This window comes from Psychroserpens sp. BH13MA-6, from assembly GCF_052983595.1.
The window spans coordinates 922,742-980,412 of sequence record NZ_JBRJGE010000001.1 but is presented as its reverse complement, the minus strand read 5'-3'; the positions used below and the strand labels follow the sequence as shown (position 1 = coordinate 980,412).

Annotated in this window: 45 protein-coding genes and 2 tRNA genes (2 of these 47 running past the window's edge); 26 read left to right on the top strand and 21 right to left on the bottom strand. The window is 36.9% G+C overall.

Annotation, left to right across the window (positions count from 1 at the left end; genetic code table 11):
* From ACU8DI_RS04310 to ACU8DI_RS04290, 5 genes are all read left to right on the top strand, one after another.
* Positions 1 to 2,058, top strand: partial view of a UvrD-helicase domain-containing protein gene (locus ACU8DI_RS04310; protein ID WP_447111501.1) — the 3' portion only. 1,092 nt of this gene lie to the left of the window's left edge; 2,058 of the gene's 3,150 nt are visible here — the last part of the coding sequence; the start codon falls outside the window, past its left edge; it ends in the stop codon at positions 2,056 to 2,058.
* 23 nt (positions 2,059 to 2,081) lie between these two features.
* Entirely contained in the window at positions 2,082 to 3,275 is a 1,194-nt protein-coding gene (gene kbl / locus ACU8DI_RS04305) for a glycine C-acetyltransferase (protein ID WP_447111500.1), read from the top strand.
* Positions 3,276 to 3,398: 123 nt separating this feature from the next.
* Positions 3,399 to 4,757 (top strand): OmpA family protein, encoded by a 1,359-nt coding sequence (locus ACU8DI_RS04300; RefSeq protein ID WP_447111499.1) that lies wholly within the window; start codon positions 3,399 to 3,401, stop codon positions 4,755 to 4,757.
* Between the two features lie 68 nt (positions 4,758 to 4,825).
* Positions 4,826 to 7,579 (top strand): PD-(D/E)XK nuclease family protein, encoded by a 2,754-nt coding sequence (locus ACU8DI_RS04295; RefSeq protein WP_447111498.1) that lies wholly within the window; start codon positions 4,826 to 4,828, stop codon positions 7,577 to 7,579.
* 1 nt (position 7,580) lies between these two features.
* The gene (locus ACU8DI_RS04290) at positions 7,581 to 8,420 is read left to right on the top strand and encodes an alpha/beta hydrolase family protein (RefSeq protein ID WP_447111497.1); all 840 of its coding nucleotides are present in this window, start codon (positions 7,581 to 7,583) and stop codon (positions 8,418 to 8,420) included.
* Here the strand turns inward: ACU8DI_RS04290 and ACU8DI_RS04285 are convergent.
* The 3 genes from ACU8DI_RS04285 to ACU8DI_RS04275 form a co-directional block, all read right to left on the bottom strand.
* The gene (locus ACU8DI_RS04285; RefSeq protein WP_447111496.1) at positions 8,417 to 10,780 is read right to left on the bottom strand and encodes a 7TM diverse intracellular signaling domain-containing protein; all 2,364 of its coding nucleotides are present in this window, start codon (positions 10,778 to 10,780) and stop codon (positions 8,417 to 8,419) included. The two genes, ACU8DI_RS04290 and ACU8DI_RS04285, sit on opposite strands and share 4 nt — an antisense overlap.
* 201 nt (positions 10,781 to 10,981) lie before the next feature.
* A tRNA-Ala gene (locus tag ACU8DI_RS04280) sits at positions 10,982 to 11,055 on the bottom strand.
* A gap of 5 nt (positions 11,056 to 11,060) precedes the next feature.
* Entirely contained in the window at positions 11,061 to 11,858 is a 798-nt protein-coding gene (locus ACU8DI_RS04275; RefSeq protein ID WP_447111495.1) for a universal stress protein, read from the bottom strand.
* Between the two features lie 54 nt (positions 11,859 to 11,912).
* Between ACU8DI_RS04275 and ACU8DI_RS04270 the strand changes: the two genes are divergently transcribed.
* On the top strand, positions 11,913 to 12,413 hold the full coding sequence (locus ACU8DI_RS04270) for a GNAT family N-acetyltransferase (RefSeq protein ID WP_447111494.1): 501 nt from the start codon (positions 11,913 to 11,915) through the stop codon (positions 12,411 to 12,413).
* On the top strand, positions 12,410 to 13,744 hold the full coding sequence (locus ACU8DI_RS04265; protein WP_447111571.1) for an MATE family efflux transporter: 1,335 nt from the start codon (positions 12,410 to 12,412) through the stop codon (positions 13,742 to 13,744). Before ACU8DI_RS04270 ends, ACU8DI_RS04265 begins: the two co-directional genes overlap by 4 nt.
* A gap of 183 nt (positions 13,745 to 13,927) precedes the next feature.
* Here ACU8DI_RS04265 and ACU8DI_RS04260 read toward each other — a convergent pair whose 3' ends face one another.
* A complete protein-coding gene (locus ACU8DI_RS04260; protein ID WP_447111493.1) occupies positions 13,928 to 14,575 on the bottom strand; it encodes a 2OG-Fe(II) oxygenase in 648 nt (215 codons plus the stop codon).
* Positions 14,576 to 14,696: 121 nt separating this feature from the next.
* Here ACU8DI_RS04260 and ACU8DI_RS04255 point away from each other — a divergent pair, with 121 nt between their 5' ends.
* Together ACU8DI_RS04255 and ACU8DI_RS04250 are read left to right on the top strand one after the other, a co-directional pair.
* A complete protein-coding gene (locus ACU8DI_RS04255; protein WP_447111492.1) occupies positions 14,697 to 15,149 on the top strand; it encodes a 6-pyruvoyl trahydropterin synthase family protein in 453 nt (150 codons plus the stop codon).
* A 10-nt stretch (positions 15,150 to 15,159) separates the two neighbouring features.
* Positions 15,160 to 15,915, top strand: a complete 756-nt coding sequence (locus tag ACU8DI_RS04250; RefSeq protein WP_447111570.1) for a UDP-2,3-diacylglucosamine diphosphatase — start codon at positions 15,160 to 15,162, stop codon at positions 15,913 to 15,915.
* Here the strand turns inward: ACU8DI_RS04250 and ACU8DI_RS04245 are convergent.
* Genes ACU8DI_RS04245 through ACU8DI_RS04235 form a run of 3 tightly spaced genes read right to left on the bottom strand, consistent with a single transcriptional unit; the run spans position 15,912 to position 19,320 of the window.
* Positions 15,912 to 17,183, bottom strand: a complete 1,272-nt coding sequence (locus ACU8DI_RS04245) for an MFS transporter (RefSeq protein ID WP_447111491.1) — start codon at positions 17,181 to 17,183, stop codon at positions 15,912 to 15,914. The genes ACU8DI_RS04250 and ACU8DI_RS04245 overlap by 4 nt on opposite strands.
* Positions 17,184 to 17,186: 3 nt before the next feature.
* Positions 17,187 to 18,875, bottom strand: coding sequence for a single-stranded-DNA-specific exonuclease RecJ (gene recJ / locus ACU8DI_RS04240; protein ID WP_447111490.1), 1,689 nt, complete (start codon positions 18,873 to 18,875; stop codon positions 17,187 to 17,189).
* 22 nt (positions 18,876 to 18,897) lie between these two features.
* Positions 18,898 to 19,320 carry an OsmC family protein gene (locus ACU8DI_RS04235; protein WP_447111489.1) on the bottom strand — a complete coding sequence of 141 codons (423 nt, stop codon included), beginning with the start codon at positions 19,318 to 19,320 and terminating at the stop codon, positions 18,898 to 18,900.
* Between the two features lie 89 nt (positions 19,321 to 19,409).
* Between ACU8DI_RS04235 and ACU8DI_RS04230 the strand changes: the two genes are divergently transcribed.
* The 3 genes from ACU8DI_RS04230 to ACU8DI_RS04220 all read left to right on the top strand — a co-directional run bounded on the left by ACU8DI_RS04230 (position 19,410) and on the right by ACU8DI_RS04220 (position 27,584).
* Positions 19,410 to 20,012: a carboxymuconolactone decarboxylase family protein gene (locus ACU8DI_RS04230; protein WP_447111488.1), complete on the top strand. Its 603-nt coding sequence runs from the start codon at positions 19,410 to 19,412 to the stop codon at positions 20,010 to 20,012.
* A gap of 148 nt (positions 20,013 to 20,160) precedes the next feature.
* Complete coding sequence (locus ACU8DI_RS04225; protein ID WP_447111487.1) at positions 20,161 to 23,001, top strand: carboxypeptidase-like regulatory domain-containing protein; 2,841 nt, start codon at positions 20,161 to 20,163, stop codon at positions 22,999 to 23,001.
* 5 nt (positions 23,002 to 23,006) lie between these two features.
* Complete coding sequence (locus ACU8DI_RS04220; protein WP_447111486.1) at positions 23,007 to 27,584, top strand: TonB-dependent receptor plug domain-containing protein; 4,578 nt, start codon at positions 23,007 to 23,009, stop codon at positions 27,582 to 27,584.
* Position 27,585: 1 nt separating this feature from the next.
* Here ACU8DI_RS04220 and rsmI read toward each other — a convergent pair whose 3' ends face one another.
* A complete protein-coding gene (rsmI, locus tag ACU8DI_RS04215; RefSeq protein ID WP_447111485.1) occupies positions 27,586 to 28,257 on the bottom strand; it encodes a 16S rRNA (cytidine(1402)-2'-O)-methyltransferase in 672 nt (223 codons plus the stop codon).
* 90 nt (positions 28,258 to 28,347) lie between these two features.
* Between rsmI and ACU8DI_RS04210 the strand changes: the two genes are divergently transcribed.
* Positions 28,348 to 31,743 carry a DUF7933 domain-containing protein gene (locus ACU8DI_RS04210; protein ID WP_447111484.1) on the top strand — a complete coding sequence of 1,132 codons (3,396 nt, stop codon included), beginning with the start codon at positions 28,348 to 28,350 and terminating at the stop codon, positions 31,741 to 31,743.
* Positions 31,744 to 31,746: 3 nt separating this feature from the next.
* Here ACU8DI_RS04210 and ACU8DI_RS04205 read toward each other — a convergent pair whose 3' ends face one another.
* Positions 31,747 to 32,487, bottom strand: coding sequence for a hypothetical protein (locus tag ACU8DI_RS04205; RefSeq protein WP_447111483.1), 741 nt, complete (start codon positions 32,485 to 32,487; stop codon positions 31,747 to 31,749).
* 103 nt (positions 32,488 to 32,590) lie between these two features.
* Here ACU8DI_RS04205 and ACU8DI_RS04200 point away from each other — a divergent pair, with 103 nt between their 5' ends.
* The 9 genes from ACU8DI_RS04200 (at position 32,591) to ACU8DI_RS04160 (ending at position 45,269) form a co-directional block, all read left to right on the top strand.
* Complete coding sequence (locus tag ACU8DI_RS04200) at positions 32,591 to 33,244, top strand: thymidine kinase (protein ID WP_447111482.1); 654 nt, start codon at positions 32,591 to 32,593, stop codon at positions 33,242 to 33,244.
* Positions 33,231 to 34,337 carry an alanine racemase gene (alr, locus tag ACU8DI_RS04195; protein WP_447111481.1) on the top strand — a complete coding sequence of 369 codons (1,107 nt, stop codon included), beginning with the start codon at positions 33,231 to 33,233 and terminating at the stop codon, positions 34,335 to 34,337. Before ACU8DI_RS04200 ends, alr begins: the two co-directional genes overlap by 14 nt.
* A 73-nt stretch (positions 34,338 to 34,410) precedes the next feature.
* Complete coding sequence (gene mscL / locus ACU8DI_RS04190) at positions 34,411 to 34,812, top strand: large conductance mechanosensitive channel protein MscL (RefSeq protein WP_447111480.1); 402 nt, start codon at positions 34,411 to 34,413, stop codon at positions 34,810 to 34,812.
* 122 nt (positions 34,813 to 34,934) lie between these two features.
* A complete protein-coding gene (locus tag ACU8DI_RS04185; RefSeq protein WP_447111479.1) occupies positions 34,935 to 35,924 on the top strand; it encodes an aspartate-semialdehyde dehydrogenase in 990 nt (329 codons plus the stop codon).
* A gap of 178 nt (positions 35,925 to 36,102) precedes the next feature.
* Positions 36,103 to 37,470, top strand: coding sequence for an Ig-like domain-containing protein (locus tag ACU8DI_RS04180; RefSeq protein WP_447111478.1), 1,368 nt, complete (start codon positions 36,103 to 36,105; stop codon positions 37,468 to 37,470).
* A gap of 15 nt (positions 37,471 to 37,485) precedes the next feature.
* Complete coding sequence (locus ACU8DI_RS04175) at positions 37,486 to 39,513, top strand: FG-GAP-like repeat-containing protein (protein ID WP_447111477.1); 2,028 nt, start codon at positions 37,486 to 37,488, stop codon at positions 39,511 to 39,513.
* 78 nt (positions 39,514 to 39,591) lie between these two features.
* Positions 39,592 to 42,012 carry an FG-GAP-like repeat-containing protein gene (locus ACU8DI_RS04170; protein WP_447111476.1) on the top strand — a complete coding sequence of 807 codons (2,421 nt, stop codon included), beginning with the start codon at positions 39,592 to 39,594 and terminating at the stop codon, positions 42,010 to 42,012.
* A gap of 93 nt (positions 42,013 to 42,105) precedes the next feature.
* The gene (locus ACU8DI_RS04165; protein ID WP_447111475.1) at positions 42,106 to 44,277 is read left to right on the top strand and encodes a prolyl oligopeptidase family serine peptidase; all 2,172 of its coding nucleotides are present in this window, start codon (positions 42,106 to 42,108) and stop codon (positions 44,275 to 44,277) included.
* 77 nt (positions 44,278 to 44,354) lie between these two features.
* Positions 44,355 to 45,269 carry an ABC transporter ATP-binding protein gene (locus tag ACU8DI_RS04160; RefSeq protein WP_447111474.1) on the top strand — a complete coding sequence of 305 codons (915 nt, stop codon included), beginning with the start codon at positions 44,355 to 44,357 and terminating at the stop codon, positions 45,267 to 45,269.
* A gap of 31 nt (positions 45,270 to 45,300) precedes the next feature.
* On the opposite strand, the gene ACU8DI_RS04155 is transcribed toward ACU8DI_RS04160, so the two are convergent.
* From ACU8DI_RS04155 to ACU8DI_RS04120, 8 genes are read right to left on the bottom strand one after another with little or no spacing between them, the layout of a single operon-like run.
* Positions 45,301 to 45,873 carry a 4'-phosphopantetheinyl transferase family protein gene (locus ACU8DI_RS04155; protein ID WP_447111473.1) on the bottom strand — a complete coding sequence of 191 codons (573 nt, stop codon included), beginning with the start codon at positions 45,871 to 45,873 and terminating at the stop codon, positions 45,301 to 45,303.
* Positions 45,870 to 46,124, bottom strand: coding sequence for an acyl carrier protein (locus ACU8DI_RS04150; RefSeq protein WP_447111472.1), 255 nt, complete (start codon positions 46,122 to 46,124; stop codon positions 45,870 to 45,872). The genes ACU8DI_RS04155 and ACU8DI_RS04150 overlap by 4 nt, the downstream gene beginning before the upstream one ends.
* A gap of 3 nt (positions 46,125 to 46,127) precedes the next feature.
* Complete coding sequence (locus ACU8DI_RS04145; RefSeq protein ID WP_447111471.1) at positions 46,128 to 47,399, bottom strand: beta-ketoacyl-[acyl-carrier-protein] synthase family protein; 1,272 nt, start codon at positions 47,397 to 47,399, stop codon at positions 46,128 to 46,130.
* A complete protein-coding gene (locus ACU8DI_RS04140) occupies positions 47,396 to 47,833 on the bottom strand; it encodes a 3-hydroxyacyl-ACP dehydratase FabZ family protein (protein WP_447111470.1) in 438 nt (145 codons plus the stop codon). Before ACU8DI_RS04140 ends, ACU8DI_RS04145 begins: the two co-directional genes overlap by 4 nt.
* Positions 47,834 to 47,850: 17 nt before the next feature.
* Positions 47,851 to 48,648, bottom strand: a complete 798-nt coding sequence (locus ACU8DI_RS04135) for an SDR family oxidoreductase (protein ID WP_447111469.1) — start codon at positions 48,646 to 48,648, stop codon at positions 47,851 to 47,853.
* Positions 48,642 to 49,694: a type III polyketide synthase gene (locus ACU8DI_RS04130; RefSeq protein ID WP_447111468.1), complete on the bottom strand. Its 1,053-nt coding sequence runs from the start codon at positions 49,692 to 49,694 to the stop codon at positions 48,642 to 48,644. Before ACU8DI_RS04130 ends, ACU8DI_RS04135 begins: the two co-directional genes overlap by 7 nt.
* Entirely contained in the window at positions 49,691 to 50,410 is a 720-nt protein-coding gene (locus tag ACU8DI_RS04125) for a methyltransferase domain-containing protein (RefSeq protein ID WP_447111467.1), read from the bottom strand. The genes ACU8DI_RS04130 and ACU8DI_RS04125 overlap by 4 nt, the downstream gene beginning before the upstream one ends.
* The gene (locus tag ACU8DI_RS04120) at positions 50,407 to 51,579 is read right to left on the bottom strand and encodes an NAD(P)/FAD-dependent oxidoreductase (RefSeq protein ID WP_447111569.1); all 1,173 of its coding nucleotides are present in this window, start codon (positions 51,577 to 51,579) and stop codon (positions 50,407 to 50,409) included. Before ACU8DI_RS04120 ends, ACU8DI_RS04125 begins: the two co-directional genes overlap by 4 nt.
* A gap of 618 nt (positions 51,580 to 52,197) precedes the next feature.
* Between ACU8DI_RS04120 and ACU8DI_RS04115 the strand changes: the two genes are divergently transcribed.
* The 4 genes from ACU8DI_RS04115 (at position 52,198) to ACU8DI_RS04100 (ending at position 55,167) form a co-directional block, all read left to right on the top strand.
* Positions 52,198 to 52,629: a hypothetical protein gene (locus ACU8DI_RS04115; RefSeq protein WP_447111466.1), complete on the top strand. Its 432-nt coding sequence runs from the start codon at positions 52,198 to 52,200 to the stop codon at positions 52,627 to 52,629.
* Between the two features lie 249 nt (positions 52,630 to 52,878).
* Positions 52,879 to 52,951: transfer RNA gene (locus tag ACU8DI_RS04110), tRNA-Pro, on the top strand.
* 24 nt (positions 52,952 to 52,975) lie between these two features.
* Positions 52,976 to 54,370 (top strand): RtcB family protein, encoded by a 1,395-nt coding sequence (locus ACU8DI_RS04105; RefSeq protein WP_447111465.1) that lies wholly within the window; start codon positions 52,976 to 52,978, stop codon positions 54,368 to 54,370.
* A gap of 89 nt (positions 54,371 to 54,459) precedes the next feature.
* Positions 54,460 to 55,167: a DUF434 domain-containing protein gene (locus tag ACU8DI_RS04100; protein ID WP_447111464.1), complete on the top strand. Its 708-nt coding sequence runs from the start codon at positions 54,460 to 54,462 to the stop codon at positions 55,165 to 55,167.
* Here the strand turns inward: ACU8DI_RS04100 and ACU8DI_RS04095 are convergent.
* The 4 genes from ACU8DI_RS04095 to accC form a co-directional block, all read right to left on the bottom strand.
* Positions 55,151 to 55,612 (bottom strand): 3-oxoacyl-ACP synthase, encoded by a 462-nt coding sequence (locus ACU8DI_RS04095; protein ID WP_447111463.1) that lies wholly within the window; start codon positions 55,610 to 55,612, stop codon positions 55,151 to 55,153. The two genes, ACU8DI_RS04100 and ACU8DI_RS04095, sit on opposite strands and share 17 nt — an antisense overlap.
* Entirely contained in the window at positions 55,596 to 56,303 is a 708-nt protein-coding gene (mtgA, locus tag ACU8DI_RS04090; protein WP_447111462.1) for a monofunctional biosynthetic peptidoglycan transglycosylase, read from the bottom strand. The genes ACU8DI_RS04095 and mtgA overlap by 17 nt, the downstream gene beginning before the upstream one ends.
* Before the next feature lie 7 nt (positions 56,304 to 56,310).
* Positions 56,311 to 57,417, bottom strand: a complete 1,107-nt coding sequence (locus ACU8DI_RS04085) for an NAD(P)/FAD-dependent oxidoreductase (RefSeq protein ID WP_447111461.1) — start codon at positions 57,415 to 57,417, stop codon at positions 56,311 to 56,313.
* Between the two features lie 159 nt (positions 57,418 to 57,576).
* On the bottom strand, positions 57,577 to 57,671 hold the 3' portion of the coding sequence (accC, locus tag ACU8DI_RS04080; RefSeq protein WP_447111460.1) for an acetyl-CoA carboxylase biotin carboxylase subunit. Its footprint extends 1,258 nt past the window's final position; 95 of the gene's 1,353 nt are visible here — the last part of the coding sequence; its start codon lies beyond the right edge, outside the window; it ends in the stop codon at positions 57,577 to 57,579.

Genomic DNA, 57,671 nt, shown 5'->3' with positions numbered 1-57,671 from the left:
ATACATAATGAAATTCAAAAGCAACCTGCACCTTTCATTTATGAGCGAATGGGAGAAAAATTTAAACATTACTTTATAGATGAATTTCAAGACACTTCGGTGTTGCAGTGGGAAAATTTAATTCCTTTAATCAACAATGCAACATCTGGTCAAAACTTAAAAGGAGAGGTAGGTTCTGCCATGATTGTCGGTGATGCCAAACAAGCTATTTACAGATGGCGTGGAGGTCGTGCGGAGCAATTTATTGATTTATACACGAAATCAAAAACACCTTTGTCTGTTACACAGAAAGTTAAAGATTTACCTTCAAATTTCAGAAGTCACCGAACCATCGTTGAATTTAACAATCACTTCTTTGAGCATATTGCAGACATTGCCTTTTCCGACCCACAACATCAACTCATCTACAAAAAGGCAAAACAAGAAGTGGAAATTACTTCGGAAGGACTTGTAGAATTACAATTTTTAGATAGCAAAGACCAAGATAAAGATGCGTTGTATTGCCAGGCTGTTTTAGAGACCATACAGAATGTTTTAGCTAAAGGGTTTTCGCTGAATGATATTTGTATCATTGTGAGAAAAAGTAAAGAAGGAATGACTATCGCCAACTATTTGAGTGATCATCATATACCGATCATATCTTCTGAAACCTTACTTATTAATAATGCGCCTGAAGTAAAATTCATCAATCAATTAATAACTTTAAGCTTACAACCAGATAACAACGAGATCAAAATAAAACTATTGGAGTATTTGGCTGACAAGCTCAATATTGAAGACAAGCACTTGTTTTATCTCAGTCTTATTCATTTAAATACCAAAACGCTTTTTACTAAGTTACAGAGTTATGGCTTCACATTTGATGAGGAGCGATTTTCTCAGTTACCACTTTACGAAGCCGTTGAAAGCATCATAAGAAGTTTCCATTTACATGACGAATCTAACGCTTACATCCAATTTTATCTAGATGAAGTCTTTGATTACTCGCAAAAATACAATGCTAGTTTCTCTGGATTTTTAGAACATTGGGAACGGAAGAAAGACAAATTAAGTATCGTCTCACCCACTGGAAAAGATGCTATTAAGATTATGACAATTCATAAATCTAAGGGACTTGAATTTCCCGTGGTTATTTTCCCTTATGCCAATCAGGATATTTATTTCGATATGAATCCAAAAGCTTGGTTTCCGGTTGAAAAGACACATTTTGGAGGGTTTTCTAGTTTATTAGTTAATCTGAACAAAGATCTCGAAGAATTTAATGAGACAGGAGCATTCATTTACAATTCATACAGGTCACAACTAGAGTTAGATAGTATAAATTTATTATATGTGGTACTTACAAGAGCCATTGCGCAATTATTTGTGATTTCTGAATTTGATGTAGACAATTCACAAGAAGAACGATTAACACATTATTCTGGGCTGTTTATCAATTATTTGAAATCAACTGGACAATGGCGTGAGCATCAATTCGAGTATCGTTTTGGAACCTCGGAAAAAATGTTCAAAACTGATGAAATAACTACTGCTACTATCGATCAAAACCAGTTAATTTCAACAAAAAAAGAAGATCTCAATCTCAATATTTTGACACGTTCAGGATCACTTTGGGATACCGCACAGGAAAAAGCAATTGAACGAGGGAACCTGGTACACGAAATCATGTCTCATATTCACACCGAACAAGATGTCGAGTTTGCCCTGACTCATTTTATAGATGCAGGCATTATCTCAGAAGACGCCTCTAAAGAACTCAAAATTGTTATCAATAACATTATAAAACATCAAGACTTAATGGCATATTTTGATCAGGAGCTCACCATTTTTAACGAACGTGATATTATTTCAAAAAACGGAAAACTTCTGAGACCTGACCGAATTGTTATAAATCCAAAACAGCAAGCCACCATTATCGATTACAAAACAGGTCAGCAAGAAGCCAAACACAAGGAACAGTTATTTGATTATCAACATGTATTGGAAGAGATGGGGTATGACGTTATTAAAAAAATCCTTATTTACATTAATGAGGACATTGTCATAAAAGAAATTTAAATTTGTAAAAACTAAAATGAACTATGTACGGAAAGATAAAAGAACACCTCCAAAACGAAATTGAATCTATTAAAAACGATGGATTATTTAAAGAAGAACGCATTATTACCTCACCTCAAGGTGCAGAAATCACGCTAAGCACCGGACAAACGGTTTTAAATTTTTGTGCTAATAATTACCTAGGCTTATCAGCTCATCCTGAAGTCATACAAGCTGCTAAAGATACGATGGATACTCACGGTTTTGGTATGTCGTCTGTAAGATTTATATGTGGAACTCAAGATATTCACAAAGAGCTAGAACAAAAAATTGCAGATTTTTACGGTACTGAAGACACCATACTTTACGCCGCAGCATTTGATGCCAATGGTGGTGTTTTTGAGCCGCTATTAGGAAAGGAGGATGCTATAATTTCCGATTCTCTAAATCACGCTTCAATTATTGATGGCGTCAGGTTATGCAAAGCGGCACGTTATCGCTACGCCAATAACAATATGAAGGATTTGGAAGATCAGCTCATCGCTGCCAATAAGAATGGTGCTCGTTTTAAAATCATTGTGACTGATGGTGTGTTTTCCATGGATGGCTTAGTGGCACCTTTGGACAAAATCTGTGACTTGGCAGATACCTATGATGCCATGGTCATGATTGATGAATGTCATGCCACTGGTTTTATTGGAGAAACAGGACGTGGCACCTTAGAAGAAAAAGGTGTTTTAGGCAGAATTGATATCATTACAGGAACCTTAGGAAAAGCCATGGGTGGAGCTATGGGTGGTTATACCACTGCTAAAAAAGAGGTTATTGAAATTTTAAGACAACGTTCGAGACCGTATCTCTTTTCAAATTCCTTAGCACCAGCAATTGTTGGCGCTTCTATAAAAGTTTTTGATATGCTTTCAAATGACACGTCACTCCGTGATACATTGGAAAGTAATACGGCTTATTTCAAAAAAGGCATGAAAGCCGCGGGCTTTGATATTATTGACGGTGACTCGGCCATTGTTCCAGTCATGCTTTATGATGCCAAGTTATCGCAAACAATGGCTAAAATGCTATTAGACGAAGGCATCTATGTAATTGGGTTCTTTTTCCCAGTTGTACCGCGGGAAAAAGCGCGAATTCGCGTGCAACTTTCAGCGGCACATACGAAAGCACATCTAGACAAAGCCATAGAAGCATTCACTAAAGTTGGGGAAAAACTTGAAATTATTTAAAATTAGTCCAAACTCCCTATTTTTAGTGGTAATAACCAATATTTTTATATATTTGTCTTTGTTAATAAAATTTAACAACTTACTTTTGCCTGTAATTAACACTTAAAATTAAAATTATTGAATATGAAAAATCTTAGCAGATTATTTTTCGCTATGTTAATCGTATTAAGCTTCAACGCTAATGCGCAAGACGAAAACAACCCTTGGAAAATTGGCATTGGCGCAAACGCGGTTGACTTTTATCCTGTTGGAGAAGAAGCTCCATTAGGTGAGTACTTTGATGAGTATTTCAATGTAACTGATCACTGGAACTATTTACCTTCATTATCTAGAGTTTCTGTATCTAGATACTTAAGCGATGGATTTACATTAACTGCCGCTGGAACAATAAACAGAATAGATAAAATTGGAGATACTTCTGCTGATGATTTGTCTTACTATGGATTAGATGGTACAATATCTTATAGCTTTGCAAATCTTATCAACTCTGAATCCGTTGAGCCTTACTTAGGTGTTGGTGGAGGTTACACATGGGTAGATGATATCGGTGCTGGAACTTTAAACGGAACTTTAGGTATCAACTACTGGTTCTCTGAAAACATTGGTGTGACAGTTCAATCTTCTTACAAGCATTCATTCGAAGACTACTTAGCGAAGCACTTTCAACATTCAGTTGGTTTAGCTATCAAATTTGGTGGTAAAGACACTGATGGTGACGGTATCTACGATAAAGATGATGCTTGTCCAGATGTACCTGGTTTAGAAGCTTTCAACGGTTGCCCAGATTCTGACAATGATGGTATCGAAGATGCTAAAGATGATTGTCCTAACGAAGCTGGTTTAGCTGAATTCAATGGTTGCCCTGATACTGATAGTGATGGTGTAGCTGATAAAGATGATGATTGTCCAACAGTTGCTGGTTTAAAAGCCTTAAACGGTTGTCCAGATGCTGACAGTGACGGTGTTGCTGATAAAGACGATGAGTGTCCTAACGAAAAAGGACCTTCTGCTAACAAAGGATGCCCATGGCCAGATACAGATGGTGACGGTGTCTTAGATAAAGATGATCAGTGTCCTAACGAAGCTGGTACAGTTGCTAACAACGGTTGCCCAGAAATTGAGCCAACTGAAGAAGTAATGAAGCAGTTAAACGAATACGCAAGAACAATCTTATTTGATACAGGTAAAGCGTCATTCCAAGCTGAAACTGATGCTGTATTACAAGCAATGGTTGCTATCTTTAAAGAGTACCCACAAGCAGATTTCTCTATTGAAGGTCATACTGATAGTGTAGGTTCTAAAACTACAAACCAGTTATTATCTGAAAGAAGAGCTAACGCTGTTAGAGATTATTTAATCGCAAACGGTATTAATGCAGATAGACTAACTGCTGCAGGATACGGTGAAGATTATCCAATCGCTTCTAACAAAACCAGAAATGGTAGAAAAGAAAACAGACGTGTTGAAGTAAAACTGAAATAAAAGTTTCACAAACACACAAATAAATAAAAAAACGCTCCGATATTCGGAGCGTTTTTTATTTTTATACTATGATATCATTCATAGATGAAGTCCTTAAGGATTTAGTTGGTAAATCTTACACGCTTTCCCAATTGACATTTGTTTTGCCTAGTAAACGTTCAGGCACTTTTCTGAAGCATGCTATTTCAAAGCATGTCAATGACACCATTTTTTCGCCAAACATTTTATCTATTGAAGAATTTGTAGAAACCATCTCAGAGTTTCAATACACTAGCAACTCAGAGTTGCTCTTCGACTTTTATGACGTGTATTTAAAAAACACTCCAGAAAAAGATCTTGAATCTTTTGACAAGTTTTCTAAATGGGCTCAAGTTCTTTTACAGGATTTCAATGAAATAGATCGTTATCTCATTCCTCCTGATGATATATTTGATTATCTCAATGCCATAAAGGAAATAGAACATTGGTCTCTTGATGAGCAACCTACGACCTATATTAAGAACTACTTGCAATTCTGGAATCGTTTGAAATTCTATTACACGGAATTCAAAAAACATTTAAAAGTTCAGAAGAAAGGTTATCAAGGATTGGTCTATCGTGAAGCCGTCGATAATATAGAACAGTATTTGTCCCTAAATACTCATGAAACATTTATTTTTGTCGGGTTTAATGCCTTGAATAAAGCAGAAAATGTCATCATTCAAGAGATTTTAGCACAAGACTTAGGTCTGATTTATTGGGATATTGATGAGGTCTTTATAAATAATGACGTGCATGATGCAGGTCTTTTCCTAAGAGCCCATAGAAAAGAATGGACTTACTTCTCCAAACATGATTTTAATTGGATAGGAAACAACTACTCGCAACCTAAAGACATTCAAATTATAGGAGCTCCTAAAAATATTAGTCAGATCAAATATGTTGGTGAGCTGTTAGAAACTATTGCAAAAAAAGAGAAAAATTTACAAAATACTGCCGTAGTCCTTGGTGATGAAACGCTTCTATTGCCTTTACTCAACTCTATCCCTAAAGCTATTGGTGCCGTGAATATTACGATGGGTTTACCTCTAAAGGTTATCCCTCTTGCTTCCCTTTTTGAATCGCTTTTTAACATTCACAAATCCTCTAAAACACTTTACTATAAAGACGTGATTGGTGTGTTATCAAACCAATATGTGTCACAGTTATTTCAACAGACTACTGGAAATATATCAGACAACCTTATTAGCTACATTCAAGAAAATAATAAAGTTTACTTGCAATCTTCAGAATTAAAAGCATTGGCAATTGAACATAAAGAGGTTATCGGTCTCTTATTTGATTCATGGCAGGACTCGTCGAGCAAAGCTATTACATGTTGTACACAACTCATTTTAAAAATTAAATCTCAATTAGACCAAGATAAATCTGATCAGCTGTTGTCTCTAGAATACCTTTATCGTTTTCATGAGATTTTTAACACCTTAGCCAAACTCAACGCCTCGTTTTCACATATTAATTCCGTAACAACCCTTTTTACCCTCTACCGAGAACTTATAAAAAATGACACATTAGATTTTAAAGGCGAGCCTCTTAAAGGCTTACAAATCATGGGAATGTTAGAATCCCGTGTCCTTGATTTTGAAACGGTAATCATTACCTCAGTCAACGAAGGCATCTTACCCGCTGGAAAAAGTCATAATTCATTTATTCCATTTGATGTCAAGTTGCAAAATGACTTACCAACTTATAAGGAAAAAGATGCTGTTTACACCTATCATTTTTATCGGTTGATACAGCGTTCGAAATCTGCCTATATTTTGTACAATACAGAACCTGATGTTCTCAATGGCGGCGAAAAAAGTCGTTTTATAACACAACTGGAAGTCGAAGGTATTCACACTATCAACCACCAAATTGTTTCCGCTAAAGTGCCTGTCATTAATACCCAACTAAAAACAATAAAGAAATCGAAAGACATCATAAAAACTCTAGATGACTTAGCCCAAAAGGGATTCTCACCATCTTCGTTGACAAATTACGTGCGAAATCCAATGGACTTTTATTACGAAAAGATATTGGGCATCAAACAGTATGATGACGTCGAGGAAAGTGTCGCATTTAATACCCTTGGGACGATTATCCACAATACTTTAGAAGATTTTTACAAACCTGTTGTTGGAGAATTTCTGACTGAAGGTGTTGTGAATACTATGATTAAAAACATAAAGAAGATTGTAACGCATCACTTCAAAATAGAATATAAGGATGGTGATTTTACCAATGGCAAAAATTTGCTCATTTATGAAATCGCACAGCGCTATGTTGCCAACTTTTTACGTTTAGAACTCAAAACTCTTAAAAATGGCAATCAGATAAAAATTTTAGCTATTGAAACTAAAAACGATGTGTCTTTAAACATTGATGAGATTTCAAAAACGGTTAACCTAACAGGAAAAGTTGATCGTATCGATGAATACAACGGCACTCTAAGAATTATAGATTATAAAACGGGAAAGGTTGAGGCTGGTAAAGTTGAAATAGTTGACTGGGATGACATCACCACCGATTATACGAAATACAGTAAAAGCTTTCAAATTTTAATGTACGCCTACATGATGTTTAAAAGCAATCAAATTACATTGCCTGTAGAAGCAGGAATTATTTCGTTTAAAAATTTAAATTCTGGCTTTTTGAAATTTGCCATAAAGCCTTCAATAAAAAGTCGGACTAAAAATCATACGATTGATGAAGCGGTATTACTAGCCTTTGAAAATCAATTGAAAAAGCTCATCATAGAGATTTACGATGTAAATTTAGACTTTGAAGAAAAAGAGGTATAATATGATTTTAAAAAACCAAATTTTAGAAAGACCTGATAAGAAACCAATTGTTTGGGATGCCTATTTTAATCGAGATGACAAGCCCAAAACTCTGGTTATTTTTTCTCATGGGTACAAGGGGTTCAAGGATTGGGGAACATGGAACTTAGTTGCAAATGAATTCTCAGCAAGGCAGTATTTTTTTGTGAAGTTCAATTTCTCTCACAATGGCGGAACTGTAGAGAATCCGATAGATTTTCCTGATCTACAGGCCTTTGCTGAAAATAACTACACCAAAGAAATTGATGATTTAGACGCCATTTTGAATTATTTTTTAAATCCGAATTTCACCTATGCCAATCAGATTGACAACTCTAATGTGATCCTTATTGGACATTCACGTGGTGGAGGCATATCCATTATAAAAACAGCTGAAGACCCACGAATTACGAAGCTTATCACTTGGGCAAGTATTTGTGATTTTGGAAAGCGATCAGCGACTACTGGCGATTTAGAAGCCTGGCGAAACAATGGTGTAAAGTATGTTTTAAATGGTCGCACTAAACAACAAATGCCACATAATTTTCAATTCTATGAGAATTATATCAAGCATAAAGAGCGATTAGATATTCAATCTGCTATTAAAAAAATAAAACAGCCTATACTCATCATTCACGCCAAGGATGATCCTTCAGTATCATTTTCGGAAGCCGAGGAACTATTAGCTTACAATCCTAAAAACAACTTGGTGGCTATAGAAAATTCCAACCATGTATTCGGGTCGAGTCATCCTTGGGAAAAAGACAACCTACCTAAGGCTTTAACTAAAGTTCTTGAAGAAAGTTTACACTTTATTGACTAAGCTATTTTTAAAGAAGGGGCTTTATAACATTCAGTCATTTTCTTGAGTAACACGTCCTTTTGAACAGGTTTTGTCATGTAATCGTTCATACCAAGCTCCAGTACGCGTTGTTTAGTTTCCTGCATGGCATCTGCTGTTACGGCAATAATAGGAATATCTCCAATGCTTGTACCCAAGTCTCCACTTCGAATGATCTTGGTGGCTTCATAACCATCCATTACTGGCATTTGTAAATCCATTAATACAACATCATAGACGTCTTTACTCAAAGCTTCTAAAGCTTCTTTACCGTTATTCACTACTGCAAAACTGATATGTGACATGCTACTCAGCAATTTTCTCATCACCATTTGATTTAGTTTATTATCCTCAACAACTAAAACATGTTGCGCATTTGGAAGATTCGTTGAAGTATCAGCATCGGCGGTATCTTCCTTAGCAATGTATTTTAATGGTATTTCTATATAGACATCGGTTCCATGTCCTTTTTCACTTTCAATTTGAATACTCCCTTCAAAAAGTTGCACTAAATGTTTAACGATTGTTAATCCAAGTCCAATGCCACCAAATTGACGCTTATGATCTAATCGCATCTGATTGAAACTGTCAAAAACATTACTCTTTAACGTTTTGTCCATGCCAACTCCTGTATCTGTAACCTGTATATAGAAACGGGAAATTCCGTTAGGCTGCGCCAAACATTTTAGTTTGAATTTTACATGGCCACTGCTGGTAAACTTTATAGCATTACTCAATACATTATTGATAATTTGTATAAACCTTTCGGCATCTCCAATAGTAGTCGTTGGGATTTCAGGATCCATTTCAAAACTGTATTTCAAGCCTTTTTTCTCTGCCTCAATTTTCCAATTATTACTTATTTGATGCACTGCAATTGACGGGTTAAACTCTTCTTCCTTTAGTATTAATTCATTTTTCTCAATTTTTTCAAAATCTAAAATATCATTGACGTTACTCAATAAACTTAAAGAGGCATTTTTAATAATTTGATACTGTTTTCTGCTTTCTACAGAATTCCCTACTTGTGTTAATTCGCTTTCTGCGATACTCATGATGGCATTGAGAGGTGTCCTCAGCTCATGACTAATATTAGACATAAAGTAAGTTTTTAACTCACTGATCTCTTCCGATTTTTGAAGCGCTTCTTCCTGTGACGTTTCCTTGGCTTGTCGCAATTTTTTTATCAAATTAGTCATCGACAACGACAGAAAAATAATTTCAAATCCAGAACCAAATTTAGCGCTGTTCAATGTATAGAAATTGTTCGGGAGAAGACTTAAATTATTCATAACAAACCCAAGTAACCCAATAACCAAGAAGAATATACCAAATGAAAAATAAGGATCAATTTTCATTTTTTTGTAACGCATGGTAAATACCGTAGCCAAAATAAGTATCAAACTCAACAATCCGTTTAAATTGCTAATAGGGTATACCATTTCCAAGGTGGTTTCATTCACAAAAACCATGATAAACAATATGGCCAATATGATATAAATAGCTTTGAAAAGCTTTTTGAAAGTCGGCAATTTCGTGTCAACCTTTAAGAAGTATTCACAGTATTTCAACAGAAAGAAGTTTGATAACAGTGCTGTTATAAGTACAGCTCTACTATTAAAATAACCACCCTCAGGCAATAGAAACTCATAAATAAAACCATCCAATGCCGCTTGCATAAATCCTATAGAAAACACATAACATCCATAATATAAAAAGGTTTTTTCCCTAAGACTTGTGAAAAAGAAAAGATAAATAATGCCTGCCAATGATAATAAACCATAGAACAAACCTAAAAACAATTGCTGTTTGTAATTAACTTCCCAAAATGAACTTTCGTCATATAAGGTTAGAGGTATGTTAACCGTCTCACCATCACTACTTAAATTCAAATAAAATCGCTGCACTGAATTGGCAGGTAATTCGACTTTAAAAATGGTAGAACGATGACCAACTTGTCGGTCTTCAAATGCAATTTGATCACCACTTCTAAAGGTCTCAACGCTAGTTTGGCTTATTTGATACAAAGTAGCGACATCTGTTATAGGTCTTGCCGTTTCTAAATAATAAACATGATCTTGAGTAGTCGTGTTTTCAAGTCGAAAGTGAACCCAATAATTATCGGTTGTAAAACCGACACTGTGGTTTTCTGACTGAAGTTCTTTAAATTCTTTTGTGCCGCCATTGATAATATCGGCAATAGAAAAATTTTTATTGCCAACATTCGTATAGGTTGCATATTCGTAAAGTTGTCCTTTGCTGTGTTCTGGATCAAATGGCGTTAGGTCTTGAGCGTATAAGCCGAGACTTAAAAGATAGGTTAGTAGTAGTGTTAGTTTCATGTTGGGGGCAATTAACTGTGTGAAACATACGAATAAAAAATCGACTACGGTTTGCTATTTTGCTGGTTATTCGATGAATAGCGAATTTAAGCTTATGTAATTCATATTTTATCGTTGAAATGCATACGCCTTTTGCTCATTTTAAGTCAAAAACAGGAGAAAGCATAAAAAAACAGATGCTATAACATCTGTTTTTTTAAGTGGAGCATATCGGATTCGAACCGATCGCCTCTACGCTGCCAGCGTAGCGCTCTAGCCAAATGAGCTAATGCCCCATTTTTTATTTTAATCCGCTTAACACCAAAACTGGTAAGCTGGAACTATGAAAATCTTTTTTTAGAATGGTATTACTTTCCCATAATTTAGTAAAAAAGCCACGTTTACGTCTTACAACACACAATAAATCTGGTTTATTATCCTTATAATGTTCTAAAACACCTTGGAACGTCGTCGGATTTTCAGAATGTGTTGTTTTTGTAATTAATGACGCTAAATCTTCACTGACCTTAAAATCTTCTTCATTATGAAATGGTGTTTTCACGAGTAAAAGATTGACAATAGATTTAAACTGAAATTTAATATCCTTTAAAGGAATCAAAGCCTTATCGTTTTTAATAATTGCCGATTTCAAAGCCATTAAAATATAAACGATAGGTTTATATTTATAGCCTTCAGGTACAATTAATGCCGGAATATTAGTTTGTTTTACAATCTTTCCAGATGTTTTACCCAAATAAACCTCGTCCTTAATAGAATTGGTTCTCGGCTCCAACAATATCAAATCAACATCTAAAGCTTGACAAGCTAATTCCAATGTATCTACCAATTTACCTTTAAAAGTCTTTACAATGACATCAACCCCTTTTGTATCTATTTTAGATACGTGGTTATTTAAAAAAGCCAAGCTTTCTCGTTCCAAAATATGATCAACCTTAATCATGGTTCCAGCCTTAGTGTATACATTATAGATTTGCACGACATAAAGCTTAGCTCCAAAAGCTTTGGCAAAATCTACAGCGTACTGCAAATGACTTTCTGCATTTTTTGAAGATCCGACAGGAACAAGAATAGACTTCATATTCTAATTTTTAAAAGTAACTTTGTTTTAATTTTTGCAAAGGTAACTATTAATATGATACGTCAAGCAACACTTGAAGACATAGATGATATAATTAACATTACAAAAGCATGTGCAGCCCATATGATCGAACGACATATCTATCAATGGAATGCACATTATCCCAATAAAAAAGCCTTTCTTAAGGACATTGAACATAAGGAACTTTATACGCTCTCTTTAGAACAAGGAATCATCGGTTGTATAACCATCTCGAAGATGATGGATGTAGAGTACGAAGTCATTTCTTGGTTAACACCAAACGATCACAATATCTACATCCATCGCTTAGCGATACATCCCAATTACCAAGGTCAAGGATATGCACAGCAGCTCATGGATTATGCTGAAAATCATGCGAAAATAAACAAGTGTCACTCTGTGAGATTGGATACCTTTTCCCAAAACCCGAGAAACCAAAAATTTTATGAGCAAAGAGGTTACCAACGTTTAGGAAATGTTTACTTTCCAAATCAAAGTACTGAACCCTTTTATTGCTACGAACTACCGATTTGAAAACTGATATCACTTTAAAAAACATCAACAAACTTGCCGTTCCTGCTTTAATTGCTGGCGTGGCAGAGCCCATATTGTCATTGACTGATACTGCTATTATAGGTAATGTGGATTACAACGCTGCCGAATCTCTGGCTGCTGTTGGTATTGTCGGCACATTTATTTCCATGTTAATTTGGGTGTTCGGTCAAACGCGAAGTGCTATTTCATCTATTGTGTCTCAACATTTAGGAGCTAATCAATTGGAAAAAGTGAAAAACCTTCCTGCACAAGCCATTTTTATCATGACGACGATCAGTATTTTAATCATAGTCATTACATTACCTTTTTCCGCAGAAATTTTTAAACTCTACAACGCCTCAGAACTCATTTTGGATTATAGTGTAACCTACTACGGTATTAGAGTGTTTGGTTTTCCTTTTACCTTGTTTACTATTGCCGTATTTGGAACGTTTAGAGGACTTCAAAACACGTTCTATCCGATGATTATCGCAATTGTTGGTGCTGTCATGAATATCGTTTTAGACTTTGCCTTTGTTTATGGAATTGAAGGAGTTATCAGCCCAATGCACATCGAAGGAGCCGCTTGGGCGAGCGTTATTGCACAAATAATTATGGCATTAACATCCGCTTTTTATTTAATTAGAAAAACGGATATTTCACTGCGTATAACCCTCCCTTTTAATAAGGAGATAAAAACGTTCGGGATCATGGTACTCAACCTTTTTGTAAGAACCTTAGCTTTAAATGCCACCTTATATTTTGCTACACGTTTTGCAACCTCTTATGGCACAGCATATATTGCCGCATATACCATTGCCATAAACCTATGGTTTTTAGGAGCTTTTATCATTGATGGCTATGCAAGTGCTGGAAACATTTTGTCAGGAAAACTATTGGGTGCCAAAGATTACAAAAAACTCATCTCATTAAGTCAATTACTCATCAAATGTGGTATTGGTGTTGGCGCTATTCTCACAATCTCAGGACTACTCGTTTACAGCTTTATCGGTACTATTTTTACGAAAGATCCGCTGGTACTCGAAGAATTCTACAAGGTATTTTGGATTGTGCTAGCCATGCAGCCGTTATGTGCTCTGGCATTTATATTTGATGGGATGTTCAAAGGAATGGGTAAAATGCGATTTTTGCGAAATTTATTATTGCTATCTACTGGACTTGTGTTTATTCCTTTTCTATTTTTATTAGATAGCTTTGACTTAAAATTGTACGCCGTTTTCATCGCTCTAACTTTATGGATGATAGCGAGAGGCTTACCTTTAATCATAAAATTTCGACAACAATTTTCACCCCTTAGCCAAAACACGTAACTTTGACATCTTATTTACTAATGAGTTCCATGACACATCGGAACCCATTAGTAAGTCAATTTTTAATTTTAAAGTAAAAAATTTATGGATATCATGTCTTTTTTAAGTGGAAACGGTTTGTTTCTACTTTTGGGAATTATTCTTATCGTGGTGTATTTTTACAACAGAAATAAAAAACGTTAATCAGCGTGTTTTTAACCAGCCCGTAATACTCAAACGTTCTGTGCGAACAGGTTTTACCTCATGTTCTATGCGTTGACTCTCAAAAATAACGACGCGCCCTGGAAACGGATATATTGTTTTTGGAATTTCAATACCATCATCGTTTAAATAAAGGACTAGTTCACCACCATTCTCAGGCTGCCAATCTTCATCATTCAAATAACATACAAAGGATAGTTTTCTTCTATCATCATTCATGAATGTATCAATATGACGCTTATAAAAGGTACCTGTTGGATATAAGGCATAGTGAAATTCCTTATACATAATGCCCATAAAACAGGTTCGATTTAAGTACTGGACGAAATGATTGATTTGTTCAAAAAACAAACACTCGGTCGTATTTGCCTGTTGCTCATCAATCCAAAGAATCTTATCACCCCGAATCGATTTTTCTACGGTTTCATTCAAATGATTACCAATGGCCGCTTTCTTAAATCGGTTAGCTTCATGCTTAAGAACTAGAGCATCTCTTAACGCAACGATTGTCTCATTCGTAAAAAACCCTTCAGCAATAGAAAATCCTTTTGACCCAATGTCAAAAATGATTTGTTCGTAGAGCGGATTCTCTTCACAAGAAATTTCCGCAGAAATCAATGGTTCTACCATAAGTAATTTACTGTAAAACAATGATTTAATTATCAATGTTTTTTATAAAGGCTGGCAAATGTAATCTAAAAACCAATTGCTTTTACAAAATGAATATCTTTGTACTGAAAATAAAATTTAAATGAGCAACATTCGCATAACAAAACAGTTCTCTTTTGAAACCGGTCACGCCCTATATGGTTATGATGGAAAGTGTAAAAACGTCCATGGTCATAGCTATCGCTTAGACGTGACTGTTATTGGTAAGCCTATTGCTGATTCAACTCACGTGAAATTTGGAATGGTCATTGACTTTGGGGATTTAAAGAAAATTGTGAAGGAAGATATTGTAGATGTTTTTGATCATGCAACTGTCTTCAATAAAAATACACCTCATGTAGAATTAGCGAAGGAACTTGAAGATAGAGGACATAACGTATTATTGGTAGATTATCAACCTACCAGTGAAATGATGGTCATTGATTTTGCTAACAAAATTAAGTTACGTTTACCGCATAACATACAGCTACATTCTTTAAAACTTCAAGAAACAGCCACATCGTATGCACAGTGGTTTGCCTCCGACAATGACTAAACCAACCCACATAAAAATTCCGGAGGGAAAGAAAATTTACTTTTCATCAGATAATCATTTGGGAGCTCCCTCGAAGGAAGCTTCTAGACCTCGTGAAAAAAAGTTTGTGGCATGGCTGGACGAGATTAAAAAAGATGCGGCAGCCATCTTTCTTCTTGGGGATTTATTTGACTTTTGGATGGAGTACAGAAAAGTGGTTCCTAAAGGTTTCACAAGAACCTTAGGGAAGTTAGCTGAGATTAGCGATGCAGGCATTCCTATTTACTATTTTGTAGGTAATCACGATTTATGGATGAACGGATATTTTGAGGAAGAACTCCATATTCCTGTTTTTCATAAGCCAAAAGAATTTATGATTAACGACACTTCTTTTTTTATAGGGCATGGCGACGGATTAGGCCCAGGAGATAAAGGTTATAAGCGAATGAAAAAGCTCTTTACAAATCCTTTTTGTGTTTGGTTGTTTAGGCGATTTATACATCCTGATTTTGGCATGAGAATAGGCCATTATTTATCAGTAAAAAACAAAATGATTTCTGGTGATGAAGACGCTAAGTTTTTAGGTGAAGACAATGAATGGCTCGTGCAATACTGCAAGCGAAAACTCGAGCAACAGCATCGTGATTACTTTGTATTTGGCCACAGACATCTTCCCATGGAAATTGACCTAAATGATACGTCGCGATATATTAACCTAGGAGACTGGATCCAATATTATACCTATGGTGTATTTGATGGTAAAACCTTCGATTTGAAAAAATACTAGGATGCCTCCGAGTTATGCTTTTCAATATCTTCTCGTAAATCAAGTTCACTTAACGCCTTATTCTTCATTTTGATTAATACCACAATGATGAGTGTTACGGATCCGCCAAATATGACGGCTAAAGGCGCACCAAACAGTCTTGCAGCAATACCGCTTTCAAGAGCTCCTAATTCATTAGAAGAACCCACAAACATTGAATTTACCGCACCTACTCTACCTCTCATGGCATCCGGAGTTTTAAGCTGAAGAATGGTTTGACGCACAACCATTGAAATGCCATCGAAAACGCCTGAAAAGAAAAGTGCGATGACGCTTAACCACAACAATTTGGAGGCACCAAATATGATCATACAAACACCAAACCCAAAAACAGAAACAAGTAATTTCTTCCCTGTATTTTTTGTGATTGGTATGTAAGTAGTCGCTAACATGGTGATGATACTGCCCGAAGAAAGTGCGGCATTTAATATCCCAAATCCTTTGGGACCAGCATCTAATATATCTTTTGCGAATACGGCGAAAATTGCTACCGCACCTCCAAAAAGCACTGCAATCATATCCAATGTTAATGCCCCTAAAATCACTTTGTCTTTAAATACAAAGCGGATTCCTGCCTCTAAACTCTCCCTAACGGTCTCTTTTGACGATTTATTCAAAATAGGTTTTGGTGCTATTTGAAACACGAGTAGCAATGATAACATGACTAAAAAGAAAATAATACCAAGGGTGTAGTGGACGCCTATCCATGCAATAAAAAAGCCACCACATAAAGCACCAAAGACATTGGCACCTTTCCAAGTACTACTGCTCCATGTTGCTGCATTTGGATAAGCCTTTTTAGGGACTAAAAGGGCTATTAGTGAAAATATTGTTGGTCCAAAAAATGCTCTCAAGACTCCTCCGAAAAAAACGAGGGCATAAATTCCAAATAAAATAACATGGGTTTCCCAAGATGATTCTACTTTGTCTGAAGTCAATAGGAATAATCCAAAACTTATCAACGAAAATAGGGCAATACAAACTGTAAATAAGTTACGTTTTTCCTTCTTATCGACGATATGCCCAGCAAAAGGCGCTAGGAAAAAAGCTGGTAAAAATTCACAAAGACCAATAATTCCTAGTGACAATGGGTCTTCAGTTAACGCATATACTTGCCATTCTATAACCACAAACTGCATAGACCAACCAAAGACTAATGCAAAGCGTACCAACAGAAAAATGTTGAATTCTCTGATTCTTAATGCGGCATATGGATCGTTTCTTTCCAAATATTATGGCTTAATATCTCTCAATTTAAGTTGTAAACTAACTTGCCCTTGCCAATGATTTTCGTCAATGGAGTAGACGGCACTAAAGTAGTTATTCTGCTTTACTAAATCCAATTTATCACCTAGGTTAAATCCGATACCCGAAATTTTACACGCACCTTGTACCAAATCTAACTTTAAATGTTTATCATCGTCACCCACACATCGACCATAGCCATTGTCTCTTAAATTAGCTGTCATAAAAATTGGTGACATATTTCCTGGTCCAAAGGGAGCAAACTGTTTTAAAATCCTGTAAAATTTGGGCGTAATGTCGCTGAGGTTTAATTCTGAATCAATTTTAATTTCTGGCACCAATAAATTCCTATCAATCGTATTTGATACCTCATCTTCAAATGCCTGTTTAAATGCTTCGTAATTTTCCTCTTTCAAGGTCAATCCGGCAGCATATTTGTGACCACCAAACTGTTCGATATGCTCACTACATGCTTCTAAGGCATTGTAAACGTCAAATCCAGGAACCGAACGTGCCGATGCTGCCAATTTTTCGCCACTTTTCGTAAATACCAATGTTGGCCTAAAATATGTTTCCGTAAGTCGAGATGCGACAATGCCAATCACACCTTTATGCCACGACTCATCATAAACGACCGTTGTAAGCCTATTTTCTTCATTATTTTTTTCAATTTGATCAAGCGCTTCTTTGGTGATATATTGATCGGCTTCTCGACGATCTAAATTAAAAGAATTAATCTCCTCAGCATAAATTTTTGCTAAGTCTTCATCAGTTTCAGTTAATAAACTTACCGCATAATTACCATGCTTCATTCGACCTGCAGCATTAATTCTTGGGGCCACAATAAAAACAACATCTGTAATCGTAAATTCTTGTTTTTTGACCTGATCAATAATCGCTTTTATTCCTGGTCTAGGATTGGTATTGATTACTTGTAATCCGAAGTAAGCCAAAGCACGATTTTCTCCAGTAATAGGGACTATATCAGCGCCAATGGCAGTGGCGACCAAATCCAAATAGGTGCCAAGTTCCTCTATAGTTTGACCATTGTTCTTTGCTAAGGCTTGAATGAGTTTGAATCCCACGCCACAACCACAAAGTTCCTTGTAAGGATACTTGCAATCCTCACGTTTCGGATCTAAAATTGCTACAGCCTTTGGCAATGATGTGCCTGGTCTGTGATGGTCGCAAATAATAAAATCGATGCCCTTTTTTGATGCATAGGCTACCTTGTCAATAGCTTTTACACCACAATCCAAAGCAATAATTAAAGTAAAATCGTTGTCGTGGGCAAAATCAATTCCTTTAAACGATATGCCATAACCTTCATCATACCGATCTGGAATATAGGTTGCAACTCTGTTGGATCTCGTTTTTAGATATGAAGACATGAGTGCCACAGACGTTGTTCCATCAACATCATAGTCACCATAAACCAAAATATTTTCATTATTTTCTAGAGCAGTTTCAATACGTTCTACAGCAATATTCATATCCTTCATAAGATAAGGATCGTGTAAATCTGAAATACTAGGTCTGAAAAATGTTTTTGCAGCTTCATAAGTGTCAATGCCACGCTGAACTAACAGCTTAGCAATAGACACATCAACTTGCAATGCTTTTTGTAAAATATCGACAGATTGAGCATCTGGTTTCGGTTTTATTGTCCAACGCATACACAAATATAGATTATTTTCTCTATATATTATGATAATGAATAGATATCTCTATGGTCGCAAATTGTCTAAACATTTCCATCACGCCACAATATTTTGTGACGGAAAGGTCTACCGCTTTCTTCATTTTGTCTTCATCCAATTGCCCTCCATAAAAGTGGTATTCCACCTTAACTGAATGATAATATTTTGGATGTTCGTCTGTCAGTTCTCCATACGTGTCTATTCTAAAATCAGAGAAGGGTACCTTCATTTTCTTTAAAATTGATACCACATCTAATCCAGAACAGCCTGCCAGAGAAGACAACATTAAGGCTTTCGGTCTGAATCCAGAACCATGTCCTCCATGCTCAGCAGATGTATCGATTAAAAACGTTTTTTCACTTGGGTTATCTGATTCAAATTGCAAATTGCCTTTCCAATGAGTCACTACTTTATCTGCCATAATTTAATGATTTAAGTTTTCGGTTGCTTCTGTATATAAATACTATCTTAGTCAAAAATACTATTTAAAAAAACAAATTTCTATTACATATGGCATTAGTTACACCACTATCCGCAGATCATGATCCAGAAACAAAAGAACTTGCTAAATTCTTTAATGAAACACTCGGATTTTGTCCAAATTCCGTACTAACAATGCAACACAGACCTGCCATTTCCAAAGCGTTTATCAACTTAAACAAAGCGGTAATGGCCAATGAAGGCCGCGTGACATCCGCCTTAAAACGTTTAATTGCATGGGTCTCAAGTAATGCCACTGGCTGTCGTTACTGTCAAGCGCATGCCATTCGTGCAGCTGAACGTTATGGCGCCGAACAAGAGCAACTGGACAACATCTGGGATTACCGAACGCACTCAGCCTTTTCTGAAGCCGAACGTGCTGCATTGGATTTTAGTTTGGCCGCTTCGCAAGTACCTAATGCCGTTAATGCTGAAATTAAAAACAATCTATACAAATATTGGGATGAAGGTGAAATCGTTGAGATGCTTGGTGTGATTTCTCTTTTTGGCTATTTAAATAGATGGAATGATTCTATGGGAACTACGATGGAATCTGGTGCCATCGATAGTGGATATCAATATTTGGGCAAATATGGTTTCGAAGTTGGAAAACACGATGGTTCTCAATATTAACATTAAAAACTTAAACTAGTAATGATGGTTTTCGCTTAAATAAGTAGTGGGTTTGAATGACTTCGCTCACCCAAACACCTCCTTCACTCATTGATGGTTTTTAAAATGCTGATGCTCCTATAGTTTTGAACTATAAAACCATCAAGACATGAAAAACCAACCACTACTTTCTTATTTATGCCTCTTATTTTTATTGGCTTTTGGCACTACCATGGGTCAAAGCGGCATTGTCTCAGGAACTTTAACTTCTGAAACTGATGGACTACCATTGCCTGGTTTGTCTATCATAGTAAAAGGAACCTCACTAGGGACACAAACAGATTTTGACGGCAACTATAGTATTAAATGCCAAGTTGGCGACACCTTGGTATACTCATACATTGGGATGAAAACTCGTGAAGTAAGAGTTACCAGTGCCATGTTTGGAATCGATACCAACATTAATTTTATTGAACAAATCCCAGTAGAGACCGTTGAAAATAAAGCTTATGCAGAGGCATTGCGCCTTAGGTCTAACTCCATAATCAACATCCCAAGCCTAAACCAGTCCAAACACACGTACAAACAAAACAGCCATAGATTTAATGAAATCAAGTTGATTCGAATCACCGAAGACACCGTCCATTTCAAATATCATAATCCTTATGTATACTTAGAAGCAGGCTATAAGTACGCGTTTGGTGTTCAATTTTTTAAACAAGCTAATCGTCCAAAACTACAGAAAACCTATGCACAAGGAGCATCTCTTGACGGTAGCCTTATGTTTTTAGGGCCTGACACTAACACGCCTTTTTCCTATGGTCCTAAAGTAAACACTCTAGAGTTTGACGGCACAAATTATCCTTATGACATTAATGGCAGTTTAGTTCCGTTAGGAAGTGGTAATGGGCAAAGAGCTAATAGCTATGATAATGACCTTTTAGACACTTCCATAAATCATTCAAACAATGTTTTCGTCAATATTTCTACAGATAAGCTCCTTTTTGGGTTGGATTTCACAAACACCATTTCTAAAGACGTCTTTGATAGAGAGCAAAGAAAGCGAAACGAAATCACTTTATCTTTCAAACATAATGATGCAAGCTCACCTATTTCTAATTGGAATGCCTTCATTACTTATGGTAGCAGTGCAGATAGTCGTCCAAACATTAATGGTTTTATTAATAATGTTCTTTTAAATACATGGGCAACACCAGCAAGTTTCAGTAATAGACAAGGCATACGACTCAGCAATATGTCTCAGCGTCAATTTAACTCAAATTACAACAATCCACTTTGGCTTCTTCAAAATACGCGTAATCGAGAATCTCATCAGTTCCTTAACACGAGTTTACAAAACAAAATAGATTTTTCTAAATACACCTCACTTGATGGTATGTTGAGCTACTCTAGGACTACAATGCAACAAGATTTTGGCCAAGTTACTAATACCGTAGGATTCGAAAATGGCTATTTAAGTCATAAAGCTATAAAGACCAATACCATAAATGCCATCGCAAGGTTTAAAACACAAAACGACAATAGCTCTGATAATTATTTAACTTATAAAGCAATAGCTGATTGGTCTTTGGAACATCTAGATTATAATTTAGAAGAATCCATGGGGTTTGACGCTTTCTCATTTCATAACCCTAGTTTTTCAACGGATAGAATGCTTCAAATGCAACGCCATTCATTAAGGCTTCTAAACAAGGTTGATATGGAATTTGACAATGCTCATATTGGTGTTAGTATTGGTAATAATTCTTATGTGACCTCTATTCAAAAAAACGCATGGATACTTCCTTTTATCTCGCTTGACGTGGATATTGAGGACCTATTTAATATCAATGCATTCAACGAGCTTTCTTTAAAAATGAGTACCAATTTTGATGTGAAGGAACCTGCGCTTTATTATGACAATCAGAGTCATAACAGTCTTCAATTATTGCCTTCCGACAGTCAGAGCTATACAGCAAACAATGATTTATTTATCAACCAAGCACTGAGTTTAGAAAAGAAACGACATTATACCCTTGGCTTGACCTCTCGCTTCTATGCTTTTAATTCTAGCATCAATTTGGGCGTGAGTTATTACACTTCTGAAACTGATGATAGTGTGTTTCCTGTTTATGAAAATAACAGGTATCTATTGAAAAATGTAGCGGATATTAGAAATAGGGGTCTTGAACTAGCTTTAAATACGACCATATATCTAGGAAATAATATACGCTATAGCCCGAAATTGGTGTTTTCTACTTACCGAACTAAAGTCATTAGGTTAATCGATGATACAGATCGCATCCCCATTGCTGGATTTTCAAATGTTTCTAAAAACCTAATAGTAGGAGAGCCAGCTGGCGTCATTATGGGTTCTGCTTTTGCTCGTGATAATCAAAACAATCTTATAATAGATGATCAAGGATATCCAGTTGTTGACAACCAAATAAGAGTGATTGGTGATCCTACTCCAGATTTTAATGTAGGATTTACCAACAGCTTTTATTGGAAAAACCTAAAATTAAGTGTTGTTGTCGATATTCAAAAAGGAGGAGATGTTTGGAATGGCACGCAAAATACGCTAAACTATCTCGGTAGATCTCAGCAATCTGCAAAAGAACGCGCCATTACCAATTATATCTATGAAGGTGTTGATGTAAACGGCTTGCAAAATACCATTCCTGTAGATTTTTATAATCCTGAAAATCCCGTGACAGATAACAGGTTTGTGAGGTATGGGTTTTCTGGTGTTGGTGAGGAGGCTATTGTAGACGGAAGTTATATCAACTTAAAAACCATCGACCTTTCCTACAAATTCGAATTCAATTACTCCAAACATATTCGAGAATTGGGTGTTGGCATCTACGCCAACAATCTGGCTACTTGGACAAACTACGAAGGCGCGTCTCCTTACAGTAGTTTATTCGATACCAATTCTGGACAAGGTCTTAACTTTTTCAATCTTCCTATCGCCAGTGAAGTTGGGTTTAAACTGAACTTAAAAATTTAATCGCCATGAAAACTATTACTCAAAGATTCACCTATACTGTATGCGCTATTTTAGCTGTTTGTTCATTAATGGCTTTCAAAGCATATCACAACGAGAACTCAAAGAATTACATTGAAAAAATATATACACAAACAGATAGAAGCTTCTATTTTCCTGGAGAAACTATTTGGTTCAAATCCTATGTAGTACTAGAGGATAATTCGGTTTCCAATATTAGTGATATTGTAAATGCCCAATTAATTTCACCAAAAGGTGCCGTTATAAAAACATTAAAACTCGCCATGAAAGACGGTTACGTATATGGCAATTTTCATGTTAATGATGATTGGCTTGGCGGTCAATACACATTAAAAGTGTTTACGAATTGGATGCGAAATTTTGGTGACGATCACCTATTTACCAAGAAACTTACCATTCAAAAAATTGTTAACCCGAACCTCTTACTCAAATTAAAATTTGAAAAAGAAGGCTATGGTATTAATTCTGAAGTTTTTGCAAACTTTGAAGTAAAAGACCTAAAGAACCAACCACTTAGCAATCATGAAATTGCTTATGTCGTATCAGTCAAAGGTGAAAAATTTATTTCAAAAACAATACTCACAGATGCCTCTGGAAAGGCCACGCCAAACTTTCTACTTCCGAAAGATTTAAACTCTACAGATGTCACTCTAAATATCCTCATTCCATATAACGGTACTACCGAATCCATTTCAAGAAGTGTCCCTGTAACACTGGATAATTTAGACTTACAGTTTTTTCCTGAAAGCGGGAAAATTATTGCGGGAACTCAAAACACCGTCGCTTTTAAAGCCATCGATGAATTTGGTAAACCCGTTGACGTTGCTGGCCATATTTTAAATGCTGACGGTCAAATTATTACTGAGTTCTCTAGTTTTCACGACGGCATGGGTTGCGTGAGTCTTCATGCTGAAACTGGCGAAAATTATGTGGCGAAATTAAAATCTCCTTTTGTTTCCGAAAGACAAATTAAACTTCCCAAAGTTTATAAAAACGGCACCAAGTTTTCGGTCAAAATTCATAAATCAGAAGCAGAAGTAATGGTGCATTCAACAGAAAAAAAGCCATTAGTTTTAGAAGTGACTAGTGCATCCAAAGTCCTGCTGCAAAAAAAGATTTCAACGAAACATCGAAGTTTCCGTATGGATACGGAATCATTTCCCATGGGTATTACAAAATTCAGCATAAAAAATACTTCGGGACATATTGAAGCAGAAAGATTGGTCTTTGTAAATGCCCACAAACAACTCTGTATCAATATTGATATTGATAAATCTACCTATCAGGCGCGAGAAAAAGTAAGACTAGCCATAACTACAAAAGATAGTACTGGCAAGCCTTTGCCTTCAAACCTTTCAATTGCAGTTGCAGACAATAAATTGGTGTCCTTTGCCGATGATCAACAAGACCACATTTTGTCTTATCTATTAATGTCCTCTGAATTAAAAGGAAACATACATAAACCAGGCTATTATTTTAATCCGAAAAAAGCGAAATCCTACGAAGCGATAGACTATGTAATGTTAACTCATGGTTGGAGAGACTACCAACATAAGTCTTTTGATAATGCTCAATATATGCCAGATCATCATGCCATACAAACTGGAACCATTGTAGACAAAAAAGGGAATCCGATGTTTGCTCGTTTGCTTCTACTCGATAATCACGGAAATCAAGTACTTCTATTTGAAACTGAACCCGATGGCTCATTTGCATTTAAGTTTAAAGAAAAAACTTCTCTTGTGTTATTGGCATTTCGAGACGATGGAAAACCCGTATTTATAAAAAAGACTGACCTTATTAATGCCAGCTATGAAAGTGACAATATGCTCATCGAACAAGAGAACAAAGAAATTCCAAGGCCATTTGATAAGTTCCAAAAACCAACAGACAAAACCATCAAAAAAAAGGCAAGAGTCGCTGTTTCAATGAACGAAGATACTAACAGTTTGGATGAGGTGATTATTGAAGCTTATAGTTTATCAAATAGCGCTTCTAAAACTACGGCTTCAGTTACAACGATTTCAGCAGAATCCATTGAGAATAGACCCTATGCCTCTGTCGCTCAAACGTTGCAAGGTCAAATTGCAGGATTACAAATAACAAGTGGATCAGGTCAGCCTGGAGCAAATACAACTGTATTATTAAGAGGGTCAAGTAGTATGAGTGGTCACAATGAGCCTTTATTTGTCGTAGATGGTGTTCCTATTAATCAAAAAATTATTGGACGATTGAGTGCTTCAGAAATTAAACAAATAACCATTATTAAAGACGCCTCAGCTACAGCCTTATATGGCTGCAGAGCTGCTAACGGAGTTGTGGTAATATCAACCAATACTGAAGGTTATATCAATAACTACGGAAAGAAAAAACTCAATAGTAAACGTTTCAACAATTACGCGATTCAACATTTTTATCACAGCAAAAACAGACATCTTGACAAGCCTAAGGCATTTTACATGCCTTTGTATGAGGGAGAAAACCTGCCGGAAGAGCGTACTGATTTTCGTCAAACTATTTATTGGAATCCGGTGGTACAAACTGATGAAAATGGAAAAGCAGAACTTGAATTTTACAATAGCGATGCTATAACCTCCTTTAATATACGTGTTGAAGGCGTTAGTTACAATGGTATGGTTGGACGCCAGGAGCTAAATTACGCTACAAAAAAAGCATTACATATTGATTTAAAGACACCCAATTATATGGCTTTGGATGACCTAGTGACCTTACCTTTAAGGATTACAAATGAAACCGATACAGCCATTGAAGCTGTCATAGAATTAAAATTGCCTAGCTATTTGAAACTTGTTAAACCTTTTAACACTCATGTTTCAATAGAATCAAATAGTTCTATCATTAAAAATATTCAAGTCAAACCTATTGAAAAGGTTAAAAAAACAACTATAGATCTTAAGGTACAATCTAAAGAATTTTCCGATGTCACCTCAAAAGAGGTCACCATAATAAGTCCGTATTTTCCAACTGAAACTTCCGTTTCTGGAACTAAGTCACAGGGGTTTGAATTTGATATTAATCACATGGTGGAAGGGAGTTTAACTGCAGATTTCAACATTTATAAAGATGTTATAGGTGATGTGATGCATGGTGTGGAATCCTTAATTCGTCAGCCTTCAGGATGCTTTGAACAAACCTCCTCCACGACTTATCCCAATATTATGGTATTAAAATATCTGAGAGAGTCTGGAAACAGTAATCCAGAGATTGAAGCAAAAGCACTGGCGTTTATTGAGCAAGGATATAAACGTCTCACCGGATTTGAAACCAAACAAGGCGGATTTGAATGGTTTGGAAATACACCTCCACATGAAACGCTTACAGCCTATGGTGTACTTGAATTCACTGAAATGAAGGAAGTGTATAACGGTGTCGACCAAGCTATGATTGATAGAACTGTTGATTGGCTTATGAGTAGAAAGGATGGAAAAGGCGGTTTCAAAAAAAGCAAGAAAGGTTATGACAGTTTTGCAAGCTCTCCTCAAGATATTGCAAATATCTATATCGTATACGCACTCAGTGAAGCAGACATTGATGTGGATTACCGTTTAGAATATCAGATGGCACTTGAAGATGCCTTAAAAAGTGAGGATGCCTATAAAAAGGCAATAATGCTACTGACAAGTGATAACCTCAACAAATCAAATCATGTTGACCAATTGCTGAATGATCTTAAATCGATGATTTCCGACAAGGGCTTTGAAGGGCTTCCTGTGGAAAATACCATCACTCGATCTTATGGCAATGCAAAAAACATTGAGACCACCGCCTTTACGCTTTTAGCTTTAATGAGAGAACCTCACTATAATGAAACATTGATATCGAAAGGGATTGATTTTCTTTTGAAACAAAGAAAAAACAATAGATTCGGTTCTACACAGTCAACGGCCATGGCACTCAAAGCATTAATTACCTATACCAAACACCATAAAAAGAAAATCATCAATGATGCCGATCACATCACTCTGGTTATTAATGGTAAGTCCCTAAAGAAAAACTTAAACGTCGATAGCAATGGTACTATTAGTATAGAAAATATCGCTTCTTATTTTAAAACAGGTAAGCAACAGGTGCTTGTTAATTATTCTAATGAAACTGTTAGTCTTTCTTATTGCCTCACATTAAGATGGGATAGCACATTACCAGATTCATCTAGTGAAAATCCAATAACAATGCAATCCACAATTACAGATAAAGCTTATCACGTGGGAGACAATATCAGTATGAGCATTGACATATCAAACGAGCAAGCAAATCCTACAGGCATGGTTACAGCTGTTGTAGGTATCCCTTCTGGAACGACGGTTCAACCATGGCAACTCAAAGAACTTCTGGAAGAAGAAAAGATTGCTTATTATGAGGTTTTCGATAACTATGTCGTCTTCTACTGGAGAACTTTTAGCCCTCAGGAATTAAAAACCCTCAGACTGGATTTAAAAGCTGACATTGCCGGAGAATATCAAGCACCTGCAAGTTCAGTGTATTTGTATTATGGAGATGAACATAAAACGTGGACACAAGGTAATACTGTAAAAATTATGAATTGATTTATTTTTGACCAGCAACAACAATCACTATTTCACCTTTTGGCGGTTTTTCGGTGTAATGTTGCAGCACCTCTTGGGCAGTCCCTCGAATAGTTTCCTCGTATAATTTGGTCAATTCCCGAGAAACAGAAACAAGTCGATCTTCTCCAAAATATTCGCAGAAATTGGTAAGGGTCTTAAGGAGCTTGTGCGGACTTTCATAAAAAATCATGGTACGAGACTCTTCGGCTAGTAATTTTAAACGGGTTTGTCGTCCTTTTTTTACAGGTAAAAAGCCTTCAAAGACAAATTTGTCATTTGGCAATCCTGAATTCACCAATGCAGGAACAAATGCGGTAGCACCAGGTAGGCATTCTACTGAAATTTGATGTTCAACACAAGCTCTCGTTAACAGGAAACCTGGATCTGAAATAGCTGGAGTTCCCGCATCACTAATAAGTGCTAGAGTTTGTCCACTTTTTAGTTTTTGAATAAGCTGATCGACCATTTTGTGCTCATTGTGCATATGGTGACTTTTCATTGGTGTTACAACATTATAATGTTTCAACAGCTTTCCAGAAGTTCTAGTATCTTCCGCCAATATTAAGTCCACTTGATTCAACACTTCAATAGCTCTAAAAGTCATGTCCTTTAGGTTTCCAATAGGTGTTGGTACAATATAAAGCTTACTCATTACTCCATGTTTTCATTTCAAATTTACAATGTTTTAAACGATATTGACGCAACCTTTTCCGATATTTAGCATCTCAATAAAAACAACCACATGCTTAGAAACCTGTTCCGCTTGCTTTCATTTTTATGCATTATAAACCAACTTACTGCGCAGACAACAGATGTTTCTATCGTGGCACAAGCTCAAAATACTTCTGGTGCTAGTGTGTCACAAGTAGCTATTTATGAAGATTTCCAATACATCGTAACAATTATTAATTCAGGAAATGCTGTCACTAATGCCAGTTTCATGATTACTATGGATAGTGACTTACAAAATTTGAATTTAGATGGCATAACATCTCAAAACAATACTGGAGGTGCGACAGATGCCAGCAATCTTGTTTTAAGTGGAAGTACTTTAACTGGTGTACTTGCTAATCTGCCATCCGACTCAAGTCTGGAAATCAAAATTGAAGTGACTGCGCCACCAGAAGTAGGTGGCATCGCCATTAATGCGATTATTTCTCCACCTGAGGGCACCACAGACACTAATGAATCTAACAACCAATCCCTTATTTCTATTGATGTTATTGATGTTCTCATTGACTTTACTGTTAGTCATTCTCAAACGTCACCAGCCGAAGGAACGCCAATATCTGCCTGGAACGATACCGTAACCTATCAGTTTACCATTACGAATAACAGCAGCATCGATTTCCCTTTGAGTAGTTTCAAAGCGGAATTAGACTTACTTACCGATATCGATTTTGGAAGACCAAATGTGCAACTCGAATCTTTAGAATGTCTCGGTGCCACAGCAGGAACAGAATGTCCTGATGTTTCAGGAATAACTGCTGGAACACCAGTACTAATAAGTGGTGCAACCGAAATGTTTTCGTTTGCAACTCCTCACATCTATACGTCAGGTGGATCCGTTACTTTCGAACTAGTTTACCGATATGTTGACCCATCTTGTGCTGTAGAACTTGATGCCATCGCTGTATCGAGTATTATTAAAATAGAACTCAGCCATGTCAACGAATCTCCCAATACATCCAATACCGTTACAACGAATCTTCTGGAATCTGAATTATGTCAAGTCACAGATATATGCATTGATACCGTTCAAATAGATCCAGATCCTGCTACGATGGTGAACTGGAATGAACCCGTCACATTTCAGACAACCGTCTGTAATAATGGTCCGTTGGATGCTAATATTGCTTTTTTCCTCCAAAATCTTTCACCTACTATTGATTGGAATATTATTTCCGTGACTTGCATAGGAACCACAGGCACGATAGATTGTGATGATTTTATGATTAATATTGAAGAATTGTATTGGGTAAGTACTGCCTTTGTGATGCCTGTTGGTGCCACTATCACCATCGAGACCGTTGTCGAATTTATTGAACCTGAATGTTCAGCGAATACTGATAATAATTTAGCGCACATTAGAAGCGGAACTAATGTGTTAGAAGCCAATATTTTCGATTCAGTCATTGAAAATAGCGCACAAAGTGATTATGTGTTGTTACCTCCAACAGACGAATGCCCTAACAGCGATTTGAGTGTTACAAAAATACAAGTGATCCCAGATTTACCATCGGGTGGAACTCCAGAAAATCCGACTCAAGCGGGCAATATTACCTATGAAATTACAGCAGCTAACTTAAGTGATCTCGACACATTTATAGCCCTTAAAGATTTTACAAATGCCTTGAGCGGTGTTGCAACCACTGGAACTCTCATTTCTGTTGAATGTATAGGCACGACTGGCTCCGCAGAATGTTTTACAATTAACACGGCTAATATTGGAATTCCTTATGATGGCGTTCCACAGGTAGGTGAACCAGATACCTTTTGGGAAATTACAGAAGATGACAACTGGAGTCTGCCAGCCAATAGTTCTGTCACATTCTTGGCGACTGTCTTTTGGGAAACAGATTGCGATATTCTCTCCATTCCGGTCAATAACTCTGTTGAAATTAGTCATACCAATGGCGCGCTCGATAATAATTTAGCCAATAATACTGCAACGGTCATCACCTATTTTGCACCATGTGTAGATTTAGTCGTGCAAACATTTCCTGAATTTACACAAGTGAATATCAATCAGACTTTCGACTGGATTATTGATATTACCAACAGTGAGACAAGTTCTAACGCGATTAACATCCTATTTGAAGATACCATCAATGACGTATTTACCATCACTGGAACACCAACATGCACCGTTACCAATGGTACGGCAACCTGCGTTAGTGGAATTACGACGACAGGTAATACTATAACAGGCACCATAGAAAATATGGAAGCTGCATCCACTATTCAAATTAGAATTCCTGTCACAGCACCTAATTTTGGTGGCGCCTATAATAATATTGCCGTAGCGACACCTAATGAAGAAGATCAGTTTGAGGTATCTCCTGAAACGAATACGTCTATAAGTAATATCCAAGTCGTTGCTCCTATATTAGATAAAAACTATAATCCAGAAACAATCATGATAGGTGAAGAAAGTACGCTAACCTTTATCATTACGAACTTACCTTCAAATCCAGCGCAAACTAATATCGCATTTACAGATGTCTTTCCGCCCGAAATTTCCTTGGTGAGCGCACCAGATTGGGTGTTAAGTAATGGCTGTACCGCAACATTTGTTGGTAATACAGGTGATAATTTTGTGGGAGTAACCGATTTAACATTTCCTGAAGGTGTTAATACCTGTTCATTTAGTGTGGTTGTGACTTCCAATACTCCAGGTGTGTATCTCAACGATGCTAATAATTTTGAAAACCAAAACAATATTGATTTCTCTCAAACCAATGCTACACTAACCGTTTTAGATGACGATTCGGATGTCGATATTAGTATTGCAAAAGAGGTGTCTCCTCAAGATGTTGCTATTGGTGATCAAGTAACGTTTACTATCACAGCGTCTAATATTGGATCAACGGAAGGAACAAATATTTCTATATCAGATCTGTTCCCATCAGGAATGGATTTTATTTCGGCTATAACCTCAGAAGGAAGTTTTGATGCCACTAGCATGTCATGGTCAATCGATGCTTTACAAAGCAATCAAACTGAAACTTTGACCATTGTGGCACTTGTTAACTCCAACAACAATCTCCTCAATATTGCCACATTAGCATCACTGGATCAACCAGATAGAGATGAGACCAACAATACTGATAGCGCTGAAGTCTTTGTAGATGAATGCTTGTACATTCCACAAGGATTCTCTCCTAACAACGATGGAATAAACGATGTTTTTTATGTACAGTGTCTTGAAGAATACTCAAATACACATCTAAAGATTTATAACCGCCTAGGGGTACAAATCTATGAGCAGCATAATTATGAAAACGATTGGAACGGTAAACCAAATATGGGTATTCCTACCACCGATAAACTCCTTCCTACAGGAACCTATTTCTATATATTGGATTTAAATACGGGTGAGAAACCAGAAATTGGTTGGCTCTATCTTAGTTACTGATGTTTAGTCAAACTTTTTCTCAACAATAGCAAGAAAACGGGTCTCAAATTCTTCTTTCCCTACCCAGTTATTGTAATCTGGTTTTACAATATCATTGATTAAATGCGAAGCTTCTTCATAAGAGCTTGTCGTTTTTAGTTGGGACAACACACGTTCATAATCTTCAATTTTACCATTGAATAAGTGTTTGATAAAGGCCAATTTATCGTTGAGCCCGATATTGAGACCGCCATTTTTAAGCTTATCATTTAATGATTTTCTAAAATTCTCATTCGCCTTTGCATCTTCAATAGGCTCAAAAACTGGAATTTCTTCAAAACCAGCAGTAATATCTTCGAGATGCGTATTTTGTTTTGACTTTTTTGCAACAGCAATTTCCAAGAGGTCTTCTGAGTCTTCATCACCTTGAGGCATCTGAGCAACCATATCTTTAATCTTTGACATCACTGGTTCATAGATATCGTCTTGTTCCTTCTCATCAAGGTTGACATAAATTTTATCTTCGATTTCAATATTATCGCTCACTTTATTATTGAAAGCGGTATCCAACATTCCAAAGAAGGACGAATCACTACCAATCGTTGGCATATCCCCTTCAAAATTCTCATTAGCAAACTTGAGAACACTGAGTTTTTCATACAACGCTCCTGCTTCTGCATGCAACTTCACCACATCCTCTTTGCCTTTTAGCTTCAAAATTCTATGTGCGATGCTAATTAAATCTGCTTCCAGCTTCTTCTTCATAACTTTTATTTTTTATTCCCAGTTAGGTTTTTGATTTTTAATAAATTTACGCCACCTTTATACAAAACGAACGGCTCGTTGGTTTTAGTGTTAAAATTACAAAATGTTTCTCGAAAATACAGTAAATCATAAAGAACAATTTGGTTGGATTGAAGTCATTTGCGGCTCCATGTTTTCTGGTAAAACAGAAGAGCTTATTCGTCGCCTTAAACGTGCAAAATTTGCAAGACAGAAAGTAGAAATCTTTAAGCCTGCTGTTGATGTGCGTTATGATGAAGATATGGTTGTCTCACATGACGCTAATGAAATTCGGTCCACACCTGTGCCTGCAGCTGCCAATATTCCAATTCTAGCTGATGGCTGTGATGTTGTTGGTATTGATGAGGCCCAATTTTTTGATGATGAAATTGTGAGAGTTTGTAATGACTTGGCTAACAAAGGAATTCGTGTGATTGTCGCAGGATTAGATATGGATTTTAAGGGTAATCCGTTTGGTCCTATGCCTAACCTTATGGCAACAGCAGAGTATGTGACGAAAGTTCACGCGATTTGCACAAGAACTGGAAATTTAGCCCAGTATAGCTATCGTAAAGCCACCAGTGAAGCTCTAGTGCTTTTAGGTGAAGTAGATGAATACGAACCTTTAAGTAGAGCGGCATTTTATAAAAGCATGCTTCGAGATAAAGTAAGACAAATGAAAGTAAACGACCCAGAAGAAGTGTCTAATAAAGACCCTAAAACGGATGCCAAAAGCTAAGGAAACAGTTTTAGAAATAGATTTAAAAGCCCTCAAACACAACTTTGAGTATCTTAAATCCAAGCTTCAAAATAACACGAAAATACTGGCAGTGGTTAAAGCCTTTGCTTACGGAAGCGATGCCAATGACATTGCTCATTTTCTACAGAATTTAAAAGTTGACTATTTTGCTGTGGCTTATGTCAAGGAAGGTGTTGCGCTTCGCGATGCAGGAATTACCACGCCCATTTTAGTATTACATCCGCAGGCTGTCAATTTTAAAACACTTATCGATCGTTGCTTAGAGCCGAGTTTATATAGCTCGAAAATATTAAATGAGTTTATTGCTGCAGCTTCCGAAGCGAAACAAACCCATTATCCAATTCACTTAAAGTTTAATACAGGACTTAATCGTTTGGGTTTCTGGGAAAAGGATGTTGATCATATTTCTTCAGTGTTAAAAACAACCCAAGCAGTTAAGGTAAAATCGGTTTTTTCACATTTGGCAGCAAGTGAAGATTTTGATGAACAAGACTTTACACGTCTTCAAATTGAAACCTTTAAGGGTATTGCTGACAATATAACTAAATCGCTTGGATACCAGCCCATGTTACACATGGCAAATACTTCTGGTATCTTGAATTATCCCGAAGCTCATTTTGACATGGTACGAACGGGTATCGGATTATATGGTTTTGGCAATTCTGAGGAAGAAAACAAGCACTTGACGCCTGTCGCAACCTTAAAATCTGTAATCTCACAAATTCACTTAATTGAAAAAGGAGAAACCGTAGGCTATAACAGAGCTTATACCAGTTCAGGATTTGAAAAAACAGCCACCATTCCCATCGGTCATGCAGATGGGATTGGCAGACAGTATGGCAACCAAAAAGGATACGTGACCATTGGAAACAAAAAAGCACCAATTATTGGCAATGTCTGTATGGATATGTTAATGGTAAATATTACCGGAATCGATTGTCGAGAAGGCGATGAAGTTATTTTCTTCGGAACCAACCCAACAGCTTCAGAATTTGCAGCCACAGCACAGACCATTTCTTATGAAATTATAACAGCGATTTCACAGCGCGTCAAGCGCATCATCCTAAAATAATCTAGCCTAGTTTTTTAACATATTACTTTTTTATTTAAATTAGAGACTTAATAACTAACTTAAAACATTTATTATGCTCAAAGAATTTAAGAATTTTATTATGACAGGCAATGTCATTGATTTAGCTGTGGCTGTTATACTTGCGGGTGCCGTAGGAATGGTCGTAAATGGTTTTGTCACCGATATTATGATGCCAATTGTGGGTAATTTCGCAGGCGGTGTAGATTTTGCAGATTTAAAATATGTTTTATCTCCAGCAACTGTAGGAGCTGATGGTGAAATTACAAAACCTGAAAATGCCATTATGTATGGTAAATGGGTGAATTCCATTATCAATTTAATTATTGTAGGACTTGTGCTTTTCGCAATTGTTAAAGCCTATAATAAAACCAAAAAACCAGCAGAGCCAGAGGCTCCAGCAGGACCTTCTGAAATTGATTTGTTAAAGGAAATTAGAGATGCTTTGAAAAAATAATCGCTACATTATATATTCTAACGTTAACCGCCTCAAAAAAGAGGCGGTTTTTTTTATTTTTCATGTTTTGAAATTGAATTAATACCTACATTTGTTGTTCACTTTTGAAAATTCAATTACTCATGAAAGTAGCTGTTGTAGGAGCCACAGGCTTAGTAGGCCAAGTGATGCTTAAAGTTTTGGAAGAACGTCACTTCCCAGTTTCGGAATTAATCCCAGTCGCCTCGGAGCGCTCAAAAGGGAAATTGATCCATTTTAAGGGCACAGACTACAAAGTGGTTGGGCTGCAAGACGCGATTGACATGAAACCAAATGTTGCTCTCTTTTCAGCAGGTGGTAGTACCTCTACGGAATGGGCGCCTAAATTTGCAGAAGCAGGTATTACGGTTATTGATAACTCTTCGGCTTGGCGTATGGACCAATCGAAAAAGCTCGTAGTTCCTGAAATAAATGCCTCACAATTGACAGCAAGTGATAAAATTATTGCTAACCCTAATTGCTCTACCATTCAAATGGTGGTTGCCTTGGCTCCGCTTCATAAAAAATATAAAATAAAGCGTATCGTTGTTTCCACCTATCAATCCATCACTGGAACTGGTGTTAAAGCCGTACAGCAATTGGAAAACGAAATGGCAGGAGTTTCTGGGGAAATGGCCTACCCTTATCCTATTCATCAAAATGCCATTCCACATTGCGATGTTTTTGAAGATAATGGCTATACCAAAGAAGAAATGAAATTGGTAAGGGAAACTCAAAAAATTTTAGATGACAGGACGATTGCAGTGACGGCAACGGCTGTAAGGATACCAACAGCTGGTGGACACAGTGAAGCTGTGAATGTGGAGTTTTACAATGATTTTGATTTAAGTGACGTAAGGCAATTACTTAACAATGCTGAAGGTGTTGTTGTACAAGACAATATCGATGTAAATACTTACCCAATGCCAATTTATGCCAATGGAAAAGATGATGTTTTCGTCGGTAGAATACGAAGAGATGGCTCGCAACCAAACACCCTGAATCTTTGGGTTGTTAGTGACAATCTCAGAAAAGGTGCAGCGACCAACACCATTCAAATAGCAGAATATTTAAAGATCAAAAATCTGCTTTAGTATTTCTTTCTTCATATGGTAGGGTTTTGATGGTTTAAGTTGTTTTAGTATTAGCGATACACGAGTGTTCGTTATTACAAATATTCTTCTTGTTGTCTGATAAAAAGTGTATTACAACTAATTAATTATTTGTATTGATGACATTGTGATTATATTTACTATCCAAATTTTACTATAAATGTTAAAAAATTACCTAAAATTATTTGGCATATTTACACTATTCCTAGCTTATTACTCTTGTAGTGACGACGACAATTATGTGGCAGTGACTATACAAGCCAATAATGATAGTGTTGAGGTTCTTCAGAATAATAGTATTTCTATTGCTGTACTTTCAAACGATACGAATATACCTTCAAGTGGTACATTGTCAAGTACCAGTCCACAGCATGGAACAGTTGAAGTTTTAGATACTGAAGCAACTCCAGAAGACCCTTCTGATGACACCATTTTATATACGCCAAACTTAGACTACAATGGCGCTGACAGCTTTCAGTACACCATATGTAATAGCAATGGCAGTTGTGCTACCGCTACGGTTTCCATCACAGTTTTACCTGTTTCACCTGTAGTGGTAGATTTAGAAAATATGCCTTATGGCACGCTCTCCGAATATCATTTTTTTGAAGGGGACTTAAAAGATCTTAATCCTGTTTTCGGTGTCCTTCCGTACGATATTAATTCGCCGTTGTTTAGTGACTATGCTCATAAAAAGCGATTTGTCTGGATGCCAGATGGTACAAAAGCAAATTACAACAGTGATTTTACGCCTCTCGATTTTCCAATTGGCGCGGTGTTAATCAAAAATTTCTACTACGATAACGTCCAGCCTAGCAACGAAACTAGAATTATTGAAACTCGCTTAATGTATATGACTGCAGAGGGCTGGGATTTTGCTAAATATGTTTGGAATGATGAACAGACAGAAGCGTCTTTCTCCAATGCTGGAAGCTTTACGAATATAGAATGGATCGAAGATGGTGCTACCAAAACTGTGAATTACAGAATTCCTTCAAGAAATGAATGCTTTACTTGTCACAATAAATTTGGAACGCCTGTTCCGATTGGACCAAAACCTCAAAATTTAAATAGGGATATCACCTATACTGATGAAACCATCAACCAGCTTCAAAAGTGGATTAATGTTGGCTATTTGCAAAATAATCTTCCAACTAATATCGTATCGACCGTTAATTGGGAAGATGAGTCATTGGATTTAAATTTAAGACTGCGGTCCTATTTAGATATAAACTGTGCACATTGTCACTCAGAAGAAAGTTACTGTGAATACAGACCAATGCGTTTTGCCTTCAATGAAAATGAAGATGATACGAATAAAGGGGTTTGTGTCACACCAGATACACAAATAAACGGAACTTCTTTTATTGTTGTTCCAGGAGATATAGAAGCATCTGTACTCAGATTTAGAGTTAATTCTGTTGAAGAAAATAACAGAATGCCGCTTTTAGGTCGTACCCTTAAACATGTTGAAGGTGTACGACTTATAGAAGATTGGATCAATTCTCTAGAAGGAGTATGTGAATAAATTAAACTAAATGTTATGAAATCAAATTTACTATTTTTAACGAGCTTGTTTTTGGTCTTTTGCGCATCATCCTTTGGGCAACCTGCCAATGACGATATAGCTGGCGCTATTCCAATCACACCTTCTCCTGAAGGAACCGGTTGTGCTACAGCAACCTTTGTTTTACCTTTTTCCACAGACGGTACTACCGATAGTGGTGTACAAGGTGGATGTAGCCTATCTGGATTAGATCAATTTTTTACTTGGACTGCCACAACCAATGGGTTATTTTTTGCTTCCGACGATCCAGGAAACCCAGGAATTGTGGTTTGGGATGCAACTGGTACAAATGAGATTGCCTGTGCCACTACATTTTCTTCTGAATCGCTGAGTGGTTGGACTATAGGTGACGATTTAATCATTCAAATTTATGATTTTCAAGGTACAGCATTATCAGATGTTGGCTTTTGTTTAGAAGCGATTGATTTCGTTGCACCTCCACCAATCCCAGTGACATTTACATCACAAGCATCTAATACCTCAGGTAGTTATAGAGTGGCTGTGGTGGATATGAATGGTGATTTCCTAGATGATATGGTGTCTATTTCGGAGACGAATGTGAATATTAGAGAGCAAAATCCAGGAGGAACCTTCACTACAAAAAATATAACGACCACTCAAGCTGATTATTTACCTACTTGGAGCTTAGCTGCCGCTGATTACGATGGAAATGGCTACACCGATTTACTTTATGGTGGCGGAAGCGGTGTTACTTTTATGAAAGCGAATAACTCAGGAACAGGATTTACTGAAATATCTGGACCAGAGGATATCTTCTCTCAACGTTCCAATTTTGCAGATATCAATAATGATGGGAACCTCGATGCCTTTGTATGCCATGACGTGGCACCGAATGTGTACTATTTGAATGATGGTTCAGGAAATTTAACCTTTTATCAATCCAATGATCCTAGTGCTCCTTACAACTTAGGCGATTATCCATCAGGTGGTGATTACGGATCTATATGGATCGATTATGACAATGATAGAGATTTGGATTTATTTATTGCGAAGTGTGGTGGTGAAACTGCTAGAAGAACGAATCGCATGTATACGAATGATGGTAATGGTAATTTCTTTGAAAATGCTGTGGCGCTAGGTTTGGATGACCCAATGCAAACATGGTCTTCTGCTTGGGGAGATTTCGATGGTGATGGTGATATGGATGTTTTTGTTGGAGCTAGTTCAGGTGCTCACAAATTGATGAGAAATGATGGCGGAACATTTGTAGACATCACGGCGGGTTCTGGAATAAGTACCTTAACTACCAATTCAACTGAAACAGTCACCTTCGATTTTGATAACGACGGAAATTTAGACTTGGTTTCCGGTGGCAATATTTTATTTGGACATGGAGATATGACATTCGACATTTATACTAGTGTCTTTCCGGGTTCAGGTTCATACGGTGACTTAAACAACGATGGTTATATTGATGCCTTCAATTCTGGTAACATGTTTATCAATAATGCAGACAGTAATAACAATTGGATTAAAATTCATACGGTAGGAACTGTGAGTAACATCAACGGAATTGGCGCACGAGTAGAAGTTCACACAGCTTCTGGTGTTAAAATTAGAGATGTAAAAAGTGGTGACGGATTTAGATACATGAACTCTTTAAATACGCACATTGGCATTGGCCAAGAAACAACCATTACAAGTGTCGTGGTCTACTGGCCTTCTGGTATTATTGATACCATAAATAATCCATCTATAAATGCACCATTGGAAATCATTGAAGGAGACACCTTAAGTTTAGTAAACTCCCTCACGAATGATTTAGTGATTTATCCTATTCCTGCCACTGAAGTTTTAAATATTAACACTTTAGATATTTCAGAAGATACTGTTTATACCATCTTTGATATCACAGGAAAACGCATACATAATTCTAAACTGCAATCTTCAGTTATTGATGTGTCTCAACTGTCACCAGGAAATTATATTTTACGATTAGTTTCGGGATCTTCAATAAAAAGTCAAAAGTTTATTAAAAACTAAACAAAAAAGCTTCTAAATTAACACATTAGAAGCTTTTTTCTTATTTTTATGCACTTTCTTAACAAATAAACCATATTTATGAAAAAAATTACTCTTGCATTTTTTCTTTTAAGTGCCTTGTTTGGTTTCTCTCAAACATTAAACCAGCCTGCGAATTGGCCTAACACTAACTGGTCATTAACTGGAAATTATTTGACGGATGCGAATGTCTTAGAGGCTAACCCTCTTCTCGTAGATAGATTTGCTTATGATGATGACGATGCTCAAAACAACCACATAGATAATATTGCTGCAGAATCTCCTGTTGTTGATTTAACTGCAGCCTTTAATGCTAACGAACATTGGATAACTGTTGGATCGAGTTATGTATTTCGTGATATCGGAGAAGTTTTGATTGTCCAATATTGGGATGCAGACGCCAACACTTGGAATGACTGGGGAGCTGCTTTAGACGGCACCACCAATGCTATTAATGATAATTTTTGTTCAGGTAATTATGTAGCCTTTGGTTCAGACCCATTAGATATTTCAGGGTTTACTGCCAACCAATTAAGTAATTTTCAATATAGAATTTCATACGATGATGCCACTGCTGGAGGAAACTGGGGATGGGGATTTTGTTTCCAATCTCCCACTATTAGTTCCCAACCTGCGCCACCTTGTCCGAACATATCTAACTTAAGTGTCGCTAATATCTCTATAAATTCAGCAGATGTTTATTGGCAAGCTGGTAGTTCAGAAACCATTTGGGAAGTGGCTGTGCAGAGTCCAGGCTCTGGAGTTCCTACGGGTTCAGGAGTTGCAACTTCAGCAAATAACCCTTATGCTATTTCATCACTAAGTCCAGGCACTTCTTATGAAGTTTACGTTCGAGGATTTTGTGGAGGAAGCGATTACAGTAATTGGATAGGACCGGTAGCATTTACGACACTAGCGCCTGCTCGTGTCAACTTTATTAGTCAATCATTCCCATTAGGTGGGTACGATTTAACAGTTGTAGATATGAATGGCGACCATTTAGATGATATTGTTTCTGTAACGACCACGAATGTTAATGTGCATTATCAATTGCTAGGTGGTGGTTTTAATGAAGTAGATATTCCAACACCTAGTGCCGATTTTATGCCAACTTGGAGTATGGCAGCAGGTGACTTCGATAGAAATGGTCATACCGATTTATTATACGGAAATGGTTCTGGTGTTACTTTTATGAAATCAAATAGTACAGGTACCGGATTTACAGAAATATCAGGATCTGAATATGTGTTCTCGCAACGTTCCAATTTTGCAGATATTAACAATGATGGCCATCTCGATGCTTTTGTTTGTCATGATGTGGCTCCTAATGTTTATTATATCAATGACGGCTCTGGAAATCTAACCTTTTACCAATCAAACACAGCTGGAGCGCCAGTGAACTTAGGGGATTACCCTTCAGGCGGTAATTACGGTTCTATTTGGATTGATTATGATAATGATCGTGATTTAGATATGTTCATCGCAAAATGTGGTGGTGAAACTGATAGAAGAAGAAACAATATGTTAACAAACAATGGTGATGGCACCTACACTGAAAATGGTGCGGCACTTGGTTTAGATGACCCAATGCAAACTTGGTCATCATCTTGGGGTGATTACGATAATGATGGTGATATGGACCTCTTTGTTGGCGCAAGTTCAGGATCTCATAAATTGATGAGAAATGATGGCAATGGCGTTTTTGTTGATGTTACGGCTACAGCCAATGTGAGTAGCGCACCTACTGGCCATGAAAACGTGAGTTATGATTTCGATAACGATGGCTTTTTGGATATCGCTTGTAATGGGATGATTTTATATGGTAAAGGTGATATGACGTTTGAAGACTTAGACGATACACAAATCAACTATAAAAACGGCTCTTTCGGAGACTTGAATAACGATGGATTTATAGACACTTACTACAACGGTGTCATCTATATGAATGCCACGACTCCTAACAACTGGATTACAATTAATACTGTTGGTGTTGCTAGTAATATTGATGGTATTGGTGCACGTGTAGAGTTATACACCAATGCTGGTGTTCAAATTCGAGACGTCAGAAGTGGTGAAGGATTCGAATTCATGAGTACTTTAAATACGCATTTCGGAATTGGAAGCGAAACAACCATTAACAGTATTGTTGTTTATTGGCCTTCAGGTATTATAGATACTATTAGTAATCCTACGATAAACACCTCTCTTGAAATTGTGGAAGGTTCAACCTTAAGTTTAGAAAACTCATTTGTAAATGATTTAGTGATCTATCCAAATCCAACGAAAGATGAACTAAATATATCTAGTACAACTGGTTTAGATAACGCTGTTTATACGGTTTTTGATATCAATGGAAAACGCGTTATGAACGCTAAATTGACCCAAAACACTATTGACGTGAGTGAATTACAAACTGGTAATTACATCCTAAGAATTGTTTCTGGGAATTCAATAAAAAGTCAAAAGTTTATTAAGGAATAAACTCTTAACGTTATATTAAAAAAAGCCGTTGCAATCTCATTGCAGCGGCTTTTTCATTATTTTTGGAATACAACTAATCAAGACAAACACATTATGAAAAAAATTTCGTTATTACTCACTTTAATTGTAGTATTTAGTAGTGCTTGCAAAGAAGAAGTCAAAGAACAGAAAAAAGATATCGCTGTGAACTACCCTGAAACAAAAAAAGTTGATACTGTTACCAATTATTTTGGAACTGATGTTAAAGATCCTTACCGATGGCTAGAAGATGATAGAAGTGCCGAGACCGAAGCATGGGTAAAGTCTCAGAATGAAGCGACTTATGGTTACTTAGACAATATTCCGTATCGCGAAGAATTAAAAGACCGACTTTCCAAGTTGTGGAACTATGAAAAAGTAGGCGCGCCTTTTAAAGAAGGTGATTATACGTATTTTTATAAAAACGATGGACTTCAAAACCAGTATGTTATTTATCGTTACAAAACTGGTGAAGATCCAAGCACCGCGACTGTTTTCCTAGATCCAAATACTTTTAAAGAGGATGGCACCATTTCGCTTGGAGGCGCTAGTTTCTCAAAAAACGGTAAAATCTTAGCGTACGCTATTTCAGAAGGTGGTAGTGATTGGCGAAAAGTGCTTGTCATGGATACCGAATCTAAAGAAATCATCGAAGACACACTAAAAGATATTAAGTTTAGCGGCATGTCTTGGTATAAAAACGAAGGGTTTTATTACTCGAGTTATGACAAGCCTAAAGGAAGCGAATTATCTGCAAAAACAGATCAACACAAGGTTTATTATCATAAATTAGGCACACCTCAAAAAGAGGATCAATTAATTTATGGAGGCACGCCTGAAGAAAAGCATCGCTATATCTATGGTGGTGTTACTGAAGACAATCGCTATCTTCTTATTTCTCCAAGAATTTCTACTTCGGGAAATAAATTGCTTATCAAGGATTTAACGAAACCAAATAGTGATTTTATCACCATTCTTGATCACACAGACAGTGATACTTATGTTATTGAAAACGATGGAAGTAAGTTGTTTTTAGTGACGAATCTGGATGCACCAAATCAACGAATCGTCACTGTAGATGCGGCCAACCCAACTCCAGAAAACTGGGTAGATTTTATTCCTGAAACTGAAAATGTTTTGAGCCCTTCAACTGGTGGAGGTTACTTTTTTGCAGAATATATGGTAGATGCCGTATCTAAAGTACTTCAATATGATTACAACGGAAAATTAGTAAGAGAGGTTGAGTTGCCAGGTGTTGGCAGTGCTGGCGGTTTTGGGGCAAAAAAGGAAGAAACATCACTTTACTATTCGTTCACTAATTACGTCACTCCGGGAAGTATCTATAAATATGATATCGAAAGTGGCACTTCAGAACTTTACAGAAAACCACAAATTGATTTTAATCCTGAAGCTTATGAAAGTAAACAAGTCTTTTATAACTCTAAAGACGGTACTAAAATTCCAATGATTATTACCCATAAAAAAGGCTTAGAACTCAATGGAAAAAACCCAACCATACTATATGGTTATGGTGGCTTCAATATTAGTTTAACTCCTAGTTTTAGTATTGCCAATGCTGTTTGGATGGAACAAGGAGGTATTTATGCAGTGCCGAATCTCAGAGGTGGTGGAGAATATGGAAAAGCATGGCACGATGCTGGGACACAAATGAAAAAACAAAATGTATTTGACGACTTTATAGCAGCTGCCGAATATCTCATTGATAATAAGTATACCTCATCAGATTTTCTGGCAATTCGCGGTGGCTCTAATGGTGGATTATTAGTTGGTGCTACTATGACCCAACGACCAGATCTAATGAAAGTGGCACTACCTGCTGTTGGTGTTTTAGATATGTTACGTTACCATACATTTACTGCTGGTGCAGGTTGGGCTTATGACTATGGAACTGCGGATGATAGCAAGGAAATGTTTGATTACTTAAAAGGGTATTCACCTGTACACAACGTCAAAGAGGGTGTAGAATATCCAGCCACCTTAATTACTACTGGAGACCATGATGATCGGGTTGTTCCAGCTCATAGTTTTAAGTTTGCAGCGGAATTACAAGACAAACAATCTGGAACTAACCCTACCATCATACGCATTGAGACCGATGCTGGTCATGGTGCTGGAACTCCTGTTAGTAAAACCATTGAACAATATGCCGATATTTTTGGATTCACACTTTACAATATGGGTTATGACGTTCTTCCAAACAAAACAAAGGAGAAAGTTAAGGGCTAATTTCATGAGTCATAGAAGTTGAAAATTGAAAGCCGTTCCTTATAGAACGGCTTTTTTTATAGTACTTTTGTAAGACTATGCTCGCAATTAAAAACCTTAGTTTTTCATATCGTAAAAAATCACCTGTTTTGAATGGAATTTCATTCGTGGCTAAACAAGGAGAAAACTTAGCGATTATTGGTGAAAGTGGCTCAGGAAAAAGCACACTTTTAAAATTGATTTATGGAACGTATGATTTGCTTGAGGGTCAAATATTTTGGAAAGACACCGAAATTCTCGGGCCAAAATTCAATTTAGTCGTGGGTTATGATTTTATGAAATATGTGGCTCAGGAATTTGATTTGATGCCTTTCACAACTGTCGAAGAAAATATCGGTCAATTTTTATCTAATTTTTATCCGAAGGAAAAAGAAAAACGAACAGCAGAACTTTTAGATGTGGTGGAATTGACCCCATTCGCAAAGATAAAAGTGAAGTCGCTATCAGGTGGTCAAAAGCAACGTGTCGCTTTGGCCAGAGCCTTGGCAAGTGAGCCTGAGATTATTCTGTTAGATGAACCCTTCAGTCATATTGATAACTTTAAAAAGCAATCACTGAGACGTCGTGTCTTTCACTATTTGAAAAGTGAAGCTATTACCTGTATTGTTGCAACGCACGATCGTGAGGATGTCCTTGGGTTTGCAGATCAAATGATTGTACTTGATCAACAAAAAATAAGGGAACACGATACTCCAGAAAATTTATATCATCAACCGAAAACTTCACTCATTGCGGCATTTTTTGGAGAGTATAACCTTATTGAAAACCAACTGGTTTACGCACATCAATTAAAAAAAGTGGCAAATTCAGATTTTAAAGTAGTCGTCGTAAGAAGTTACTTTAAAGGACCTCATTATTTAATTGAAGCGCACTGGAATGAAAAAAGCATCTTTTTTGAAAACTCAAAAGCCATCGACAAAGATACCGTCGTTTGTCTAAGTGTTTCTAAATAACCGAATTGTTCCAATTGATACCGTTCACTCATTAGTATACAAAACCTGAGAAACGCCCGCAATGTGTTAAGGAGAGATGTATCGGCATTTTTCTTGAGGCATGATAGATTTCAGGTACGCCTGTTTCCGTCTTTTCGATTGTCAGATTTTTAACCTCCAAACCTGACGCCTGAGAGAACGATTTTAACACTTGAGTCTTCAAAAATTCACTTTGCTTCTTATAAGAGGAGATTTCCGATGTAAACACAGATGAGTGAACTTTCTCTCTATGGTCTTGAGTCGCAATAGTATAAATATAATCTGTGTGTAGTTGTGATGTCGTTGTATATACAGAGTCATTTATGGTCACCATTCCGCAAGATTTAGACAGACCTTGGCATTCTATACGTTTAGGATTGAAAAAACACTCACCAAATTGTTGAACATTACATTTATAAGCCGCCTCCTTGAGACTCCATAACCACCAAACGGCTTGATGCCGATCCTTAGCTTCATGAATCAAGGCTTGTTCGCTAACTGTAAAAACTTTATCTAAAAAACCAGGTCTTTCCCAATGAGATATACGCTTAATGTATGTTAAGTCGACTATGTCATTGCCAATCATTTTTCAGCTAGTTTTTCATTGACAATGGTCATGGCTGCCTTAACTGACGTCATTTTTTCCATATCATCATTTTCAATTCTTATATCGAAAGCATCCTCCACATCTAAAACAACATCGACTAAATTTGCCGAATTGATCTTTAAATCATTGATAAAATCCGTGTCTTCTGAAAGGTTCGCAAAGGCCTCTTCATCTTGAATATAAGGTTCAACAATCGATTTGAGTTGCTCAATTAATTCTTCTTTAGTCATAACTTAATTATATCTTTTAAAGATAATACAACCATTGACATCCCCAAAACCAAAACTTGCTTTTGCGGCAATCTGTAAATCTGTGTGTAATATACGTTTGGCGATTTTTTCTTCGGAAATTAGAGATGCGATTTCCGGATGTACAACTTCGCAGTTTAAATTTGGGAAAACAAACTGATCCTTTAATTGCAATACCGTAGCCACAGACTCGATACTTCCTGAAGCTGATAAACAATGACCCACCATCGATTTTAACGAATTGATGAATGGAAAATCCTTCCCTTTTCTGTTCAGAGCTTTGGTCCAATTTTCAATTTCGAGGCTATCTTTGGAGGTCGCTGTTAAATGTCCGTTGATGGTATCAATATCTTTGGATGAAATATTCGCATTAGCAACCGCTTCTGAAATACAACGTTGCACAGCTTCAGCGTTTGGTGCTGTCATTGTTCCTCCATGTCGTTGTCCTCCTGAATTTATGTGGCCACCTAAAACCTCAGCATAAATTCTCGCGTTTCGCTTTAGAGCACTCTCTAAAGATTCAAGCACCAACGCACCTGCGCCTGCGCCTGGAACAAATCCGGAGGCACTAGCGCTCATAGGTCTTGAGGCTTTTTCTGGCGCATCATTATGCTTGTAGGTCATCACACGCATGGCATCAAATCCACCCCAGATATATGGACCATCGTCACTACAGCTCCCAACAAGCATCCGTTTCGCCTGTCCGTGAGCAATACGATCATACCCCATCATAATGGCTTCAGTACCCGTAGTACATGCCGAAGAATTTGTAGTAACTTGGTTGCCCAACCCTAAGATACCACCTAAAAACGCACTGATACCACTAGCCATAGTTTGCACTACCACAGTGCTACCAAGACGTTTTACATCACCTTGATCAAGTTTGTAAATCGCTTCTCTGAACTTTTCAACACCAGAAGTGCCAGTTCCAAAAACAGTACCACTATCGAAATCTAATGTGCTTTCAGGATCGACAGTAAATCCAGCATCTTTCCACGCATCGATTCCCGCCATGCAACCGTACAAAATACCTGAACTATTAAAATTTCGCAACTGTAGAGGTGTTAGATATTCTAATTTTTTTGCTTCAGAAATTTCAGGGATACCACCTATACAGCACGAAAAATTTAAGTCTGCTAATTGTTGATGAAACCGAATTCCTGAATGGCCCTTTTTAATGGCTTTAGAGAACGCATCAAGCCCAACACCATTGGGTGCTACAACGCCTAAACCTGTAATAACCACTCTGTTTTTCATACGCTTATCATACCTGATAAATGACCTCTGCAAATAAGATCACCTTCGTTATTAAGCATCTTAACCCGACACTTTAATTTATGAAATCGAAAGACTTCTTTTTCTGAAACTACAGTGACTTTATCACCTGGAAGCACGGGAAGAAAAAAATCCACTTGTGCAGATGTAAAGGCTATTTTAGTCGCCTTACTATTGGCTATGGTATCTTTCAGTATATAAATGCCTAAACTTACCAACCCTATTTGTGCCATACATTCTATTAAAATCACACCTGGTGTGACTGGATTATTTTTAAAATGACCTTTATAAAAATAATCATCATGATGAAACTGATAAGTTCCTGTGATTCCTTCCGAAGACATTTCAGAAAGTTCATCAACAAATAAAAAAGGCGCTTGATATGGTAATTGTGCAATGATTTCTTGACTATTCATAGTAACTTAGAGTTGTATTAAGAGATATGTTCACCGCCATCTACTGGAATTACACAGCCATTGATCCAGCTAGCTTCATTTTTACTTAATAGATAGACGGCATTAGCGACATCTTCCGGTAGGGTTAAGCGATGATACGGATTGCGTTTTAAACTGTGCGCTTTAATTTGATTACTTCCAGGAATCATTCGTAAGGATGCGGTATCAGTGACACCAGCTTGAATACAGTTGGCTCTTATCCCATGAGTTGCGAATTCCAAAGCAATATTTCTTGTAATGGCTTCTAAGGTCACTTTGGCGGCAGAAACAGCTGCGTAGTTACGCCAAGCTTTCGTGTTTCCTTCACTTGTAAAACTGATAATTCTAGCATCACTGGCAAACAGTTTTGCCTCGAATATCGCCTGAGTCCAATCGTACAAACTTATTGCCATAGCATTGATGGTGAGATTAAAATCATCATTTTTTAGTGTTGGCACTCCATCACCAATCATTGGTTTCAAGTTGCCTTTAGCAACACTATGAACTAAGGTTCTGATACGTCCGTTTTCTCCGAGTATGGTTTTTAATTCTGAAATAACGAGGGCTCGTTTTTCCTCATTCAAGGCATCTAAATTATAGGCTTTAAATTTAATTCCTTCGGCTTTGATGTTTTCAAATGCTTTACTAATGGCTTCCTCCTGAGTTCTTGAGTTTCTATGAAGGATACAGATATGCATGCCATGTTTAGCCAGTTTTTTTGCTGTTGCTAATCCTAATCCACTGGAACCTCCCAGAATGAGAGCCCAATAATTTTTATTTTCAAAGTCTTTTACCATTCCAATAATATACGTTGTGCTGAAAATCCAGGACCAAAACTCAACATTAAACCTTTATCGCCTTTTGGTAATTGTTTATCCATAAAGCGTTCTAAAACGTATAGCACTGTAGCACTGCTCATATTCCCATATAACTGCAAAACGGCCTTGGTGTCCTCAATAGTCTTTCCTAAAGATCCGAATAAATCTTCAACTGTTTGAACTATTTTCTTTCCTCCTGGATGAAAAATCAAATGGTCAATATCGTTAATTGTTATGCCATTACGTTCTAAAAACGGATGGATAATCTTTGGAAAATGAGCTGAAATAGTCTCTGGCACTGCTTTGTCCAAAATCATTTGCAGTCCTGTGTTCACCAATTTAAAGCCCATCATGCTTTCAGCGTCGTAAAAATGGTACATAGCTTCATCGAGAATTTGAGGTCCTGAATCCTCTTCGTACGAAGATAAAATGACACTGGAAGCACCATCGCCAAAAATGGCTGCACTCACAATATTGACCATGGAGTAGTCATTCAATTGAAATGTGGCTGTTGGTGATTCTACGGCAATGACCGCAGCACGTTTATTGGGATTAGCCTTCAAAAAATTCTTGGCATAAATGATCCCAGATACGCCTGCAGCACATCCCATTTCGGTCACAGGAAGCCTCACAATATCTTGTTTCATTTTAAGATTGTTGATAAGATAGGCATCCATAGAAGGAATCATAATTCCGGTACAGCTCACGGTAATAATATAATCGATATCCTGAGGTTGTAAATTGGCTTTGTCTAGAGCTTTTACCAAGGACTGTTCTGCCAATGCGACCACTTCCCGACTGTAAATATTGTTTTTCTCCTCAAAAGAGGTTTTTGTAAAAACGTCCTCAGCGTCCATAATTGAATACCTTCTGTCCACTCCAGCATTCTCGAACAGTTTGATGACCTTCCGTTGAAAGCGTTCCTCTTGTCCAGACAACCACACATTCAAATAGGGAATAATGTCTTTAGTTTCCCGTGTATATTTTGGTAGTTGTTTAGCGACTGACGTTATTTTTACATTCATATTTTTTTGGGCTTTAGAATCCACTGGAATCGAAATGCCCATTTCCATTTAATTCGAAAATCGGCATCTAAATTTTGTGAAATCTCTTCTAATTCTTTTCGTTTAAATCCTCGCAAAACTGAGGTAAGACCATCCTCTATGATGGTTCTATTTTTTATCGTAATACATAATAATTTAAATAAATAATAGGCGAGTTTATGTCGATGTAAATCATTTATCACTACACCAATTTTTGCCTTTTTTACGACGGGACTCAACAAGGTGATAAGCGCCTCTTTATCAAAATGATGCAAAAAAAGTGTTGCCAAAACGACATCATACTGTAAAGCATTAAAATCCTCCGAAAACACATCAATAGTTTCAAATGTAATCGTATCGAAAGCTTCAGATTGCCGCTTCGCATAAGCCACCGTATGAGGATTTGCATCAATGCCCAATAATTGAAATTGGTACCCATGACGTTTGCCATACTTGGCTATTTCCCTCAAAATATCACCACTACCACATCCTACATCGACAATAGTTACAGGCAACTCCTTTGGGTGATTTGCCAACAAAATTTTGAGCCCATTTATCGTCACCTGATTGCCTCCTAGCCAGCGGTTTATCTTAGCCAGTTTATCTAAGGCATCGTGAAGCACTGGACCATGATAATTTAAATCGTCCATGATTTCTTCCTTATTGCTTCTGTATGTGGTGTTAACCAATAAACTCATGGTACTTGCATTAATTCGCCGTGGGTTTGTTTAATGATATAAGGTAACAGGCTTGGAAACCATTTTAATCCTCTTAGTGCTGCTTCAGAAGCTTTAGGTGCATTAAAGACACGAGCTATGAGCTGACCCGTTTTTAAGCGTGACTNTGCTGCTTCAGAAGCTTTAGGTGCATTAAAGACACGAGCTATGAGCTGACCCGTTTTTAAGCGTGACTTAAAATTGGCGGTCCAAGCTTTGGTGTACTGCGTTTCCAACTTATTCCTAGTAAAATCTTTATCTCTGTAATATTTCAAAATCAATTCAGAAGCTATTTGAGCGCTTCGCATGGCCATACTCATTCCATTACCACACAAAGGATGGATTAATGCGGCAGTATCGCCACACATCAAGATATGATTTTCTATCGGTTTTTTGGCTTCAAATGAAATTTGACTGATGGTTAGTGGTTGCTCAAAAACAGGATTCGTATGATTAAACAGGGTTTCTAGGTGATGGTTCTTGTATAATACATGTTCTTGGAACTCTTGAATATTCTTATGTTTTTTAAAGGCTCTAAAATTTGTAATATAGCAGAGATTGATATGATCATTTTCTACTTTAGACGCACCACAATAACCGCCTCTAAAATTGTGAAGCGCAACGACATTCTCTGAAAAGTCGCCCTCAACATGTGTTTTAACTGCCAAATATGGTGATTTACTCGCTATAAATTTACGTTGTAATTGCCTATCTAATTGGGCGCGTTTTCCATAGGCACCAATCACTATTTTTGCTTGAAACACACCTTGATCTTTGGTTTTGACTGAAAAAAGGTCATTCTCATACGTTATATTTTCAACAACACCCTCCAATAAATTTGCACCAGATTCAATAGCATGATTAGCCATTGCAGCATCTAAACAATAGCGACTAATGCCAAAACCACCCAATGGCAAGCTGGTTGAAAGCAGTTTGCCGGTTGTGCTTGACAATTGAAATTCATTAATGTGTTTGGCACCGAGCTGAAATACGTCCACACCCAAATAATTGAGATATGGTAGCACTTCGTTAGAAATATATTCTCCACAAACTTTGTGCTTAGGGTAGCTATTTTTCTCAATAACTAGCACATGCAGTGCCTTTTTTGATAAGTGAATGGCACTAGATAAACCTGCCAATCCACCACCCACAATGATCACATCAAATATTGGCGTTGTAGTATTCAACTTCTTTCTCTAAATCTTTTTTTAAAGATACAGATATAAGCGTTTAAATAACGTTAAAATAATGGCATATATTCTGAATATATTAAACCATTTGGTAATTGAACAGATGAAAATTCTAGAGGTGATTCATATTGATATTACAGGTATCTGTTCAACTAAAGCTAAATTTATTTGCTTTTTTCAAAAAATTATAATACTTCGTATTATGTGCTCAAATTTCCAGGGTTTTGAAAAATAAATTTTGAAAATTCAAAAATTAATCTCAATCTTTGCATCGCTTTCAACCAAAAATACCGTTGAATAAAAATTAGAAATTATGAGTTTATTTATCACATATCAAAATCGACCGAAAGGAATTCTACCTTTTGTGCTGCTTCGTGATTATAGATAGATCAACTTTTCAATTACCAATGAAAAATCCGAAGCAATTAAAAAACTGTTTCGGATTTTTTGTTTTCAGTTATTAGCATACCTGCTAAACAATTTCCCAAACAGCAATTACAACATCGAACTTCTCTGTCGCATTGCGCACAGTCGAAACGCGTCATTTAAGTTCCAAATCAATTATTAAAAAATAAAACAATGGACACGAATTTGTTAAACAACTACGTGTTAAAAGCCATAGATGCTTATCCATACGATTTAGAAGAAACCGTAGAAAATCTGAACTATGCCTTGTCTTACGAGAGTGATAATGCCTATGCCTTATATCTCATGGGACGCTTGCAAGCTGAGCAGTTTGGAGATTATGAAAAAGCCAAATTCTATTTTGCTGAAGCATTAGCGAATAAAATGGACTTTATAAAAGTTTATCCAAGATACATCTCGGTGTTACTTTGGAATCATGATTTCGATGAAGCGCAAAAATTGATAGCGTTTGCAAAAACAGTAAAAGCGATTCAAAAAGGCGAAATTTTAGTATTGGAAGCCCAACTCTTCGAATGTCAAGAAGCGTATAAAGAAGCATTGAAAACTTTTAAAAAAGCGAAGTTGTTGGTTTACAATAACGATTAAGCCTCGTTTATAGATGCAGAAATTAGCAGAGTTAAAAAGAAGGTAACATCAAAGAAGAAAAAGAAGACTTCTTCTAAAAACAAAAAAAAGCGTAAAAAAAAGAAGAGATAATTTTAACTACGTAAAAAGATTGCGCAATAGGGTGACTTGCAGTGTAATCATAAAGAAGTCTTATTAGTTAGACTTTGGTAGTAGTGCTCCATCAGTCAAAGGAACTGGTGGAGCTTCATAAAAATTTAAAAACAATATCTGGGAAGATAACGATTGGTTGTTTACTCGCTTTGGATGCGAGAGGTTGCAGGTTCGAATCCTGCTTCTCAGACTAAATGGTGTAAAAATGACATATATGAAAACAAAAATTACTGGACACGACTTAATAGCCTTAGGATTTCAACAAGGCAAATGGATGAAAGAGGCCATAAGTTATATTAATCAACATGAATTAGAAGGAAAGGCCATGGATACTTACTTGGAGCAATTCAAATCTCCAGATCCCATCGCATTACATGAATCTCCTGTTGCATTTTCAATCAATATCAAAGCCGAAAATGAACTGGAAAAAGAGAATGTGTCTAAGGTTATCAATTCCATGCAAACGCTCATGAAAACACCAACTTTAGTGGATGGAGCCATCATGCCTGATGCTTGTCCTGCTGGTCCAGACGGTACCATTCCTGTAGGTGGTGTCGCTGTTGCTAAAAATGCCATACACCCAGGAATGCATAGCGCTGATATTTGTTGTTCCGTGATGCTCACCGATTTTGGTAAAACAGACCCTAAAACGATTTTGGATGCCGCACATGCAAATACACATTTTGGTCCTGGCGGACGAGATAGAAATAGCCAGTTCCGATTTCCAAAAGCACTGTTAGAAGCTTTCGAGGCCAACTCCCTTTTGAATGATGGTCAGATGATTCAAATTGCGAGATCTCACTTAGGAACGCAAGGTGATGGTAACCACTTCTTGTTTGTTGGTACGTCTAAAAAAACCGGGAATACGATGCTCGTCACACATCACGGATCCAGAGGTCCTGGTGCAAGATTGTATATCAAAGGCATGAAGCTTGCAGAACGTTTTAGAAAAGATTTATCTCCTGAAACTAAAAAGCAAAATGCCTGGATTCCTTTTGATACTCACGAAGGACAATCCTACTGGGAAGCCTTGCAAGTGATTAGACAATGGACAAAAGCGAATCATGAGGTAGTGCATAATGCTGTCGCTGATACTTTAAATATTTCCATTGAAAATCGCTATTGGAACGAGCATAACTTTGTATTTAAAGATGGTGATTTGTTCTACCATGCGAAAGGAGCCACACCTTTAGATGCTAAGTTTATGCCAGACATTACTGGTCCGAGATTAATCCCGTTAAACATGAGTGAACCTGTCTTGATTGTTGAAGGGCATACCACTAAAACCAATTTAGGTTTTGCACCACATGGTGCTGGTAGAAATGTGAGTAGAACGCAGCATAGAAAACAAAAATCAGGAACCACGATGCAAATCTTTAAAGAGGAAACTAGAGGTTTGGATGTTCGTTTCTTTTCAAAAGAAATTGACATAACGGAGTTACCTTCTGCTTATAAAAATGCCGAAGCCGTTAGAACACAAATGGCTGAGTTTGGCCTAGGAAAAGTGATTGACGAGGTGATGCCTTATGGTTGTATTATGGCTGGCGATTGGCAGAAGAACGCGCCATGGAAGATTCGTAGAGATAAAAGAAAGCGTAATAGAACGTAGGTTTTAGAAAAGTAAAAGCAGATTAACTTCGGTTGGTCTGCTTTTTTAACTCCGTACAAAACACTATTTTCAATGGAAGATTCAAGCACATGAGTAAGCAGAGAAATAGAGGAAAAAACAATAACGATGATCAGCTCTTTGGAGGTGATCTTATGCAACATAAAATAAAGCAAGCGGTGGCAGATATGCAGTATTTGCTTTCAAGAGGCTTTGCAGAAAAATCATCATTACAGTTAGTGGGAAATCGCTATCGCCTGAATGTGAGACAACAAAAAGCCGTTCAAGGCATGAGTGCATCGACGGAGCAATTACATCGTCGTCAAAAACATGAACTGTCCTATGAACAGCTCAAATCAGAAACTATTATCATTGACGGCTTCAACTTACTAATCATTTTAGAGAGCGCTTTATCTGGCGCTTATCTCTTCAAAGGCTTGGACAACGCTTATCGCGATTTATCTGGCGTACATGGGACTTATAAACGCGTCCAACAAACCGAAAAAGCATTACGCCTTGTAGGTAATCTCCTTTTAAAGCATCACGTCATTTGGGTGTTTGATCAACCGGTGTCCAACAGTGGAAGACTTAAAACCTTGCTTCGTGAGACAGCAAAAAAACACGACTTTCAATGGGAGGTGATCTTAGATAATAATCCAGATAAACGCTTAGCGGAAAGTGAACATGTCGTCGTAAGTTCGGATGCTTGGGTTTTGGATCGCTGTGCCAAATGGCTGAATCTCGGTAAACTCCTTATTGAATCTCATATCGACACATCTTTAATTATAGAACCTCAGTGATTTTGAAAGTATTGGACCTAAAATTAATGTTATCTCCTGTTGACTTTCCCAATAACAATTGTCCCATAGGAGTGTCTGCTGAAATCGCATAATAGGTGGTCTCATTGACATGCAGTTCACCTACACTTACAGCGATATAATAATTGGCATTTGTGGTTAAAACAAGACTTCCAAGTCCTATGTTTTTTGAAGGTTTGATTCGCTTAATTTGAGACAGAATCCGATTAGATTTTTCAATTTGAGCTAATTGTTGTCCTGCTTTTTCACGTTCTAATTGTAACATCGCTCGACCTGTTTCATGCTTATCTCCTGCAGAACTTTTGGTTTCTGAAGCTAAAGATTCCTGAATATCCTTAATTTTAGTTTCAACAGCTTGGAGCCGAAGGTCCACGGCATTTTGACATAATTCAAAAAGCTGGACTTTTAAATTATTTGTTGTTTTCATCTCTCGTAGGATATTTAAGTGGACCAAAGTAGTGCATTTGTTGGACGATCCAAGTCTTTCGACCTTCAATATACGTAGTCGCAGGATGCGCTTTATAGCGTAAAGGGCTCGGTAATATCGCTGCGATAGCAGCCGCTTCTCTTTTAGTTAAACGTGCTGCCGGTTTTTGAAACCAATAGGCTGATGCGGCTTGTGCACCATAAACACCAGGACCCATTTCAATACTATTGAGATAGACTTCCATGATACGTTCCTTACTCCAAACGAGCTCAATCAAAAACGTAAAATAGGTTTCCAAGGCTTTTCGAAACCAGCTGCGTTGCGGCCACAGAAAAACATTCTTAGCCGTTTGCTGACTAATGGAGCTTGCGCCTTTCAAACGTTTCCCTTGTTTATTACTCTTATAGGCTTTTTCTATAGCTGCCACATCAAAGCCATGGTGCTTTAAAAAATTTTGATCTTCGCTACAAATAACAGCCAATTGAAGTTCTTTAGAAATATCCTCTATAGGCACCCATTCGTGTTTCCAAGTACGTTTTTCTTTGTTAGGTTCTTCAAAATTTCGAATGACCATTAAAGGCGTCATTGGTACTGGAGCCCATTTAAAAACAACGACTATAACAATTGAAAAGACAAATAACCAAAACAGTGTCTTAAAAATGAATCTAAAAAAACGTTTGATAAATCTCATACAAGGGTTATACTAAGTCTGCTAAGTCTCTACCAATTAAACTTCCTATGGCTACACCCATACCTCCCAAACGCGCACCACAATAGACGTTATTGCTCAAGGCTTTTACAACGGGTGTTTTTTGATTACCAACACCCATGATGCCACTCCAACGATGATCGATTTCAAATGCGGTATTCGGTAGAATAGTTGTTGATAATAGTCTTTCCAGTTCATTTTGTACCAAGGCGGTTTGGTTGAACTCCGTGGTCTCTTCAGTTTTAAAATCAAGTTGTCTACCACCACCCAAAAGAATACGATTATCAATATTTCGAAAATAATAATACCCTTGATCCAAATGAAACGTTCCTTTGATGTGTAAATCTTTTATAGGTTTTGTAATTAATACCTGCGCTCTTGCTGGTTTCACCTTAGGGATATTTAACTGGCCTGCAAAACCATTAGTTGCTATGAGTAATTTAGAGGTTGCAAATTCCATCTGATTTGTTTTTACCTGCACTTCATGCAGACCGTCAGAAAATTGTTCAACGACTATATTATTTAAGATTTTTACCCCTTTATCTTGGACCTTTTTCAGCAAAGCTACCATCATTTTACCAGTGTCTATTTGACCTTCAAAGGCATTGTAGGCTATGTTTTTTTGACAATTTTCAAAACCGAAAACGAGATCTTTAAAGTGAAATACCTCAGCACCAAACAGAGGCATAATCAAGGCATTGATTTGGTGCTTTTGTGTTCTGCAAGCCTCTAAAATTTCTGGATCTTTAAATAATTCGTAGCCACCTAATTCTTGATAATCAATCGCGCTGTCCCCTAAGGTTGAACGTAACATACGCAATCCTTCTAGGCGTTGATGCACGAGTTGATACACGGCTTCTTCACTATGGGTTTTTAGATCGTCTAAAATTTCACTTAAACTGCCGAAACACGCAAAGCCTGCATTTTTTGTACTTGCACCTTGTGGTAGAAATCCTTTTTCTAAAATCAGAATATTCGCTTTAGGAAAACGGTTCTTTAATTGTAAAGCACAGTTCAAACCCACAATACCACTACCTACTATGGTATAGTCTATTTGACTCAGCCAAGATTTTATTTCCCAATAACTTAAATTCATCAACCTAATGTACTATTTTTTGTGTTAAGGATGGCGCCATTGTTGGAGCTCCTCAAAGAGAGCGACTGGTGGCAGCCTGGTGTACTATAGTGTAACGGAAGTACAAACACCCAAATAATCATAAAAAAACTCCGAAACATAAAATTTCGGAGTTCATTGTTAATCTTCTTCTACGGGTTGCATTTCAAAATCCTCCATAAACTTGGTGGTATAATTACCTGCCAAATAATCTGGATGATCCATCAATTGCCTAT

Excerpts from the sequence above, each read along its gene's own strand:
- ACU8DI_RS04130 (WP_447111468.1), bottom strand. The coding sequence starts at position 49,694 with ATGAATGTAAAAATAACGTCAGTCGCTAAACAACTACCAAAATATACA.
- mtgA (WP_447111462.1), bottom strand. The coding sequence starts at position 56,303 with ATGAGATTTATCAAACGTTTTTTTAGATTCATTTTTAAGACACTGTTT.
- mscL (WP_447111480.1), top strand. The coding sequence starts at position 34,411 with ATGCTCAAAGAATTTAAGAATTTTATTATGACAGGCAATGTCATTGAT.
- rsmI (WP_447111485.1), bottom strand. The coding sequence starts at position 28,257 with ATGAGTAAGCTTTATATTGTACCAACACCTATTGGAAACCTAAAGGAC.
- ACU8DI_RS04210 (WP_447111484.1), top strand. The coding sequence starts at position 28,348 with ATGCTTAGAAACCTGTTCCGCTTGCTTTCATTTTTATGCATTATAAAC.
- ACU8DI_RS04165 (WP_447111475.1), top strand. The coding sequence starts at position 42,106 with ATGAAAAAAATTTCGTTATTACTCACTTTAATTGTAGTATTTAGTAGT.
- kbl (WP_447111500.1), top strand. The coding sequence starts at position 2,082 with ATGTACGGAAAGATAAAAGAACACCTCCAAAACGAAATTGAATCTATT.
- alr (WP_447111481.1), top strand. The coding sequence starts at position 33,231 with ATGCCAAAAGCTAAGGAAACAGTTTTAGAAATAGATTTAAAAGCCCTC.
- ACU8DI_RS04205 (WP_447111483.1), bottom strand. The coding sequence starts at position 32,487 with ATGAAGAAGAAGCTGGAAGCAGATTTAATTAGCATCGCACATAGAATT.
- ACU8DI_RS04115 (WP_447111466.1), top strand. The coding sequence starts at position 52,198 with ATGGACACGAATTTGTTAAACAACTACGTGTTAAAAGCCATAGATGCT.
- ACU8DI_RS04175 (WP_447111477.1), top strand. The coding sequence starts at position 37,486 with ATGAAATCAAATTTACTATTTTTAACGAGCTTGTTTTTGGTCTTTTGC.
- ACU8DI_RS04170 (WP_447111476.1), top strand. The coding sequence starts at position 39,592 with ATGAAAAAAATTACTCTTGCATTTTTTCTTTTAAGTGCCTTGTTTGGT.
- ACU8DI_RS04235 (WP_447111489.1), bottom strand. The coding sequence starts at position 19,320 with ATGGCAGATAAAGTAGTGACTCATTGGAAAGGCAATTTGCAATTTGAA.
- ACU8DI_RS04275 (WP_447111495.1), bottom strand. The coding sequence starts at position 11,858 with ATGAAGTCTATTCTTGTTCCTGTCGGATCTTCAAAAAATGCAGAAAGT.
- ACU8DI_RS04200 (WP_447111482.1), top strand. The coding sequence starts at position 32,591 with ATGTTTCTCGAAAATACAGTAAATCATAAAGAACAATTTGGTTGGATT.
- ACU8DI_RS04150 (WP_447111472.1), bottom strand. The coding sequence starts at position 46,124 with ATGACTAAAGAAGAATTAATTGAGCAACTCAAATCGATTGTTGAACCT.
- ACU8DI_RS04085 (WP_447111461.1), bottom strand. The coding sequence starts at position 57,417 with ATGAATTTAAGTTATTGGGAAATAAAATCTTGGCTGAGTCAAATAGAC.
- ACU8DI_RS04180 (WP_447111478.1), top strand. The coding sequence starts at position 36,103 with ATGTTAAAAAATTACCTAAAATTATTTGGCATATTTACACTATTCCTA.
- ACU8DI_RS04255 (WP_447111492.1), top strand. The coding sequence starts at position 14,697 with ATGAGCAACATTCGCATAACAAAACAGTTCTCTTTTGAAACCGGTCAC.
- ACU8DI_RS04260 (WP_447111493.1), bottom strand. The coding sequence starts at position 14,575 with ATGGTAGAACCATTGATTTCTGCGGAAATTTCTTGTGAAGAGAATCCG.
- ACU8DI_RS04160 (WP_447111474.1), top strand. The coding sequence starts at position 44,355 with ATGCTCGCAATTAAAAACCTTAGTTTTTCATATCGTAAAAAATCACCT.
- ACU8DI_RS04105 (WP_447111465.1), top strand. The coding sequence starts at position 52,976 with ATGAAAACAAAAATTACTGGACACGACTTAATAGCCTTAGGATTTCAA.
- ACU8DI_RS04295 (WP_447111498.1), top strand. The coding sequence starts at position 4,826 with ATGATATCATTCATAGATGAAGTCCTTAAGGATTTAGTTGGTAAATCT.
- ACU8DI_RS04230 (WP_447111488.1), top strand. The coding sequence starts at position 19,410 with ATGGCATTAGTTACACCACTATCCGCAGATCATGATCCAGAAACAAAA.
- ACU8DI_RS04145 (WP_447111471.1), bottom strand. The coding sequence starts at position 47,399 with ATGAAAAACAGAGTGGTTATTACAGGTTTAGGCGTTGTAGCACCCAAT.
- ACU8DI_RS04125 (WP_447111467.1), bottom strand. The coding sequence starts at position 50,410 with ATGAGTTTATTGGTTAACACCACATACAGAAGCAATAAGGAAGAAATC.
- ACU8DI_RS04095 (WP_447111463.1), bottom strand. The coding sequence starts at position 55,612 with ATGAAAACAACAAATAATTTAAAAGTCCAGCTTTTTGAATTATGTCAA.
- ACU8DI_RS04155 (WP_447111473.1), bottom strand. The coding sequence starts at position 45,873 with ATGATTGGCAATGACATAGTCGACTTAACATACATTAAGCGTATATCT.
- ACU8DI_RS04290 (WP_447111497.1), top strand. The coding sequence starts at position 7,581 with ATGATTTTAAAAAACCAAATTTTAGAAAGACCTGATAAGAAACCAATT.
- ACU8DI_RS04225 (WP_447111487.1), top strand. The coding sequence starts at position 20,161 with ATGAAAAACCAACCACTACTTTCTTATTTATGCCTCTTATTTTTATTG.
- ACU8DI_RS04100 (WP_447111464.1), top strand. The coding sequence starts at position 54,460 with ATGAGTAAGCAGAGAAATAGAGGAAAAAACAATAACGATGATCAGCTC.
- ACU8DI_RS04135 (WP_447111469.1), bottom strand. The coding sequence starts at position 48,648 with ATGGTAAAAGACTTTGAAAATAAAAATTATTGGGCTCTCATTCTGGGA.
- ACU8DI_RS04220 (WP_447111486.1), top strand. The coding sequence starts at position 23,007 with ATGAAAACTATTACTCAAAGATTCACCTATACTGTATGCGCTATTTTA.
- ACU8DI_RS04285 (WP_447111496.1), bottom strand. The coding sequence starts at position 10,780 with ATGAAACTAACACTACTACTAACCTATCTTTTAAGTCTCGGCTTATAC.
- ACU8DI_RS04140 (WP_447111470.1), bottom strand. The coding sequence starts at position 47,833 with ATGAATAGTCAAGAAATCATTGCACAATTACCATATCAAGCGCCTTTT.
- ACU8DI_RS04300 (WP_447111499.1), top strand. The coding sequence starts at position 3,399 with ATGAAAAATCTTAGCAGATTATTTTTCGCTATGTTAATCGTATTAAGC.
- ACU8DI_RS04185 (WP_447111479.1), top strand. The coding sequence starts at position 34,935 with ATGAAAGTAGCTGTTGTAGGAGCCACAGGCTTAGTAGGCCAAGTGATG.
- ACU8DI_RS04270 (WP_447111494.1), top strand. The coding sequence starts at position 11,913 with ATGATACGTCAAGCAACACTTGAAGACATAGATGATATAATTAACATT.
- recJ (WP_447111490.1), bottom strand. The coding sequence starts at position 18,875 with ATGCGTTGGACAATAAAACCGAAACCAGATGCTCAATCTGTCGATATT.